We start from the raw sequence: 56,253 nt of genomic DNA, 5'->3' as shown, positions 1-56,253 counted from the left end.
CCGATCGCGCTGACATTGACCATCCTGCTCGTGAAGCCCGTCGGCCTGTTCGGCTCCTACAAGGTGACAAAACTATGAGAGACTTTTCCCTCTCAATCGCGATCAAGCTTGGTGTCTTCGCAATCGTCGCGGTATCGATCCCGGTCTTCGCGCCGGCCTATGCGCTCCAGCAAGTGGCCATAGCGATCGCCTATGCCATCGCGATCCTCGGCCTGAACCTTCTGATGGGATATGCCGGGCAGACTTGCCTTGCCCAAGGAACGCTGTTTGGTGTCGGCGCCTATGTTACCGCCATCCTGAACGCGACTTACGGCATTTCTCCTCTGGCCACGCTACCGGTCGCGGCTGCAGTCGCCGCCGCAGTCGGCCTGGTGATCGGCCTTCCGGCGCTCAGGCTTCAGGGTCTGCAGTTGGCCATCGTCACTTTCGGTATCGCGGCGGCATTTCCGCAGTTGCTCCTCAAGATGGGAACCCTGACCGGTGGCGTATCCGGGCTTCTCGTCGACGCTCCCGAAACGCCTGATTTCATGGCGGACGCTCCGGAGCTTTGGCTTTACCTGATCTCGCTCGTCTGTGCCGGCGTCGGTGCATTGCTCGTCTCCCGAATGCTGTTGGGCGACGCCGGTCGCGCTCTGAGGGCACAGCGCGACAACCCTCAGATTGCCCAGGCGCTTGGCGTGAACCTGACGCGTGCTCGACTGTGGGCATTCGCGGTCAGCTCGGCGCTCGCGGGACTGGGCGGTGGGGTGTTTGCCATCGTCAGCGGCTTCATCAGCCCGGAATCTTTCCTCGCGATCCTGTCCATCAACATCGTGATCGGAAGTATCGTCGGCGGCGCCACCAGCATCGTCGGCGCCTTCGTCGGTGGCCTGTTCATGGTTTTCGTTCCGAGCTGGGCATCCGACATCAACCTGAGCTTCGGCAACCTGATTTATGGCCTCGCGCTAATCCTCATCATGATGGTCGCACGCAATGGGGTCACTGGCTTCATCGAGAAATGGCTTTCGATGATTTTTCGGAGGGCGGCCGGCTGAGCTGACCGCCAATATGGGAGGAACTGAAATTGAGGTTGGTTTCTATATCGAAAGGATGCATGACGCAGCTGGCCGCCGTCGCGCTGCTCGTGGCTTCCCACGCCAGTGCTGCGGAACCGTCACCGGGCATCACTGACGACACGATCAAAATTGGTGTGACAGGACCACTCACTGGCCCGGTCGCAGTCGTTGGCGGCGTCGCAGAGGGCATTCGGGCGCGTGCCGAGCAGGCTAACGCCGAAGGTGGTGTCAAGATGGGCGACGGCAAGACGCGTAAGATCGAACTCGTTATCGAGGACGATGGTCTTGACCCTCAGCGCACCCTGGCGAATGTCCGGAAAATGGTGGAGAAGGACGACGTCTTCGCGCTGGTCGGCACCGCCGCTACTCCGAACAACCTCGCGATCGGACGCTACATTACCCAGAAGAAGGTCCCGAACGTCTTCATGTATTCCGGGGTTATCTCCCTGAATGCACCAAAGTGGGAAGTCGGCTTCGTACCGTCATTCTCAACCGAAGCTGACGCCTTCGCTGCATATCTCAACGCGACCAAGCCTGAGGCCAAGGTGGCCTTTCTCTATCTGAACACGGAAACCGGCCAAACGTTCATGAAAGCGTTCGACCGCGCCATCGAGGCCTCCTCGATCAAAGTGATCGAACGCCAGCCCGTGACATCCCAGGACCCCACGGTCGAGACGCAGCTGAACACGCTGAAGGCATCCGGTGCCGACACCCTGGTCATCATTGCCGCTCCGCGGCAGGGTGGCGAGGCGATCCGCTTCCAGTCTGAGAGCGGCTGGAAACCGTTGACCCTCGTGACAAACTTGTCGTCGGCTTACCCTGTCCTTCAGTCTGTCGGCCTGGAGAATGCCAAGGGCATCATCACCTCGGACTTTCTAAAGCCGATCATCAGCGACGAAAAGTCGGGTGACCAAGGCGTCGACCGCTATCTCGATGCCATCAAGGCAGCCAAGGTGAACTTCGTCTTTGCAAACACCATTGGCCAGACCGGATACGCAATCGGCGACGCCCTGGTCCAATCTCTTGAAAAGCTCAAGGAGCCGACCCGCGAGGAACTGATGAAGGTCGTCGATAACATGGACGGCTGGAAGAACCCCCTGCTCCCCGACGACATCAAGATAACGACCAAGGGGGACACCGACATCTACCCCGTCGAAGCGCTCCAACTCTATCAGTTCGATGGGCAGAAATACATTCCAATTGGTGGCGTTTTGGATTTCGAAGGTACGACTCACGAGTAGCGATGATCTTCCCCAAGGGTGCCGTTTAACCTCGGCGCCCTCTACTGGCGAATCCATAAATTGCCTCACCTTGAAGGGATATGAACTAACGACCGCACTATTTCGCATCCTCGCTGGAAATAGAATTGTTTTACAATTCAGATAATTAGCCCGACTAAGGGCTGCCACTTTGGCGAGCAACAGGTTCTGAACGCAAATATCAGGATAGATGCCGCTAACCGCTCCTTATGTTTGTACTCGGTCTCTAACCCATCGCAGACTTTCAGAGACCCGTTTTCGCGATGAAGCTGAGGACGTCAGCTTGGTTACTTTCACAAACGATGAGCTGGTTATTGTGAGGCGACGGGCCACAATCGACCCTCTGATCCATCGAAATATTGCGCTACGCTGACTTCCCCACCAGAGCTCTTCGTGCGAAATGTTTAAATTAAACGTTTGGTTGAAGAGAGCGGATAGTCAATCATGAGCGCGATAGCTCACACAACGGCTATTGTTTCCCTGTTGGAGAGGCGAACCGCAAGGAAAGACGGGATCGTTGGCTGATACTTTGCTTGCCCAGGACATTCTCGACGGCAAGATGCTGGTCGTTGACCCACCGCTTCAGATGAAACGTCTCGAACCGCTCTGCCAGCTGCGGATCCGTCAACAGCGCCTGCCGAGCAAGGTCCGTACCTGCACAGATCAGCGGCACCTTCAGATCATTCGCCAGAAACCGGATGACATTGAGGAAAATCCGCTGCTGCCGGTAGGTGCCGGTCAGCATCGCGTGGATCTCGTCGATGATCAGCATACGAATGCTCATGCTGCGCATCAGGTTGCGGCAGGTCGCCTTTAGCCGAAAGGTCGCGTCGCCCATCGGTCCAGGTGCGTTCATTGCATTGAGAAGCTCGCCATAGACGTCACGCTCTATCGGTTCGGCTGGCATTTGCATCGCCACGACCGGCATGGTCGTCGTGCCAGTGCCGCGATCGAAAGTTGGCACGCGATCGCGAAGGAATTTTCGGATGATCTTGGTCTTGCCCATGCCGGTGTCGCCGTAGATCAACAGGCATGGCATTCGGTCTCGCGGCGGGTACGTGAGCAGGTCGTTGAGCCTCGCAAGCGCCAGATGTGCATTTGGTGTTTCCAGCCACCGATCGGCGCGGATCCAGGCGATCCGTTCATCAGCTGTGAGATCCGCATATTGCCTGTATGCCGGTTGCAGGTGGGAGTATCGCGTCACGACCACTCCTCGACGTTGAGCGGAGGCAGCTCCACAAAGTGTTGGTCATCCCCAGAGTCCCGCGCAGGAACGGTAGAATGCCTCTCCCACGCCAGCGCCCGGGAGCGCTTTTCAGCGTTCCGTCGCACGCTGCGGGTCTGCTGGCTCGACATTTCGACGATCCGTCTCTGCCCGTCGATGGTCTTGAAGATCAGGTCGGCGTCGACGGAGCGCACGCCACGCTGCCTCAATAAAGCCAGTGCCTGCCTATGCTCTCCGAGCGTGATGCGTGGCCAGCCGAGATTTGCGAAGCGAATTGGCCAGATAGATCCGTCGGGCGCCTCGCCGTAAACCGTGGAGAGGTCGCGAGGATCATATCGAACGCGCATCTTGCATGGCCCGCCTGCCAGCGGACTGAGGACGTCATCCCAGTATTTGAGGCCGAATAAGTGCACACCGTCCCTTCGGACGTTTCGTTCCTCGAATGGCAGAAAGTCGAGGAGAAAACGGTGTTCGTCATAGGGTAGCCGTCGGGGAAGCGGGCGTGCAGCGACAGCATCTTCCCAGGCCGTATTTGGAGGCAGTCGCAAGGCGCGGTGGATGTTGGCATGATATCGACCGACGATCTGCAAGGCCAACCATTGCTCAAGCTCGTCGAGGGTCATGACGGCGTGTCTCTGTGCGTCGTAATCCGCGCGGCTGCTGATATCGCTGGATGTGGATCCCGGCAGGAGATGCACAGCGCCCATCATCGTTCCGATCAGTCGTTCGATATGGCCACCGAAGTGGGGACGGGCGACGGGACGATACTGAAGCTCTACGCCGTGTTCCGCAGCACCTCGCACCAGCGCCTTGCCATGAAACTCGCGGCCATTGTCGAGGTGGATGACGTCAGGCAACCCGAAGACCGGCCATTCCGCCTCGATTCCGCGCGACGCGAGCCAACTGTCCTTTGGTAAAACAACGTGTTGGACAGCCAGGGCGACGGATGCCGACGACGGGTTTTCCAGACTGAGATAAAACCCTGCGACCATCCGGCTCGCGACATCTATTGCCAGCGTCAGCCACGGCCGCTGAAGCGGTTGCCGGCTGACTGTATCGACGATGAACAGATCGACAAGGGTGTGGTCGATCTGAACGACCTGGAGCGCATATTGCGCCGAATATTCACCCACCACTGGCGCGAACTGCTGTCGGGCCGCCTTCGCACCCTCCCGCAACTTCATCAGCCGCCGTTGGTCGCTCTGATCCACTCGCGCTTTGACCGCCTTCCAGGACGGAGGGTACAGATCCCGCTGGTGGCAGGCTCTGAGAACGTGGTCATGAACTGCGCTGATGGTCGGACGTTCGCGAGCGCAATAGACGGCCTCGATGGCAAGCCTGACCACGTCTTCCTGATCGGCCGATAGCAGTCGCCTCCCCTTCTCCGGGCCGGGCATTTCGTCGAGAAGCGAACTGGTGACGGGTCGCTTGCGAAACTTAGCGACGAGCTCATAGAGCCGCGTGCGCTTCAGACCGAGTTGTCGGCAGGCCGAAGCGATATCTCCTCGAGATATCCGGGTTGCTAAGATCAAAGGCCTTATGACGGCCTCCCGTGCAACGGCCTTCTGCCAAGCCGGGTCACTCACGGTCAGCTTATCTGGTCTGTCCGCCATCGAAGATCTCTTCGTTCCTGGCTAAGGTGAGAAGCCGATTCCAGTTTTGGGGATTAAGGTGACCGCAGACCGTTACAGATCAAAGACAGCGACTTCTTCGAGTTAACAAAAATCCGCTTACCAGGTCGAATCCGCCGATCGTCCCCGAGTGCACACCGTTAAAAAACAGTTAATTATGGTCCGTCCCTCTAGGAGTCGTGGACTCTTGGGATTCCCAAAGGTGAGCAAATCAGATTCAAGACTGTCTTTTGGAGGCAGTCATGGGTGTTTTAGATCGTCTCATTCTTCGAGATGACCAGTGGGAGCGGATGTCTCGTCATATCATTGGCGACGATCGCACGCGCGGTTCGTCTGGACGTGACAATCGCATGTTTGTGGAAGCGGTCTTGTGGATCGTGCGGACGGGTTCACCCTGGCGCGACCTGCCGGAGGTGTTCGGTGATTGGAACAGCGTGTTTCGCCGCTTCAGCCGCTGGAGCCAAAAGGGTGTCTGGTGGCGTGTCTTTGAGGCGATGTCGGAGGATGCCGACTTCGAATATCTGATCGTCGACAGCACTATTATTCGCGCCCACCAGCACGCCTCCGGCGCAAAAAAGGGGCTGAAGATCAGGCCCTTGGCCGTTCCCGCGGCGGCTTGAGCACCAAAATCCATATGGCCGTGCGTGGCCTTGGATGTCCCGTTCGTTTCATTCTGACCGCCGGTCAGAAAGGCGATGCACCGCAAGCCGATCTCCTGATCGAAGACCTACCAGCCGAGGTCGTCATGGCCGATACGGCCTACGACAGCGACCGGCTACGCAAACTCATTGCCGACAAGGGCGCGCAAGCGGTCATCCCGAACAACCCCTCGCGTGCCAAGAAGTATCCGCTCGACAAGCAACTTTATGCTCAGCGCTATCTCGTCGAATGCTGCTTCTCGAAGCTCAAGCAGTTTCGACGCATCGCCACACGATATGAGAAAACCGTTCGAAACTACAAAGCCATGATCGCTCTGGCCGCAACAATCCTATGGCTCAGATAAGTGTCCACAGCTCCTAGGCCTGACAGGCACGACTAGTCCGTTGAACGACTACGCCGCGCCGTCGTGATCGTTGAGCAACTAAAGGAAAACATCTGAAGGGCCTGCGTAGAGTGGCTGAACGACATAGCCGTCCGATTGGCAAATATCCTCTCGGGGACGCGCATATTGCCGGAACTGCTCGTCCTCGTTTGCGTGCTTTGAGGTCCAGGCAAAAGGCTCGCTCTTGGAAGCGCTCAATGCCGCAAGAATAGCTGCCTTCATCCAGCCGTTTTGATGTCGCGTTGATCGCGAAGTCAGTTGCTCTAAGGGCCGCCTCAACCATTTCTGGTGTAACTTTTTTCATCGCCTACACTTCATTGACAGAACCAAAGAATTCCACGCATCCACCGAAAGCCTAGGGGAGGATTTGCAGGAAGCAACCACGATCCCAGCCCATATTTGAAGAACATCAGTGGGCAACTCGCCTTTAGCAATCAAATCAGGTTAAATTCCATCCAATGTCAGCGAGTCTTCTCAATTAGGAAGAGCTACTCGTGTGGAAAAACAATAACATGCAGTCCAGCGATCTTGGACAGACGACAGTCGGGACCAGTCATGCTCGGGCCGTTACTGCGGGCGCGGGTACGACTTATGGACCTTCGCGGGCAAATCAGGCTGCGGACTCGTGGCTCACCGACCGAAGGAACCTGAGATCACTCTCAGTCGAATTTTTGAACTCATCACACCGCGAATATCCGTCCCGGTGGGAGTCATCGCTATCTGGAGCCGATCTTCGCTGACGATCGACAATCAGATTTTTTCAAGCAACGACTTGAAACCGATTTTTTGCAAAACCAGATAATTTCCGCTGGACGCCGCAAGGGCCAGTTACAGCTGAGGTGCCGCTTGCTCGGCGCCTTCGTACCCATGTTGCTTCAAGGAGGATATGGCTATGGCAACATCTTACGATTATGCACCGCTTTTCCGTTCAAGCGTCGGGTTCGATCGGGTCTTCGATCTTCTTGAAAGCGCACAGCGCGCCCGCTCGTCGAGCGACTGGCCGCCTTATGACATCGTCAAAACGGGCGACGACACCTACCGCATCTCGGTCGCTGTCGCGGGTTTCTCGCAGGATGATCTTGACCTGACATTCCAATCGAACCTGCTGATCATCACCGGCGACAAGCGGGAAACGCAGAGCGACTGCTATCTGCATCGCGGCATTGCCGGCCGCCCGTTCGAGCACCGTTTCGAATTAGCGGATCATGTGCGGGTTTCGGGCGCCGATCTGACAAACGGTCTGTTGTCGGTTGACCTTGTTCGTGAAGTCCCCGAAGCAATGAAGCCGCGAAAGATCGAGATCCAAACGAACGCGGCCCAAACGAAGCCGCTAAATGCCCTCCCGATCGAGGGCCAGAAAGCGGCCTGACGTCCTAAAAATAGGGGCTCCGCTATCGGCGCCCCTTCCCTTTCAACAATCGGGCTTTTTGAAAGGAGCGCAAAATGAAACCCGATGCGTTCGAACCGCCGGTCACCATTTTGACCGGCCTGGGTATTCCGACGCCAGTTCACTCTGTAATGCATGCCTATCGACTTTTGCTGGACTGGCCCATTGGAAAGCATGACGCAGCACATGCGGTCGCGTTGAATGCCTGCAAGACGGCCATCAATGGCGAGATCGAACCGGATACAGCGAGAAGCGTATTTGTGGCCTTCGCAGAGAAACACGACCTTCTGGCGCCGGACCACGGTGTCCTTGTGGGAGCCCGCAACAGACACGGTAGTGATCCGCATATGCGATGAATGCCAGGGTGTAACGGGGAATTTCGGCACGGATTGAACGCCATGCTTCCTTGTCCGGCGCACCTCTTTCGAACTTGTGGGATGGAGTGAAGACCGACTAACCAAAAGCCGCAGCTGTAAGCTCTTCCGCATTCCGCCTGACGCTAAGGCTTTAGGCCTGTGCGCAGGATGTCTGTCTAAATTTAAGTTCTCGGATCACTTCCATTTCCGCAGAGAAACGGGAGCAGTCAGCAACCCACAAGGGCACCGCCTGCGGCGCCCTTGTGTATAGCTGCAGAGCTGCGAGCACTGCGCGTCTTGCGGGCGACAACGCGAGCCCTGGTAACAGCGGCCTTCTCATCGCTTGTGGGGTGGCGCGGGGAACAGCGGGGCGTTTTCGGAGTTTCCTCGAGGACCATGAGGACAAAACGATGCGCTGGCGTTCCTGGCTAACCGACCTAGGCACGTGGACTGCCAGTCCATATGCCTTCGCAATCGTGATTATCTACGGGCTTTCCTGGTTGGTATTCAGTCGTCAGACTCTTGAATGGCACGGCTTGGCCACCCTTGCCACGTGGCTCATGACCTTATTCATCCAGCGCGCCGAACACCGGGATACGCAGGCAATCCATGCCAAGCTGGATGAACTTCTTCATGCTCATGGCGACGCCAGGAACCAAATCACGCATCTTGACGAGAAGGAGCCGGAACAGATCGAGAGTTTCCGGGAGGCCCACACGGCTGCCGACTAACTGCCGACATCTTTCCGCCCGGCCTGACCATTCTGTCGCGTCGATTCTTGCGCCGATCTCTGAACTGCCGGCCGGGCCTTCTCACCTGCGCGACAGCGACGACGACAACCCGACCCCGGGTCTCCGCGCCTTCGAAACGGGTGATCCGCCTGCTAGCAAGACGCGGCCTATAACGCCCTCGGATCCTGCATTCTCGCTCTTTCGCTCGCAGGTTCGTCATACCCGGTTACTCCGGTTTCGTTGAAAAATTCCGCCGACGCCCGGACGTAGAAATGAAGTCAAAAAGAGCCTCGCGCGCCTTTCGCAATTGAAGTTCACCGGGCCCCGTTTGCCACATCAATAGCAGCCGTGCTTCCCCGCCGACACGGAACAGCCGTCACCGGATTGGCTGGTGACGACTGTAGGAGACGCATCAGTGGAGCGAGTCGGAAGAAGGCGCATTGATGCGAGTGGCGGCCAACCCCACATAGGTTCCGATCAACGTCGTCGACATTTCCTCCACCGAGCGACAGCCTTGATCATAAAGCTCGATAGCTGCGTCGCATAGAAACGACGACGCTTGATCGTCCCATTCGACCCCGTAATATCGGTACCATTCCCGGACAGCCTGCGACATAATGCGATGGTCGGCTCTATTGTTCGCCATGGGACACCTTAGAAGAGAACGCGCCCACGGAAGTGCAACTCGAAGGATCGCCAAGACTTTTCAGCGCTGATGGCGAGGGCTCAGTGACGGCTGATTTCGCCTTCAACTTTCTTCCGGGAGTTGCCAGCGCTCTTGACCGCTTACTTTACCGTATCCGTGGAAACACCTTCCTTTTTTGCTTCGTATTTCACTTCGTGATCTTGCCCGCCAGCAACGCGCGCGCGATCCTGTGTGCGGCCTCGGGATGTCTGGTTCTTTGCCATTGGATTTTTCCTCGGTGAATCTTCGCAAGGAGAGAAACTCGCGACGATTCCAGTAGTTCCCGTGCTCATCATGCTGCGCTTGAAGTGACGACCGGACGCCCTACGCAGGGTCGACGAAGAGAAGCTGACGATGCAGTATCAATGGACATGGGAGCGCGATGGGAGGGGAACCAAGCGGCCGCCTCCATACCGCCGACGCCTGAGCGACGTCCTTCGCGGCAAGTTTGCCGGACCATGCCACGGATTGGGTTTCGACGCTTAAGATGCAGACTATGTCGGCATAGCCGTTCATTGCTCACACCTCGGGTGGACGCTCCGCATAAAGCCGACGGCTTCGCTTCTTCTCAACCCCCGAGACAAGATTCGATCCGGAATCAATCTCTGAACGCATTTCGATAACCTGTTGAAAAATGATTCGTTTCGAGTCGGAACGAATCACCTTGAGACGTCTTTGAGTCGCGACGAAGTGATTCGGAGAAGCGTCATGGCAACAGGGCACCGCGCGCAGTGGAAAGGCTTCATAAAGTTCGGTGAGGTCAGCTGCGGAGTAGCGCTTTATACCGCGGCAAGCACGGCAGAGCGCATTACCTTCAATACGATCAATAGGGCATCCGGCAACCGGGTAAACCGCATCTTCATCGACAGCGAGACAGAAGATCCAGTTCCGAAGGAGCAGCAGACAAAGGGCTTCGAGATTGAGGACGGCCAGTACATCATCATCGATCCCGAAGAGGTCGCTGCCACGATCCCCGAGAGCAACAAAACCCTCGAAATCGAAGCCTTCATACCCTGCTCGGATGTGAACGACGTCTACTTCGACAAGCCCTATTACCTGACCCCTGACAGGATGGGCAGCGACGCATACGCGGCGCTCCGGGACGGCATGAGGAAATCCAATGTCGTCGCCATAGCGCGCACGGTTCTGTTCCGGCGAATGCGAACCGTGCTCATTCGGGCACATGGCAAAGGCCTTATCGCGACCACCATGAACTACGACTACGAGGTCCGCTCGGCGAAAACGGCCTTTGAGGACATACCCAAAATGAAGATAGAGGGAGAGATGCTCGATCTTGCCAAACACATCATTGGTACGAAGAGAGGTACATTCGACCCTGCGACTTTCGACGATCGCTACGAAGCCGCCCTCGCCGACCTGGTCAAGGCCAAAATGGAAGGCAAGGCGCTTCCCAAGCCGAAGAAGATCGAAGTGTCGAAGCCGAACGATCTTCTCGCCGCGCTGCGCGAAAGCGCGGGCGTGTTGAATGCCGCAAACAAGCCCAAGCGCACCGCCGCCAATGCCAATCAGGGCACGGGTCGCCAACGCGCCGTACGCGGAGCAGCTTCAAAAGCCCCTGCTTCCGGAGCGGCCGCGCGTCGCAAGGCAAGCTGAGGAGACCGCGTCATGGCACCGCGCTACTACTGGAAAGGCTACTTGAAACTGTCGTTGGTCACATGCCCTGTTGCGATGTCTCCAGCGACCAGCGAAAGCGAGAAGGTTCGCTTCCACACCCTCAACCGCGACACCGGAAACCGTGTCTTTTCACAGTACGTCGATTCCGTCACGGGCAAGCCCGTGAAAGAAGACAACGAGGTAAAGGGCTACGCACGCGGCGAAAACGACTACGTGCTCCTGAGCGACGACGATCTGGATCGGGTGGCGCTCGACACGGTGAAGACAATTGACATCGAGAAGTTCGTCCCGGCCGATAGTATCGACTGGATCTACTTGGAAAAGCCTCACTACCTCATGCCTGACGACGCTGTCGGGAACGAGGCTTTCGCCGTCATCAGGGACGCGATGAAGGCGGACAAGGTCGTCGGCGTTTCAAAACTCGTCATGGGCCGCCGCGAGCGCGCCGTCATCCTCGAACCTCGCGATGAGGGCATTGTTCTATGGTCGCTGCGGTTCGGCGACGAGATCCGTCCGGAGGAGAATTATTTCGACGACATCGAGGCCGAAGCCGATCCCGATCTCGTTCCTCTCGTCCAGAAACTGATCAAGCAGAAGTCAGCCCGCTGGTCGACGAATATGGTCAGCGATCCGATCCAGACCAGTTTGCTGAAGCTGATCGAGGAGAAGAAGAAGCTTCTGAAGCCGAAGAAGACGGCAAAGGGGAAAGCAGCGCCGGCGCCCGCATCGAATGTCGTCAACATCATGGACGCGCTGAAAAAGAGCATCCAAGCCGACCTCAAAGGTCGGAAAGCTGGATGAGATCCCGGCGTCAAAAGGACACCAGGTACGCACGCAGGCGCCAACCGGCGGCAATTTCGTTGGTGATGAGACTATGCGGCCACCATCACAAACAGGCGTAACTGGACGAAAAGACTGTGATAGAGCGGGGCGGAGCGAATTCCAGTTACCTCGCCAACGGAATTGTTGCGGGTCATCGATCATCAGATCGGGGCCGCTGGTCGCATCCTTCCCCGTCCGAACCCACGCGCTAGCCAAAGAGGTCGGCTACTGAAGCAGCTATAAGGTAGGCGTTTTTACGGCGCAGCCTCTCCTAGCAGTACGTCGATTTCAATGCAGGGTGACTGCTCGCGCTGGAATAGCGATCTCCTCGGCGACGAGGCGATTGAGCGCAACCGCCACCTCATCGAGAGACCAACCAACACTCAGAGCATGATCAATTATCTGGTGAAATTCGTTTTCGAGAAAGTCCTCGCAGTCGTGAAGACGATCAGACGAGACAATGATCTGGCGCGAATTTAGGATTCTGGGCATGGCCTTATCCTTTTCTGCGAACCTAACCGGTATGACACGCCATTGTTCCCGCCGCGATCTTGGGCGGGCGATCCCAGGTTTTGGGGTGCACGATCGACGCCAAGGCTCGCCTCCCATGCGGATACCTCACTTCTCGACCTTTTACGGCGATGGGTTCACCTTTACGTCCGTCCGCGCTGCGCCTACGAGCGGCCTCAAATGATGAAGCTCACGGTCGCCCGGCTGGTATAGCTTGATGATGATGGCGGCCAGCTGGCGGGGGTCCAGTTAGGCCAGCAGTCGCTTCGACCCATAGCTCTCACTTTGTCGCAGTTGCGCCACTGCCAAGCAACTCTTCCCTGCGAGCGTCTTCGTGTTCAGGCTGCACGCGAACTGCGGAAGATGGGTGGATAAGCAGCGTCACCTGTTTTCGAACACGGCAGTCGGGAACATTTTTAAGCGGCGGCGGTTCATTGGGCCGTCATCAACGGAGGAGATCCCATGGCGGACGCCCAGCACACATCCTTGATCATCACCGGCCTGAAGAACGCCCATGCAATGGAAAACCAGGCGCTCTCGATCATGAAGCCGCAAGTCTCCCGTATCGAAAACTATCCAGAAGTCGCGCGTCGACTTGAACAGCACATCGCCGAGACGGAAAGCCAGATCGCGCGTCTTGAAGACCTTCTCGATAGCTTCGATACAGACCATTCGACATTGAAGGACATGGCACTGTCGGTCGCCGGAAGTGTGGCGGCGATGGGACACACGATTGCTGCAGACGAGATCCTCAAGAACTCCTTTGCAAACTTTGCCTTCGAACACTTCGAAATCGCCGCATACAAGTCGATGCTCGTCCTTTCGGAGCTCGGTGGATACCGCGAAGTAACCGCGGTTCTGCAGACAAACCTGAAAGAGGAGCAGGCAATGGCACAGTGGCTGGACGAGAACCTGCGGGATGTAACATTGCGGTTTGCGTCCTTGAAGGAAAGCGGACAAACGGCAAAGGTCTGATTGAGCAAAGCGGACCACTTTGTTTACGGCGCCTGACCTCCCACACATCATTCCATCCTGAATGCCCGTCAACCTTTGTGGGAGGTCGGGCACGGTCCACCCCTTGTATCCATGACGAGTGAGTGGGGCCTGAAGTCGCCCTTCTATTTCTTTTGTACGGTGGCGGACACGGCCGCGACGGGACACGGACGCTAGAGTCTGTCAGGGTTATTCTGAACCATACCCTGCATGTCTGAGGTAGTTGGAGCACTCCTGGGGACTGAACGCCTTCAAGAGTTCTCCAATGCGTCTCCATGTAGTTTCAACGGTTCGTTCGTCTGCCTTTCTGACGAGTGTCTTGAGCTTTGCGAACATCATCTCGATGGGATTGAGGTCGGGGCTGTAGGGCGGCAGGAAAAAGAGATGTGCACCGACGTCTCGGATCGCATCGCGGGCCGGCTTTCCCTTGTGGCTTCCCAGATTGTCGAGGATGACGATGTCACCGGCTTTGAGTGTCGGGACCAGACATTGGCGAACCCATGCGGTAAAAGCGATGCCATTGATGGGACCATCGGGGACGAAGGGGGCAACGATGCTATCGCGGCGTAAGCCGGCCAGGAAGGTCAGTGTCTTCCAATGACCATGAGGGACTTTTGCAATGAGGGGCTCTCCCCGCTGACACCAGCCGCAGGTGCGCGTCATGTTGGTCTTGACCCAAGTCTCGTCGATGAAGACGAGACGGTCCGGATCAAGCCGGTGCTGATGGGTCTTCCATCGCATCCGGAACCGGACCACCTTCGGGCGGTCTTGCTCGCTTGCCACCATCGTTTTTTTTGAAGGTCTTGCCTTCGCTGCGCAGAAAGCGCCAGACGGTGTCGTGAGACACGTTGATCCCCGCAGCCTTCAGGTCCGCCGACAGTGCGCGCACCGTCCAGTCGGACTTGACTTGTAGCCGCTGACGCACGGCATCGGCGGCCGCACCCCTCAGTGTCGGTTTGACATAGCCGCCGATCTTCGCCGGCATCAGGCCTTTACCTGAACGATCGAGCTGTCCGATCCGTACCGCTGTCGCAGCCGATATGCCGAACCGCTCCGCTGCGGCGCGAACCGTCATGCCATCACTCAACGCTGTCGCAATGCGCGTTCGCAAATCCAGAGAAAGAGGTCGCACCATCATTGCCGGCCTCCACACCAGCAATGACCTTGAATCACAAAATCAAAGGCAAGGGAATCTCCGCACGATTCCGATTAGCGCTGACAGACTCTAGGAACTCTGGTTGATGCCTGAGGTTTGGGCTCCTGCAAAGATGATCCAACCCATAAAGGTGAAACTCATGATCTTGAAGATCCTTGCGACCTCCGCACTTGCTCTTGCTCTTGCCACATCTGCCATGGCCCAATCCTCGGGAAGCTCAGGCAGCTCCAGCGGCAGCACATCATCGAGCAGCGGTGCCTCCGGTACCAACAGCGGCGCCTCAGGCACCAACGCGACGGGCGGTGGCAACATGGATGGCAGCGCCGTTGGCAGCAGTTCTACCGGGGCTGGAGCTGACGCCGGCAACCCCTCCGATAGCAGCAGCAATTCCGGCGCCTCCGGCGGCGACCCGAACGACTGCCAGCGCGCGGCGGGAAGTGGCAGCGGCAATCCGACCCCCAATAGTTCCACACAATCAGGGGCGGCCAAGGCTTGCTGAAGCCATCCGGCTTGGCCGGCAGTTGCAGGCCGCGTCGCGGACAGGCACAGGCCCGTCAATTGACGGGCCTGTGCTCGACTAGCGACAGCTTTCGAGCGACCTTTGTTGAGGCCTCGGGTATGAAATTTCCAAGCGAAGACGGTGCCAAATATCGAAGGCTCGATGTGCTGGACACGACGGGCGTCCCTTTCATCGTTTACTCGGGCGCCGACGTCGAAGATGCCGCTGCCTTTTTTATCAAACTGACCACCCGCGCTATCTCCACGGGCTTGTCGAGACGTTCAACGGTCTTGAATCGAGAGGGGATTCCGCCGGTGCCGTATCCGGTGACGAATGCGAAGGGTAAGTTCCCAGCAGCCAGCTTGTCTGCGATCGGAATAGCGGACACTCCATCGAGGTTCAGGTCGAGTATGGCGAAATCCAGATGATCTGTATCGTCGAGAAGAGCAAGCGCGTCATTCAGGGAGCCAACCGGCCCGACGACCTGCGCACCGGCACGGGCAAGAGAGCGCGCCAGTTCGTCGGCGATGAAATAATCGTCCTCAACAACAAGAATGGCTAGGCCAGCAAGGGTTTCGACCGTCATCTGTCTTATTCCTTCCACGCACCGAGAGCGATCGGAGCCAGGATAGTGCAGCGGATGCCGCCGGCGCCCATTTCATAGGTGGTCTTGGCTTTGAGTTGATAGGGGAGTGCGCGCTCGATGAGCTCCCGCCCATAGCCAGAACCCTTGGCCGGCGCGTCTGCGGCCGGCATGTTGTCAACGCCAGTTTCCACCCACTCCAGGAGCAAGGCCGGCGATCCGCCGTCAGATTCATTTTCTAGACGCCATCGGATCGTAAGACCGCCTTGTGGAGATGCCAGCGCTCCGTATTTGACAGCGTTGGTCGCCAGTTCGTGGAGAGCCAGAGCGAATGTCTGGATCGCTCGCGATCGCAAACGGATCCCCGAAGGCCCGTCCAGCATTATCTTTTCCCTGTCGGTAACATGCGCGGCCAACTCGGCGTCAAGCAGATCATCGAACGTAATCCGTTCATGTTCGCCCAGCTGGGAGAGAAGGCTCTGGACTCTAGCAACTGCGGCCAGCCTGTGCCCAAAAGCCTCTGCGAAGTCTTCCAAGGTCAAGCTTGCTTCGATGGTCTTTAGCGACAGCGACCGTATGACCGCGACGATGTTGCGGGTGCGATGCTGGAGCTCCGCCAGCATCACCTCCTGGCTGCTCTGCAGTTCCTTCAGCTGCTGTACATCAGTGCAGGTCCCGAGCCATTCGAGCCCTAAGCCGCTTCCTGGAAGCGAGCGGCTGTGGTGCCAGATATATTCCCGGTCTGAAGCGCGACGGATACGATATTCGCATTCGAGCCCACCCTTGGCTTCCGCCTCCCGCCAGGCCGCAGTCACCATGTCACGGTCTTCCGGATGGATGGCGTTCAGCCAACCCATCCCGACGCTGTCTTCATCACGCTGTCCTGTGAACCGTTCCCACTGCGGGCTTGACCAGATGCGAAGGCCAGCGGATCGGGCCCGCCAGACCAGTTGCGGAACACCCGCTATGAGCGATCGCTGCAAGGCTTCGCTCTCCAAAAGCCGCTGTTCGGTTCGATGTTTTTCGGTAACATCCTGGCCGATCTTGAGGAACCCTCTTACCGAACCGTCGGGGTTTCGAAGGCACACGGTCGAGCCGTCGACGAAAACCTGCGAGCCGTCCTTGCGCACGTGCCATCGCACGTCGGGAGCCGAACCTTCGCGTCTGGCCGTCTCGATCTCCTTGCGATCCTCGCCCTGCGCCCGATCTTCGGCAGTGAAGAGTTCGCTGCAAGACATTCCGGCGGCCTCCTCTGCCGTCCACCCGAAGACTTTCTCAGCACCCTTATGCCAGTCGACGATCCGATCCTGCGAGTCCGCGACGAAAATCGCGTAGTCGCGGGCATTCTCGACGACCAGTGCGAAACGTTCCGCCGTCGATTGAAGGGCCTGCATCTTGTGGAGCCTGTCGATCACCGGACCAAGGATCGTGGCGTAGGTTCTGAGGAATTGTGTGTCTTCCTCACCGAAATCCCTCGGCTCGACGTCGTCGACCTGAAGCAGACCGAAAGTACGGTTGCCCGGTAAGAAGATCGGGACGTTGGCGAGCGCGGCGACACCGGCCGCTCGCATGAAATCGGGCGTTTTGAACCGCTCTTCCTTTGTGATGTCCTGAGTGATTACGGGCTCGCCGGTCCGGATTGAATAGGTCTCGGAGGAATGGTCCTCCATGTCCAGCTCGAGACCGACAATGTCAGGCTGCCATCCAACTGCGGCTCGCACGCGCAGCCTTTGACCACCCTCCTGAATTTCCAACACCTTGGAGCGGCGCGTTTCGACAGCGTCGCTGACCAGACGACAGGCCTCGCTCAGGACCGCATCCAGATCGTCGGAGCGAAGCGCAAACTCCCCGAAGTCGGCGAGGACTTTCTGACGCTTGATTAACTGCCCATGATCCAGCACTTGCTTCCTCGGGCCTGTCATTTGAATTCCCCCGAACATCCAGGAAGACGATCAGTTCCCAACAATGCGTGACGAGCAGCAGCTAGCGTCATCCGCACGCGAAATATTATTTAGCGTTGAGACGGAATTTAGCGAGTGATGGGCGGACAGCTGCCTCTCCCACAGCAAGCAGCTGAAAGGCATCATCATTAGAAAAGCAGCTGCTTCCGTGATTGCCGAACTGGTGATCTGCGCCACGCTAACGCCATCGGCCACCGTGGGATTGGTTATGACAGGGAAATCCAAAAGGAGCCCTAGGGTGGGAAAGATACATTTCACAGTTTGATGGTCGTAGCCGAATTTACTTCGGACGAGTTGTTGCCCTGGATCGCGTAGAGGGAACCTCCTGTCTCGACGCGGACACGCTCGCCCCCTGTCCGCCGCTGGGAACCCAGACGCCGCGGCCTTGTTAGGCAAAAGGACCGTACGACAATCAGTCTCCTGTATGCTGCGACCCCTATCGCAGTCGTCGTGCGGTCCGCCTCAGCTGCTGATCTTGGATTCCTGCGAACTTACGGGAACCGCCGTCGCGGACGGTGGTTAGGCGCTTGGATTGCTGGAAAGCGCATGCGCTGCACTCTTCGCGATCCACCCCTTCGCAGGGGTTCGGGCCGCGCAGAGGCAAGTTTTGGTCCCCTCCCTCTCCAACCGCCTCTGTGCGGCCTGCCTATTCAAATTGTCTTTAGCCAATGCTTCACAATTCGCCGCCGCTCCGCCACGGCGAGAAGAAGGATACCTTTTTCCGAAACCTGTGACGAGTGCGCTTGCCGGTAGGGATGGAGTTAGCTGGGGCTCCGATGGCAATGCGGCAGTGTCCGGTATAGGATCGAAAAAGCCACTCGCTCGTGACCTGGAGAATGAGGCGCGAAACACGATCATGAACCGCTTTTCCAATCCCAGTCGCGCTCGTGAGCGCTTCCTTGAAGCCCTCCTCCAGAGCGCCATTGAATATGCGATTATTGCTGTGGATCTCGATGGTCTCGTGACCACCTGGAATGAAGGTGCACGCCGGATCCTCGGGTGGGACGAGACTGAAATTATCGGCCGCCCCGTGGCCGCGATTTTCACGGAGGAAGACCGGGAGGCGGGCGTTCCTCGACAGGAAATGACCGCCGCCCTGGCGCAGGGACACGGAGATGACGAGCGCTGGCACGTTCGAAAGGACGGCTCGTTATTTTGGGCGTCTGGCCAGATGATGGCATTGCGGTCGGATGATGGCGAGCTCGAAGGCTTCCTGAAGATCCTCAGAGATCGCACCGAGCAGCGGGAAAACGAGGAGCGTCAGCGCGTCATGATGCACGAACTCTCTCATCGCATCAAGAATACTTTGGCCGTCGTCCAGGCGATCACCAATCAATCCTTTCGAAGCGCGAGCAGCATCGAGGAGGCGGAGCAGTCGATCTCGGCACGCATCAATGCCTATGCAAACGCGCATGATATTTTGCTGCAGAAAAACTGGCGGTCGGCGGCCATGGAGACGATCGTCGAGGCGACGGCGATCAATCTTGCAGTTAAGCCAAACCGCGTCAGAGCAAGCGGCCCTTCCGTTAATCTCACCCCGCAGGCGGCCCTTGCCTTCTCCCTCGTGCTGCACGAGCTCGTGACGAATGCGACGAAATACGGGGCTCTATCGGTGGATACGGGGTTTGTCGAGATCGAGTGGTCGGTGCGCCGAAACGCAGGCGACGATCGCTTTACCCTGCTTTGGGAAGAGCGCGGCGGGCCTGTCGTGGAGACACCAATAAAGAAGGGCTTTGGCTCCCGGCTTGTGAAATCGAGCCTCGCCGCGTTCGGAGATGTCTTTCTCGATTACGCTGCAACGGGCTTTACCATCAGGCTCGATGCGGCGCTTGAGAAGCTCCAGGCTCAAAGCTATTCCGGCTCCAATCGTGACCAGGGGTGAGCGGGTGGTTCCAATCGCGGCGATATCGTCTGCCGATGCTTTGTAAATCTTTCGCAAGTGGCAGCGCGGCGCCCGATATTCATCTGACGGCGGCCGGCGCGCAAAATCTCAAATGCACCGACCGTCAGCCGCGTCCTCCCCACAGGCCCGCGCAGAATGGTGCGTTGAGTGGACATTGACGGCGAGGTCTCTGGACGAAAGCCCTGCTCGTCAGGGCCAGGAATGTGTGCTGATGCCTGAAGCAGACCCGCGTTCCTTCCAGGATCGCGACCCCACGGGTTTTTGTGGAGGCTGACGGTCCGTCTGCGGGAACAAAGGTAAAAGATCGCGGTTGGGCGCCCACAAGGATCAACGCCATGGAGCCGTCGATGACAGACGAATTTTCCGTTCCGGCAGGAGAACGCAGTCCGTCTGCGACCTCACCGGCAACCGGCCTGAAAAACAAACTCACCGAAGATGTCAACTCGACGAAGGAGATGATCAAGGAGGGATCCGGCGCCGTCATCGAGAAGGTCGACGAGGTGGTTTCCGAGCAGGCGCACTTTGCCGCCCATCAGGTGAGCGGCATAGCAAAGGCTCTGGAGAAGGTGGGGGCAGAACTGGAGGGCTCTGATCAGCGTCAGGTCGGCCGCTACGCTCGCGAAATCGGCCAAAGCATCGCAAATGTTGCCAAAAGGATAGAGGGCAAGGACCTCGGCGAGATCGCCAATCTGGCCGAGAGTTTTGGGCGCAGGCAGCCAATGGCTTTTCTCGGAATCGCAGCGCTTGCCGGTTTGACCGCAAGTCGCTTTTTGGTCGCATCTTCGAAACGGAGTGATCAAGCCCGACCAACCGGGTCATCGGAAGCGGCGAGGTCGGTTTCTGGAAGGGAGGGCATTTCAAATGGCTAAGCCCGCGGAAAACACGCCTCTGTCCGAATTGATCGGCGGACTCTTGCGTGACGTCACCGGTCTTCTGCGCAAGGAAATCGATCTGGCCAAAACCGAAGCCTCGGAAAAGCTGTCGAATGCTTTGAGCGGTATCGAAATTCTCCTTATCGGACTGGTCATGGCAATTGGGGCGGTCGGTGTTCTCTTAAGCGCGATTGTCAGCGGTGTGGCGGCGGTGCTCGTCGCCCAAGGCTTTGCCGAACCGACGGCCAATGCGCTCGCGTCCATCATCGTCGGCGCGGTGATCGGCGTCATTGCCTGGATCATGATCGCGCGCGGTCTCGCCGTCTTCCGACGCAACAACCTGACGCTCGAACGAACCACGACTTCGCTTGGCCGTGACGTGCAAACCGTGAAGGATAAACTCTGATGGAAACGTCAACAGATAAAACATCGGCCGAACTCCAGCGAGAAATTGAGCAAGATCGGCAGCGGCTTGGAAATCGAATAGACGCGATCCAGGAGCGAATGTCGCCCGGCCAACTGGTGGACGAGGTTCTTGCCTACGCAAGGAATAGTGAGGGCAGCGCGTTCGTCGGGAACCTTGGACGCGCTCTTAAAGAAAATCCACTTCCTGTGGCACTGATGGGCGTCAGTCTGGCCTGGCTTATGGCCAAAGGCGCCCCTTCGTCGACGACCGCTTCTGCTTCGACGGAGCCCGAATATGCCCTCTATCCCGTGCAAGGGCCGGTGCGCCGCCTTGGACCGCCGGCTTCGATCGGCGGTGTGCGGTACAGTCATTTCGGCGATGGATCCGGCCAGAAGCTGAAAGCGCTGACGGACGAGACGGGTCGCCGCGCCGGCCATTTTGTGGACGAGACAGGCAAGACCTATCGCGGTTTTGTCGATGCCAGCGGCAAACAGGTCAATCAAATCCTCGATGAGACGGGGGCGATGTTCGACGCAGCATCCGGCTGGGCTGCAGAAAAATGGGAGCAGGCGAAGACGACCGCGCAAGGCCTTGCCGATAGCGCAGCCGGTGCCGCCAGCTCGTTGACCGGCCGAACCGCCTCTGCCGCGACAGATCTCCAAGATCAGACCGCCAAGCTCAACACCATGATCCTCACACAGTTTCGCGATCAGCCATTGGTCGGGGGAGCGCTCGCCTTTGCTGTGGGCGCTGCTATCGGCGCGGCACTACCGAGCACGGACACGGAAGATGAGTTCGCCGGGGAAGCCTCAGATGCTGCCAAGGAAGCGCTGGGCGCTGAGACCGCCGAGCTTGTCGATCGCGGAAAAGCCGTTGCGTCGGACGTCTATGAACGCGCCGTCGAGGTGGCGTCGGAAGCCCATGATGAGATTAAGGACCGCGTTTCGAGCGAAGTAGATGCCCTGAGAGGTGGGCGAGCAAGCAGCGAGAACACGACACCGGGCTGACGAGGCCTAAGCCGCGGGCAAGCAGACCCTCTTTGCCCGAGACAAGAACGGCTCGGTTAAGCCTCGGTGCGGCGTCTCATGCCAGGTGCCGCCTGATAAGATCCAGCGAAGGAGCATGTCGTGAATGTCCTGATGTTCCCCAGAGTGAGACACGATCGCAACGCTCCCGATCCGGCTTTCGTAACCACGGACGGCGACAATCGCAAGCTCTACCGGTTTGCCCTGCAGTACGAGATGGGCGCAAAGAGCTGGGCGAGCGAAATATGGGCCTATTCGGTTCAAGATGCCGAAGAGCGCGTGGCAGCAATGCGCCTTTCACTGACGATGTGCGGTCAACTGTACGGCGAGGTAGAAGTGTAAAGCACGAGTGGCGGGGAGACACGGCTTGCCTGAAATACGACAATCTTGCAGCTCCATATTGTGACGAAACCTTGCCGTCGCGCGACGTCGTTCGCTTTCATTGGTGTGTTCGGGCACGCGTCCCTTGCGGTTCACATTCCAGCTCATCCCTTTCCGACCCATAGAGCCATCCTAAAGGGACGCCGTCGACAGCCGCCCCGCCGAGCAATCACGCTTCGGTCCGGTCAACGAGGATTGCTGGCCCCAGCTATTCGACCGGTTATGGCGCCGCCCATTTCATACAATACCGTCATCGTCGGGCGGATCAGACTTTGGTCCGCTATCGTACAGCAACGAAGAGCTCCAACGCAGCTTTCCCTCTCATCAAAGGAGGGACAAATGAAGTCCTCATTTCCGACAAGCTCTGCGTCAAGCTGCAAAACACCGTCCGCCATCCAGTCGGAGATCGTCCAGTTCACGCCGGCATTGCGCGCCTTTGCCCGGCGGTTCCTGCGCGGCGAAGACGACATCGATGACCTTGTGCAGGAAACCCTGCTGAAGGCATTGAACTCGCTCCATCTCTATCAGCCCGGCACGTCGTTGAAATCCTGGCTGTTCACCATCATGCGAAATACGTTTTGCACCAATTACCGTCGCCAGAAGCGCGAGCCGACCGCTATGGACGCGGCGATGGAACAGATTGCAATTGCACCGAGCCAGGAATGGGCACTGCGCGAGCGCGAGCTGGAACAAGCCCTGACGCAACTTCCAGACGACAGGCGACGGGCGCTGCTACTGGTGGCGACCGGAACGAGCTACGAGGATGCCGCAAAACTGTGCGGCTGCCGGCTCGGCACCTTGAAAAGCCGCGTTAATCGGGCCCGCGGGTCATTGCTGTCGATGCTCGGAAACAGCTTCGACTGAACGTCCTCTCCTATGGCCAATCGAAGGTGACCGCCGGCTGGCGCGCGGCGTTTCCCGACATCTTCAACGAAGCAAATCCAACGCCGGCACACATCGTCTCCCAACCCGAAATGGCCCGGCGCACAACGCTCGATCGCCGCAGGGAACCGTTGGTCTGCGGCGGAGTTCGACGTGACGGAATGTCGGTCAAAATTCCTGCGCAGAAATTGTCGAGAGGCGAATATGTCAGCGAGATCGAAGAAACACCCCAAGATCGGCAAAGGCAGTCATACAGCGGGCGGATGGGGAGCGGCCAGATCCACCGGCGAGATCCTTCTGCGCGAGCACGTGCCGCGATCCGGACCGTCGCTGCTTGCCCATCAAAACAAGGCCGACGGCTATATGTGCGTCAGCTGCGCCTGGGCCAAGCCTGCCAAGCCTCATCCCATGGAGTTTTGCGAGAACGGCGCGAAGGCAACCGCCTGGGAGGTCACCAGCCGGCGTGCCGACCGCGCCTTTTTCGCCGCCCATACCTTGCATGAGCTGGAAGGATGGAGCGATCACGATCTTGAGGAGCAGGGCCGCCTGACCCACCCGATGCGCTGGAACAGCGCAACCGACAAATACGAACCCGTCGGCTGGGCCGAGGCCTTCGAAGAAATCGGCCGAGAGCTGCGGTCCATCGCTCCGCAGCAGGTCGATTTTTACACCTCCGGACGGGCCTCGCTCGAAACTGCCTACATGTACCAGCTGCTTGCCCGCATCTTCGGCAGCAACAACCTGCCCGACTCCTCCAACATGTGTCACGAAAGCTCCTCGGTCGCGCTTCCCGAAAGTATCGGCTCCTCCGTCGGCACGGCAATCCTTTCCGATTTCGAAAACTGCGACTGCATTTTCTACATGGCCCAGAACGTCAACACCTCCTCGCCGAGGATGCTCCACGACCTGCAGGATGCCGTCGACCGAGGCGTGAAAATCGTCACGTTCAATCCGCTGCGCGAACCCGGCCTCGAACATTTCATCAACCCGCAAATGCCGGGGCAGATGCTGACCGGCCGCTCGACCCCGATCTCCTCGGAATATTACCAGGTGAGGAACGGAGGCGACATTGCAGCGCTCTTCGGCGTGTGCAAGGCGCTGATCGAAGCCGACGACGCGCTGAAGGCATCGGGAACGAGCAAGGTCGCGGGCGCCGACGCCGTGCCAAAAGATCCCTCGAATGCTGCAGCGGTCGCCTTTGCCGCATCCATGGCGGCAGCCGACCGGAGACATGTGCTCGACCATGATTTCATCCAGATCCACACGTCGGGCTTCGAAGAATTTGCCAATGCAGCACGCGGACATGACTGGGCGGAGCTGGAGCGGGTGTCTGGTCTGACCCGCGAACAGATGACCCAGGCGGCAAACACTTATGCCAAGGCCGAAGCCGTGCTGATGGTTTACGGCATGGGGCTCACCCAGCATGTAATGGGTGTTCAAAACGTTCAGATGGTTGTCAATCTGGCTCTTTTGCGCGGCAATATCGGCAAACCCGGCGCCAATATCTGTGCTGTGCGCGGGCATTCGAATGTTCAGGGGCAGCGCACGGTCGGAATAACCGAAAAGCCGGGTCTGGCGCCGCTCGGCAAGCTTTCGGAACTCTACCAGTTCGAGCCGCCGACCTGGGAAGGCCGCTCGACCGTCGATACCTGCAAGGCGATCATGCAGGGCGAAGCGAAGGCCTTCGTCAGCCTGGGCGGTAATTTTCTGCGCGCCGTTCCCGAAACGGAAGCTATGGAAGACGGCTGGCGAAAGCTGCGCCTGAGCGTCCAGATCGCCACCAAGCTCAACCGCAGTCATGTCATTCATGGCGAGATCGCCTATCTCCTGCCCTGTCTCGGCCGGCTGGAGATCGATGAACAAGCAAGCGGTGCGCAAGCCGTCTCCATCGAAAGCTCGGTGGCGCATTTCCACGGATCGCGCGGAAGGGCTAAGCCCGCCAGCAAGGAACTCCTTTCGGAGCCTGCGATCATCGCCGGCATCGCCAAGGCGACGCTTTCGAAGGGCCAGGTCCCCTGGGACGAATGGGTGGGGGATTATTCGAAGATCCGCGACGCGATCGAGGCGACCTATCCCGAAACCTTCAGAGACTTCAACAAACGGATGTTCCAGCCGGGCGGCTTTCCGCGGCCGGTCCCGGCCCGGCAGCGCAAATTCGCAACGGCAAACAAGAAAGCCAATTTCATAACGCCGTCACGGCTCTTTCCGGAGCTCGACATCAACCCCGCGGCCGGCAGCGTCCTCAATCTCGCGACGTTGCGCTCGAACGACCAGTTCAACACGACGATCTACGGCTATGGCGATCGTTACCGCGGTGTCGATGGCACCAGGAAGGTCGTCTTCATGAACGAAGACGACATCCAGCGGCTGGGTTTTAAGGACGGTGACGTCGTCGACCTGACCACGGCTATCGATTACGCCACGGTGCGCCGTGTCACCGGCTTCAGGGTCGCCCGGCACGATGTGCCAGCGGGATGCTGCGCGGCCTATTACCCGGAGGCCAATCCGCTTTTTCCGCTGGCCCACCACGATGCGAAAGCCAAGACCCCATCCTACAAGCTGTTGCCGGTGAGCCTCAGCCTCTCCGACGCCCCTTCGCCATCTTGATCCAAGAGCTGCGGCGATGAGCGAGAGCAGACGTTTCCATTGGATTGCGGCAGGAACTCTCCTCTGCATGCTGCTTATCGGCGCGGCGATCGGTTGGGCGAGACACCCCCGCCAGTACCGGGCCGATCCGCCGGTCACCACCGCTCTCGATCAGTTCAAGCTGATGCCCGACCGCATCGGCGGCACGCCGCCCGATGTCTATTTCGCGCTCGGCAAACCCTATGAGGCGACGGCCTTTGATTTGAGCCAGGGCAAGCGTCTTTATTCCTGGTTCGGCTGCTCTAGTTGCCATGGAGATGGACGCGGTGGAACCGGCCCCTCCTTTCTCGACGGGTGGTGGTTCTACGGTTCCGAAATGGTGTCGGTCGTGGCCTCCATTCGCGACGGCCGGCCCCAGGGCATGCCATCCTACGGGAATAAAATGACGAGCGACCAGATCTGGCAGCTTGCCGGCTACGTCAGGACGATCGGTGCCTATTCCGCACCCTATACCGCGCCGAGCCGGAACGACGACAAGCATACGAGACCGTCCGAGAACCGCGCTCCGGCCGCGGGTCTTTTCGAGGAAGGACCGGCTGGTGTCCGCGCTGATCGAGGTGTCCAGCCTTGAAAATTGCTCCGGCATGCGTGCTCTTTCTCTCCGGCTGTGCGGGCACCCAATCGGCGCTGGATGCCGATGGGCCGTCCGCCTTGGCGCTCGAGAACCTCATAATTCTGTTTGTCGCCGTCTGCGGCATCGTCTTCGTGCTCGTCATGGGCGTCATGGCCTGGGCTTTGGTCCGAAGCCCTGGCGCCCCAGACAGGCCGCGTCCGCAGACCGAGCGTTCCATGGGCAGGGTCGTCGCCGGCGCAGTCGTTGCAACTTTCGTCGTCATCACCTTCCTGACCGCTGCCAGCTTCTACGCAACGCCCGGTCTCGATCGTGGGAAGGCCGATCCCCCGACGATCCTCGTCCGGGGCCAGCAATGGTGGTGGCAGTTCACTTACCTCGATCCCGATCCGGCAAGGACATTTCAGACCGCCAACGAGCTGCATATACCGGTCGGGACAGACGTTCGCCTGCGCCTGGAGGCAAGCGACGTCATCCATTCCTTTTGGGTGCCGAACCTCACGGGAAAGCAGGATCTGGTTCCCGGACGCGAAAATGCCCTGACGCTCCATGCAAGCAAAGCCGGGGTCTACCGCGGTCAGTGCGCAGAATTCTGCGGCCTTCAGCACAGCCATATGGCGTTGCTTGTTATTGCCGAGGAGCCCGATGACCATGCCCGGTGGCTGGAAGCGCAAAGGGGAGCGGCAGTTCTTCCCGCAGATAGTGAAGCCGCAGCGGGAAAGCTCGTCTTCATGAGCAAGCCTTGCGCCGCCTGCCACACGATCCGCGGCACCGAGGCTTCGGGCACCACAGGCCCCGACCTCACTCATGTCGGCAGCCGGAGCATGATCGCCGCCGGACTGCTGGACAATACGCGGGGATCAGTTGCCGCGTGGATTGCCGATCCGCAAACGCTGAAGCCGGGAAACAACATGCCGCTGGTCCCGGTCTCCAGCGAAGAGCTGCGCCAATTGAGCGCCTATATGAAGGCCCTGCGATGAGGTGGTTCGGCAAAATTCCCTCCCCTGCCGATCTGGCAGCCGGCGACGAAAAGGCCGAAGCCGCCCTCCGGCGCACCTGGTCGACGCCGACAGGCGTGCTGGGCGCTCTCTCCACCGTCGACCACAAGATCATCGGGCGGCGCTATATCGCCACCGCCTTCGTCTTTTTGATGCTCGGCGGCGTTCTGGCGCTGGCAATGCGCCTGCAGCTCGCCTTCCCCGAGGCCCGCTTCATCAGCGCAGACCGTTACAACCAGATCTTCACCGTGCACGGAAGCAACATGATGTTCCTGTTTGCCGTGCCGGTGATGGAGGCGATGGCCGTCTATCTGGTTCCTCTGATGGTCGGCACCCGCAACATCGCCTTTCCCAGGCTGAATGCCTTCTCGTACTGGATCTTTCTCGCCGGCGGGCTGCTTTTGTGGATTTCGCTCGCCCTCGACACCGCCCCCGATGTCGGATGGTTCGCTTACGTGCCCCTGGCCGGGCCGCAATATGGCCCTGGCAAGCGGGCAGACATCTGGGCCCAGATGATCACCTTTACGGAGGTCTCAGCCCTTGCCGTTGCCGTCGAAATCGTCGTGACCGTCTTCAAACTGCGCGCGCCTGGCATGTCGCTCGACCGGATCCCGATCTTCGTCTGGTCGATGCTGGTCACAGCATTTCTGGTCATCATGGCCATGCCGGCAATCATGCTCGCCAGTTCGTCGCTCATTCTCGACCGGCTGGTCGGCACACAATTTTTCAATCCGGCCGAAGGCGGCGACGCTCTCCTCTGGCAGCATCTGTTCTGGTTTTTCGGCCACCCCGAGGTCTATATCATCTTTCTGCCCGCCGTCGGCATGGTCTCGGCGATGATCTCCACCTTCACGCAGCGCCCGACCTTCGGCTATTTGCCGCTGGTGCTGGCGATGATCGCGACAGGCGTTCTCGCCTTCGGTCTCTGGGTACACCACATGTTCGTTGCCGGCCTGCCACGCGTCGGCAGCAGTTTCTTCACCGCATCGAGCATGGCAATCGCCATTCCGGCAGGCACCCAGATTTTCTGTTGGCTCGCAACACTGTGGGACGGCCGCCCCATCTTCAAGACACCGATGCTCTTCATCATCGGTTTTCTCATCACCTTCGTCATCGGCGGGTTGACCGGGGTGATGGTGGCATCGGTGCCCTTCGATACGCAGGTCCATGACACGTATTTCGTCGTGGCGCATTTTCACTATGTGCTGATCGGCGGTTCCGTCTTCCCGCTCATCGGTGCGATATACTATTGGTTCCCCAAGATGACCGGCCGGATGATGAGCGAGACGCTCGGCCGGTGGGCCTTCGGGCTGATCTTCACCGGCTTCCACCTCACCTTCTTCCCGATGCACATTCTCGGCCTGCAAGGCATGCCGCGGCGCGTCTACACCTATCCGCCAGAATTGCCCTGGGCGGGATTGAACCTCTTCGTCAGCCTCAGTGCCGTCATCCTCGCCGCCGGCTTTCTGATCTTCTTCATCGACGTCCTGCGCAGTGTCCGCCATGGCCCGGAGGCCGGCTCCAATCCCTGGAACGCCTCGACATTGGAATGGGCGATGCCTTCGCCCCCGCCCCCTTATAATTTCCGGCATATTCCGGTGGTCGAATCCCGCGAGCCGCTCTGGACTTCGGGCGAGACGCTGCCGGTCGCAACCGGATTGCGGCTCGACCGGCGCGAACTGATCGTCAGCAGCGTCGCAGCGGCGGATCCTGAAGCCCGGGAGGCCTCGCCCGCCGACTCCATCTGGCCTTTTCTGGCAGCCATTGCCACGAGCATCATGCTGATTGCCTCGATCTTCAGCCCATGGGCAGTCATCTGGGGTGCTATCCCCGTGGCGATTACGCTGACCGGATGGTTCTGGCCGAAGCAAACGCCGGAGGACGAGTCATGAAAGAACGCATGGCGCTCGATCTGTCGCATCTTCCCCTCCATGGCATGGGCAGTGCGAGCCTGACCTTCTGGGGCACCAGCGCCTTCATGCTGATCGAAGGCACGGGATTTGCGCTTTCGATTGCCATCTATTTCTATCTGATGAGCCTGGCGCCACGGTGGCCGATCGAAGCCCCACCTCCGGATCTTACCGCCGGGACGATCCTGACCCTGCTGCTTGTCGCCAGTGTTGTGCCGAACATTCTGGTGTCGCGGTGGGCGAAGCGGAAAGACCTTCGCAAGGTGCGGGCAGGACTGATCGTCATGGCCATTCTCGGCCTTCTTCCCCTTATCCCTCGCGCCTTCGAATTTCCTGCCCTTCATGTCAGCTGGGACGACGATGCTTATGGATCGATCGTCTGGACCATGCTTGGCCTGCACACGACCCACATCGTCACCGACCTCGTCGATACCGTCGTTCTCGCCTGCCTGATGTTCTCAAAACACGCTGACAATACGCGGCGCTACGGCGACGTGGAGGACAACGCGCTCTATTGGAACTTTGTCGTCCTGACCTGGCTTCCCATTTACGGATGCATCTATTGGGTGCCGCGGCTATGAGAACAGCAAGCGCATTCATTTTTCTTGCTGCCATTGCGGAAAGCCAGCCGGCACTCGCGCATGAAGGCCATTCCCACGCGAGTACACTTGCATGGACGGCCGATCCCTGGATACTTGCCCCACTTGTTCTTGGCGCTGCCCTTTTTGCCTGCGGCAGCCTTCGCTTCCGGCCCCGATCGTCCGCTGGCCGCCGTGCCTTCGCGCATCGGGCTTTTACCTTCTGGAGCGGCTGGCTCGTGCTTGCCGGTGCACTTGTCTCGCCGCTGCATTGGCTGGGCGAACAGCTGTTTACCGTCCACATGATCGAGCACGAACTGGTCATGGCCGTTTCCGCGCCGCTCGTCGTTCTAGCGCGCCCGGCAGCGATGTTGCTCTGGGGACTTCCAAGGATGATCAGGCGCAGGGCAGCTCAGGTGCTTGCCACAAACGCACTACGGCGGACATGGACCTTCCTCAGCAGCGGCACGGTGGCGACCGTCGTCCATGGGGTGGCGATCTGGGCATGGCACGCGCCTATGCTCTTCGACACCGCCGTCGAGAGCGTCCCTCTTCACCGGCTGCAGCATCTTTGCTTTTTCACGACCGCCGTCCTGTTCTGGTGGTCCGTCATCTGGAAGACCCACAAGGGGCTCGCCGCCTGGCATCTCTTCCTGACCATGCTGCACATGAGCGTCCTTGGCGCGCTCATCGCGCTTTCGCCACAGGTGCTCTATAGCCTGCAGACACACGGGGCATCGGAATGGGGGATTTCGCCGCTTGAAGACCAGCAAATGGCAGGCCTGGTGATGTGGGTTCCGGCGGGGGTCATCTACGCTGGTGTGGCGCTGGCATTAGTCGCCCTTTGGATCAAGGGCTCTGGAAAGCGAGGCGCAGGTGGAACGCACATCATCGCCCAGTAATTCCCTTCGTTCGGTCATCATCGTAGGCGCGTGTGTCTTGAGCCTGACTGCGGCATTGGCGTTGACCAACGACTATCGTGAGCGATCCGAAAGACGAGCCAGCGCTGTCGCCATGACGAAGGGCGATCCGGCCCGCGCGCCGATGATCTTTCGCCGATACGGATGCACCGGATGTCATACGATCCCTGGCATCGAGGGCGCCGACGGCAAGGTCGGCGGCGATCTTAATGGGCTGCGCGAGCGGGTTTATATCGCCGGTGTGCTCAACAATTCGGCCGACAACCTCGTTGACTGGATCGTCGCCCCGCAGACCCATTCTCCGAAGACCGCCATGCCACCCACCGGAATATCCGAACAGGAGGCGCGCGACCTGGCCGCCTATCTCTACGCGCGCTAGCGCACACCAACGTTGCCATTCTGCGTTTGGCAGCCGGCAGCTTTTCCGTCAGCGCCCCGACATTGGGATCAGCGGATTATCGTTTCTTAAGGGCGAGATTGGGCGCATGATGTCGTAGGAAGAAGGAGCTCAAGCATGGAAAGGGCAATGGTAGAAAAACATTTGGAGCAGGCACGAGAGCATGTTGCCCTGGGCGGACAACACATTGCCAGGCAGCGGGAGATCGTGGCCGAAATGACCGATCGCGGCGTCGATGCGACGGAAGCGATACGGCTTCTGGTGAATTTCGAAGAGTCACAGGTCATGCATCTTGCTCACCTGGACAGGCTCAAAGCCGAACTGCTTGCGTTGCGAGGAGAGCGGGAGACGAGCATCAGCCGGACGACTCCGGCCTCATAGGATGCAATGATTGATAGCGCGCCGGCTCAGAGCGCTCGTGCGGTGACGATAGCGGTTTGCAAGGCTTCCAACAGTCGCCCCATATCAATGGGTTTGGAACAGCAATCGACTGACCGGAACCTCGCCGGCAAGATAGACGCGTCATAGCCTGTCGTAAAGACGAACGGAACCTTGCGCTCAAAGAGCGCATCGGCAAGCGGGTATACCGGCTTACCCTGCAGGTTGACGTCCAGCACGGCTGCGTCAAGCGCATCCGGCCTCGCCAGCAGCTCCACCGCACGCTCCAGTGTTTGTGCCGGGCCGATCACCACGGCTCCGGCATCAGCCAGTTCCAGGGACAGATCCTCCGCGAGCATGAACTCGTCCTCGACGACCAGCACATAGCAACCGCGCAGCACCCCATCAGCCATAAGCGTCATCCTCGCTCAGATTGCTGAGAGACACCGGGATTGCGATCATGCAATGGATCCCGTCATCGCCAATTGTGTAGGACGTCTTTGCATCGAGCTGATAGGGTAGCGCGCGTTCGATCAGTTCGCGTCCCTGGCCGCCCCCTTGCGGCCCGGAATTGGCCGGTGGCATCTTCACGCGGCTCTCCCGCCAGTCGACATGCAGCCAGGGCTTGCCGTTTCCGTCTGGCTGTTCGACCCGCCAGTTGATCGCCAAATGCGCCTGGGGCTGGCTGAGCGCTCCGTACTTGGCGGCATTGGTGCCAAGCTCGTGCATCGCCAATGCCATCGTCTGAACGGTGGTCGAGCGAAGCCTGACGCCTTCGGGACCCTGCAAGGTAATGCGGTTCGTCTCCCCTTCCGGCACGCCGTGAGCGGCCAGTTCCGAGCGGATGAGCTGGTCGAAGGTGATACGGTCGCCCTCCTGCAGACGTGACAAGAAGCCCTGCACCCGCGCCAGCACATCAAGGCGGTCGCGAAATCTCTCGTGGAAATCCGCCAGATCGGTGCTCGAACGCATTGTCTTGTCGGCCATCGACCGCACGACAGCCATGAGGTTGCGGGTGCGATGCTGAAGCTCGCCGACGAGGACTTTGGTTCGGTCGGCCGAGGCTTTTTCATCGGTGATGTCGCGGCCGATGCCGCCGATCTGCTTGACATTGCCGTCCTCTCCGAGGAGCGGGAAGTCGGCACTGCGCAACCAGCGGATCTCGTGGTCCGAGGCGCGCCTGATGCGGTACTCGAACTCCACACGTTCACCATCCCGCACCCTGCGGATTTCGGAAAGCGCCTGTTCGCGGTCTTCGGGGATGATGAGTTCGGACCAGCTGCGGAAATTGTTGCCGGTCATGGCCTGCTCGCGATCGACGCCATAGATGGCCTCGAAAGCCGGCGTCAGATAGACCCATTGCAGCGTCTCCGCGTCACGGATCCACAACACGTCGGAAGAGGCTTCGCCAAACAGCCGGAACTGCTCCTCCCCCTGCCGCAACGCTGCCTGGGCCTGTTTTCGTGCCGAGATGTCGATGCAGAACTCGGCGATCGTGCCGTCGCCGAGATCGCGTCCGGCAAACAACATCCAGCGACGCGTTCCGTCAGCCAGGAAGTATTCCTTCTCATATGGCCCGATCTTGCCGGTCTCTTTGACGGCTTCCATCTGTGCTTCGGTCTCGGCAAGGTGCTCATCCGGGGTCAGCCGGCGCCAGTGCAACTCGGAGCGCTCCATTTGTGAGCGGCTGTAGCCGGACATCTTCAAGAACACGTCGTTGGCGTCAAAGATGACGCCGTCCGACTTGAGAAAGATGACGCCAACGGCATCCGTCTCCAGGACGCGCTGCAGGCGTTCCTCGCTGCGTCGAAGCGCCACTTCCGCCTCATAGGTGGCGGTCAGGTCTGTGAAGGTAACGACAGCACCGCTGATATAATTGTCGACGCTGCGATAGGGCAGCGCGCGGGCAGCGTAATGCCGATCGTTGGCAGGGTCGCTGACTTTTCGGTCGACGGGCACCAGCGTTCGGAGGACGAGACGAACATCGTCCAGCAATTCCGGATAGGTGACGCGCGATACGACATGGTCGAGCGGGCGGCCGACGTCGGTGTCGAGCAGATGGAAGATTTCCGTTGCCGCCGGCGTAAAACTCCTGACGCGCAGGTCGTTGTCGAGAAAAACGGTGGCAATCTGCGTTGCCTCGAGGAGGTTTTTCAAGTCCGAATTGGTGCGATCGAGTTCGGTCACACGATGGGCGAGCTCACCATTGACGGTCTGCAATTCCTCGTTGACCGACTGCAGTTCTTCCTTCGAGGTTTCCATCTCCTCGTTGGCCGACTGCAGCTCTTCGTTGATCGACTGATATTCTTCGTTGGAGGATTTGAGTTCCTCGTTGGTCGATTCCAATTCTTCGATCGTCGCCTGAAGCCGGTCACGCGTCACCCGAAGATCAGTCTCCAGCCGCTGCACATGCTCTTCGCTTGTCAGCCGTCCCCCGTCAGGCGCCGTTCCCTCGGCCACCTGCCCCGCGTCTTGAAACAGCACGATCAGCGAGGTGACGTCGCCGCTGCCGAGCGGTTCGACGATAATATTAACGGCGTAGGTGCGATCATCCTGGCGCAGCAGCACTCTGGGAACTTCAACCTTGACGGCCTCGGTGGTAGCACGCTGCAAGGCAGACCGCATGTCGAGCCTGAGATCGCGGTGAGCAAGGCTTAAGAGATTGAGCGTCGCCGTTCCCGATGCCGGCTCGAGGTAGCGACCGGTGCGTCCAGAGAAATGCAGCACGTCATAGTGGGAATCGACGACCACATAGGCGGGCGCGAAGCGCTCGGCGACGACCTCCGCCTGCCGGCTGATGGTTGCCGACAGCCGGCCGGTCTGCAGCATGGGAGCTGGTGTCGAGAGCGGATGGTCGGGGCTGCGCGGGCGCGGGCTGAGCGGGAAGTCCGGAATGATGCGGGTCGCCGTTTCCAACCGTCGAAACAGGCGGTTTTTACGGTCGACGGGCGTAAAAAGCTTGGCGTGGCGGGTGACGTTCTCCGACGAGCCAAGAAACAGGAGACCGTTTGGCCTGAGGGCAAAGTGGAAGATCGGGATAACCCTGTTTTGCAGCTCGCCGTCGAGGTAAATCAGCAGGTTTCTGCACGACAGGATGTCGATGCGGGAAAACGGCGCATCCTTGACGATGTTGTGCGGTGAGAAGATGCACATCTCCCGCAATTCCTTGACGACGCAATAGGTGTCGCCTTCACGCACGAACCAGCGAGCGAGCCGCTCGGGCTGGACCTGTGAGGTGATCGCAGCCGAGTAACGGCCCGCGCGCGCAATACCCAAAGCACGGGCATCGAGATCGGTTGCAAATATCTGCACATCGGGCGGATAGTCCATGGTCGCCATATGCTCGCGCAGCAGCATTGCGATCGAATAGGCTTCCTCGCCGGTCGCGCAACCGAGCACCCAGACGCGCAGCTGGTCGGTCGGCTCCTTGCCCTCGAACAGTCTCGGGATCTCGCGCTCAAGCGCGTCGAATTCGCCTGGATCTCTAAAAAACTGCGTGACGCCGATCAGCAGGTCCTGAAAGAGGTTCTGAACCTCGTCACGGCTGGCGCGCAACCGCTCGATGTAGGTTTCGATGTTGCTGATCTGCAGCACCTGCATGCGTCGCTGGATGCGGCGCGTGAATGTCCCGCGCTTGTATCCATGGAAATCATGGCTGGTGACATTGCGCAGCACTGTGGCGATCTGCGTGATCTGCGCCTCGATCGCGCCGGACGCCTCCTCGTCCAGTCCCGCCTCTTCCTCCTCGATAACATTGCTCGCATAAAGCGCGATCTGCGTTGCAATGCTCTGCGCCTGCAGACGCAGATCCGCAATCGCCGCTGCCCCCCTGCCTTCCTCGAGAGGTCCATTTTCGCTTTCGCCGATCTCCACGATCGAAAGGCCGCCGAACTTCTTGGTTGCAGCGACGCCAGCCGTACCGTCACTGTCCAGCCCCGCAAGGACCACCGCAACGGCGCGCTCATGGGCATGTTCTGCCAGCGAAATCAACATCGTGTCGATCGTGCCACGATGGCCGACGGGTTCGGAGGCCGGCCGAATGCGAATTTGGCCGTCTTCCAACGTCATCATATCGTCGGAGCCGCCGACGTAGATGTGGTTGGCAAGGATGCGCTCTCCATCCACCGCCAACGACACCGCCAGTCGCTCCTGTCGGCCGAGCATTTCCAAGACGGCCGCGGCACTGAGACCCTCCTGCTGATAGACCGCCACAAGGTAGGATGCGCCCAGATCCACACCGATTTCCGAGAATATCTGTTCGAGCGAGCGGAGCGACTGGGTCGAAACTGCAATGCCGACGATCACGAGCGGCTGTTCGTGCTGATCCCGTTCGAGCGCGCCCGCCGATAGTTCCATGTTATCCTGCTCGTCGTACGCCATCATCGATCCATGCCTCTGTTGCACCGACTTTAAACGTTCGGCACGGCATAAAGATACACCTTTATCAGACGTCTTGGAAACGTGACGCGCGACCGTGTCGCAGCGACGTCAAGGCGGCGTCGCGCAGCGTTGCGGAATAGCGCTTATACTCTATGGCTCTCGCCTCATAGAGTTCGGCAACAGCAGTGCGACCGGTCTCACGCGCGTCACGCGCCATGCGCTCCACGAGGGTCACGCGCTCCTCCATCACCCGCATGGCAATCCTGATCGCCTCGTCAAGCTCATCGATATGCGCCGCCAGCGCGTCAGCAGTATAGGCGTGGCCGATCTGGCAGCGAAATCGCAGAGGGCGGGACCCCCGAACCTCCGAAAGCACCCCATGACAATCCGGGCAGGTAATGGCGGTCGGCGATGCAATCGTGCGAAGTTCGGCACTGCCGGTTCGCGACCCTGCGGCGATTTCAACTTCGAGCCGCAACTCGTCGGTCGGCACATCAAGTTCCGGCCCCGCGTCGCTTCCCGCGATCCCGGTCAGAAGCCTGCCGAGTTCGGCGGCCGGGGCGACATGATCGACCTCCACCGCCTCAAGTGCCGCCAGCGGCATCTGATCCGCCTCCGCATCGAGAGGGTGCTGCACGACGGTCGTGCCGCCGTTGGATTTGATCGCATGAAGGCCTGCGGCGCCGTCGTTGAGCATACCGGTCAGAACGAGCCCCACGACCCGTGGACCGAAAGACAGGGCAGCGGAACGGAACATCGGATCGATCGAGGGCCGCACCATGTTTTCCCGAGGGCCGGCGCCGAACATGATGGTTTCGCCCATCAGCAGCAGATGGCGATCGGGGGCCGCGAGATAGACACGGCCTCGCTCGATCGGCTGGCCATCCACCGCCTGCGTCACCGGAAGCTTGCATCTGGCCGCCAGCATCTCTGGCAAAAAGCCGGGGTGGTTTGCAGGAATATGGGTGCTGACGAAGATGCTTGCCGGTAGGTCGGCGGGTAAATCAGCGACCAGCGTCCTGAGGACGGCACCACTTCCCGCCGATCCGCCGATCGCAATGATGTCCTTGGTCGCAGTTGACATGACATTTGACCTTTCATGATCATGCTCAACAAATGGCGGGGCCTGATAGTTCCGCAGTGAGCACGGTCAGCCTCGTTTCTTTATTGACTGCGGCACGAGCGGCCAAACTCTCCAGCGCCGTCGAACCGTCGGCAGATCGGCCAACGGCCTTCCTACCAAGGCCGCTCCGCGGCTAACGATCAGTTCAGCCGTTCGGAGCCGCCGGCTGGATGGAAAAGCGCGACGGCGATCTGCTCGAGTTCGGCTGGCTTTTCGCAAAGCGCAAAACCCTTGTACTTCACCGGGATATGGGCGGGGTCATAGCCGGTGGCAAAGACGAAGTTGATGTCTCGCGCCTCCAGTTCATCTGCGACGGCAAATACCAGCTCGTCACCGAGATAGACGTCGAGGATCGCCGCATCGATATGTTCCCTGTTGATAAGATCGAGGGCCCGGCTGACGTTCGACGTCGGCCCGATGACCACCGCGCCCAAGTCTTCCAGCTTTCGTCGGGTCTCGTCGGCAAGGAAATATTCGTCTTCGACGATCAGGACGCGTTTTCCCGAAAAGAGTTTCGCTAGATTATTTTTTTCCACCGGGCACCTTTGCAACGAGGCGGGAGTTCTGCATCAAGTCACCGGATGCACTCCAGGCCGCTTCTGGCGTGCTGGCAGGCCGGCAAGCACCACCAGTAGTTCTTTTTCATTGCATGGCTTGTTGAGGCAAGGCATCGCCTTGAAATGCTCCGGCAAGGAACCACACTCGTAACCGGTAACAAATACGAATGGTATCCTATATTCTGCAAGCTTCTCGGCGACCGGGTAAGCCATCACTCCGCGTAGATTGATATCAAGTATAGCCCCGTCAAGATCGAAGGCCCGCTTGCCGACAAGCTCCAAGGCACCTGCAACATTCGAGACGGGTCCGGCGACTTCGGCGCCCTCGTCCTCAAGCGCCGTCATCATGCTCGACGCCGCGAGATACTCGTCTTCGACGACAAGGTAGAAGCGCCCTGCGAGGGAAAGCGAGTTCTGCATGATCTGGGCTCCTTTGGCTGTCGAACTATTGCTGAAGGCAAAAGTTGCGCCGTTCGACCGGATTAAATGTCTGCGGGTCTTTACGGAGGTGGGAGCTGCTGACCGTGGGTGGAGACCATGGACTTCATCTTCGCCCTTAGGATGGGCAGACCGCAAAAGTCGCGTTGTGATGGGCCGTATTCGTTGCGACGTTCTCCGGGCTCCTCAATGAAAAGCCCATCAAGCGTTCGTATTCCCCCTCGGGAATCCCATAGGACCCGTGAGCCTTGAGGACGAGACCGTCGCGATCGACGATAATCACCTTTCCTCGTATGGACCTGATAAGCTTTTCACCTTCCAGAATGTGGAGGGCACCTGTCACGCCGGAACGACGGACGCCGAGGATGAAAGACATATATTGATGCGTAAGATTAAGGACTTGGCTGTCAACGCGATCACTGAGCATCAGCAGCCAGCGTGCCAGTCTCTGCTCGATGGAATATCGGCCATTGGCCAAGGCGGTATAGCCGATCTGGATTCCGAGCGATCTGGCAAATGATGATGAAAGAGAGCGCAATTGCGGCGCCTTGCGCGTGACACGGAGGAAGCTGTCGACGTCGATGCGTTGAGCAGACCCCTCGATCTGCACGATAAGATTATAAGGCGTGAGCCAATCGCCTTCGAGCAATCCCGTACCGGTTATGCCTTCACGCCCGATCAGGCCGGCCTCTACCTGTGAGCCCTCAAGGGAGACGGCGACCAGCGATACAACTCCGCTTTCGATGAAGCGAACCGCTGAAGTCTCGCAAAACTGCTTTTCCAGAATCTCGCCTTGAACAAGCCGAACCGGCGTCAGATGCGGCGTGAGCAATTCAATTTCACGCGGAGAAAGCGCCGACAGGACAAGGTTTTTTTGCTCGCCCGATGACATTTCCCGGTTTCGACAGTCGGAAAGGGCGTCATAAACTTCGCTCATTTCCAGCGGTTTTTCGACGAAGATCCGATCGGCAAAACGGGGAGGAACGACATCCCGGCTGTAGCCGGTTGCAAAAAAGAAGGGGATATTGCGCTTGGATAGCGCATCGGCAACAGGAAACACCATCGTGCCACCGAGATTGATGTCCAGGACTGCAACGTCGATCTGGGCGGAATCCTGGATGTAGTCCAGTGCACGCTGTACGTTTGGTGCCGGCCCAACGATCTTCATTCCGGCGTCTGACAGCTTGGACGCGAGGTCGCTGGCAAGGACGTAATCGTCCTCGACCACGAGCGCGACCCTGGCCGGCTCATTGCAAGCCGAATTCATGCCGCCTACCTCCTGACGTGATGGTTATTCGAGACGAAACGTCTGGGGTCGCGACCTGTTCCATCTCGCCGCAATCCATCATCACGAAATTGCGGTCGGTGGTGACGCCCGTGGGAGAGACCACGATTGGGAAGCGCCTTTCCGACAGCAAATCTGTCGCTAAGGATGGGGCGTGGGGCGCGGCGGCAGCGATTTCAGGTATCGGGTAATGGCGACCCGGTCGGCATCAGAAAGTTCCGATGTATTTCTAACGACGTCTGCCATGGACCAGCCGACATAGCCGTGATCCGGCGTCTTGCCGCTTTCGAGCATATCGACGATATCGTTGTCAGACCATGAGCCGATGCCCTCCGGCGTGATGTTCGGGTTGAAACCGACGCCTTCCGAACTCACTCCGCCGGCAAACCGTGTTTTCGGTTTTATCGCGCCGAAGATGTTGCGCGACGAATGGCATTCGGCGCAATGGCCGAGCACCTCCACGAGATAAGCGCCGCGATCGTGCACGGGATCACCGTTCAGCAGGCCCTCGGATCGGCGCTCGTGGAAGAACAGAAACTTCCAGAAGCCCACGAACCGCCGGATGCGGAACGCCAGGGCTAAGTCATGCGGTTGCGGTCGATCGGCAATCGGCTCGAGCGTATGCAGGAAGGCGTAGAGATCCCGGATGTCGTCGAGCCTCATTGCGGTATAGCTCGGGTAGGGAAAGACCGGATAATAATGCTGCCCTGACGGCGATACGCCGGCCACCAGGGCATTGGCCAGATCCGCGACCGACCACGATCCTATGCCCGCCAGGGGGTCAGGCGATATATTAGGGATCCGGAAGGTCCCGTAGGGCGAGGCCAGCGCCAGATCGCCCCCCAGTTTCAAGCGATCCGGCTGACCGGGAGACGCGTGACACGAGGCGCAGCCGCCTGCTGCAAACACCAGCCGGCCGCGCTCGGCGTTTCCTGGTGTCAGCCTCGGATCGTCAGCAGAAAAAGGTTGGTGCGGCTTGGTCAGCAGCCAAGTCGTGGAGACGACGATGAGGATCGCAGCGATGGCAATCAGAAATAGCCGGGCACCTTTCAGCATCTCGAACCCGCAGATTGTTGGTCCGTCGCCTCACGCCGGCGGCGGCTCGACCATATAGGGCCGCCGGCCTCGGCGGCAAAGATAGACTTCTCGCTCCGGATTGGCCTCCACCGAAAAGCCGGCGCTGCGCAACATCGCCTCGGCGGCCGCCTTGTTGGGAATGAACCAATTTGTCGGATCACCGGCATAACGCTGTTCGATGAAGAACAATTTTGGAAAGTCAGGCTGGTCGAATACCGCCCATTCCGAGAAATCATAATTCTCGTCCGGGAGAGCATTGCGCTCGTCCCCGCGCTGCAGGCACTGGAACAGCATCAAATCGTTAACCACATGTTCGTGGAGCAGATCGAGCGCCAGCAACGGATGGCGCAGATGGTAAAGCACTCCCATGAAGAGCACCAGCTCGAAGGTCTCTGCGAGCTTCGCCACCTCGTAAACCGACATTTGCCTGAATTCAACGTCAAGGTCGAAATGAGCGGCAGCAAAACGAGCCTGCTCAAGGTAGCGTGAATCGGTGTCGATGCCGAGCACCCGCCCGGCATTGCGGCGCTTCATCTCGAGCGCATAAAAGCCGGCATTGCAGCCGATATCGAGCACGCTGCGCCCGTCCAAATCTTCCGGCACGACATGTTTGAAGCGCTCCCATTTGAATGCGGGATAGTCGCCGAGGAAATGATCCGGCGCAGTTTCGACTTCTCCGAACCTCATGTTTTGAAACCAGGGGCCAAGTTCTGTCACGCGGCGCTTCAGAGCCAGGTTCATCATCGTTTGCCTCCGTTCTCCAATCAGCCTTGCGCGGGGGCGGCTTGCGACGAATCCGGCCTCCGAAGACGGCCAGACGTTGTTGCCTGCCGCCGCGGGCGCGTTGCGAGACTGTTGGTAAACCATTCGACCGTATAGCTCAGCCCTTCTGCAAGCGGCACGGTCGGCCGCCAATCGAGAAGCTCCACCGCCCGCCCGATGTCCGGACGGCGGCGCTGGGGATCGTCTGTGGGCAACGGCTCGTAAACGATCTCCGTGCGGGTCGGCACCATAGCGCGGATCATCTGGGCGAGCTCGTTGATAGTGAACTCGCCGGGATTGCCGAGATTGACCGGCACGCCGGGGTTGGGTCTTTTGTCCATCAACGCCATCAGGCCGCCGACCAGGTCGGTGACATAGCAGAAGGATCGCGTCTGCAAGCCGCTTCCGTAGATGGTGAGGGGTTTGCCTGACAGCGCCTGCACGATCAGGTTGGAGACGATACGGCCGTCATTGGCCTGCATTCGAGGGCCATAGGTATTGAAAATGCGGGGAACCCGCGCATCGACGCGGCCGGCCCGCAACATGTCGAAGCAGAGCGCTTCGGCAGCACGCTTTCCTTCGTCATAGCAGGCGCGTGGTCCGGTGCAACTGACATTGCCACGGTAATCCTCACGTTGGGGATGCTCGACCGGATCGCCATAGACCTCGCTCGTGGACGCCTGGAGAAAGGAAGCTGCGTGACGCTCGGCAAGCGCAAGCAGATTTCCTGTCCCTGCGACACAGGTCATCATCGTGTGGACAGGATCGGCCTGATATTGTGGCGGCGATGCTGCGCAGGCGAGATTGTAGATCTGGTCCAGCGGCTCGTCGATTTCCAGGAACTGGCAAATATCCTTCTCGATAAGCCGAAAGCGCGGATGGTTTGTCAGCGGACGAACATTATCCGGCGAGCCGGTAATATAACTGTCGACGCAAATGACGAAAACGCCGCGGCCAAGGAGCGCATCACAGAGGTGCGAACCGACGAAGCCGGCTCCTCCTGCCACCAGAACAGTCTTGCGATTTCCGCGACGATTGACATGCAGCATCGATACTCTCCTTCACGCTGAGATACGCTCGCAAGCTCGGTTTACCGGCAGCTCCGACAGGGCTCGGACGAGTTCGGCGCCGCGGGCGGCGCCAGTATGGCCACCTAAGACCCGCCGTCTGGCGGCAGCAGCAATGGCTTTACGGTCGGCGTCCGCGAGATCCCTCAGCACCGCCACGACATCGGCTGGCCCCTTTGCAATGATCAAAGCCTCGCCATTGGGCAGCAATTCGTCAAGACCGCGCCAGAAGTCGCTGATAAGCGGCGTTTTGCAGGCGGCCGCTTCAAACAGGCGCACGCTCGGCGACCAGCCCGAGGCGATCATGTCGCTGCGGGTCACATTCAAGGTGAACCGTTGGCGACTGTAAAAACTGGAATGATCGGCGGGCGCCAGGTGCTCGATCCTCTCCACATTGCTCGGCCAGTTGATCTCGGCGGGATATTGCGGTCCCGCGACGACGAAGCGCATCGATGGCAATCGACGCGCCGGCTCCAGAAGAAGGCGTTCCAAAGTCGGCTGCCGATCGGGGCTGTAGGTTCCGAGATAGCCGAGATCCCAGCAATATGGCTCGCCAGTATTGGCATAGCGGCCTTCGTCGACCGAGCAGTAAAGTGCGACAGCCTTCCGCGCACCGTACCGCATCTCAAGTCGGGTCAGCACCTCTCCTCCGGAAAAGGAGAAGTAGACGTCAAAGAGTGGGATCTGCCGCAGCGCTAGATATTCCTCGTCGCCGCGGTCGATCTTTGCAAGCGTGACAGGCGTGTCGATGTCGTAAAAGCACAGGCTTTTTGGCGCCAGGCTGCCGAGCCGGTCGATCAGCGCCACACCCTCGGGCACGTAGGACCCGACGATCACCGCATCGGCATGGCGCAGCCTGTGTCGATAGAGTTCGAGCATGGCGTCGATGTCGGCGTAATAAGCGAGTTCGCAGAAATCCGGTGAGGCAAGATCCCGCTGGCTGGCGTACCAGGGAACGTCCCGTTCCAGGAACAGAACCCGGTGACCGTCCTGTCGCAGCCCCTTGACGAGGGCACGATAGGTCGTGGCGTGGCCGTTTCCCCAGGAAGAGGACAGTGAAAGGCCGAGGAAGACGATGTCGAGCGGTCGCATCATTCGGCTGCCTCCATCCGCGCGCCAAGACGAGCGCGCAAAATCTTGTCCAGGGTTTCGGCGCGATTGGCGTAGGTGTGCTCGGCCAACACGCGCTGACGCGCACGCTCGCCGATCTTTCGAGCTGATCGGCGCGACAAACCGGCAACCAAATCCGCCACGTCCTGCCCGTCGCGCGCGACCAGGATTTCCTCGTCGGGGTTCAGGAAGAGTTCGATGCCCTCCCAGGCGTCGGTAATGAGGCAGGCGCCGGCGCCGGCTGCTTCGAAGACGCGGGTCGCCGGCGAGAAGCCGTTCTCCGCCATGCTCGCGCGCGATATATTGAGAACCGCCATCGGGGTCACGTTGAAGGCGTTGTGATCGCGCGTCGACACATGGCCAAGATAGTGGATGTTGGGCGACATCGGCTTGTCCTGCCAGCCGGAACCGCCGAGCAGGAACGCCCGCTCCGGCAGACGTGAGGCGGGCTCCAGGAAGAAGTACTCAACCCGCGCCTCGCGGTCCGGCAGGCGATTGCCGAGGAAAGCCAGATCGGCCGAGAAACGATGGTCCTCCGGCACCGGATGATGCGTTTGCGGATCGAGCGCATTATAGATCGGCACGCAGTCCGCCGCTCCGACGGAGCGGTATATGTTCACCACCGGATCGCCGCCGCCATAGGTAAGCACCAGATCGATCCGATCGAGCGCCCGGCGCAGCCGATGATCGGGATTGGCTCTGAGTTCGGCAAGCGTAGCAGGCGCATCGACGTCCCAGAAGATTTTCAGGGCATGCGGCTGCGCATGGGCAAGCACCTCCTCGAGAAGCAGATCATCTTCGAAACCGACGCCGCTAGCCTTGACGACGATATCGGCCTCAGCCGCAGCACCGCTGACGGCCTTCAGGGCGCCGATCGTGCCTTCGTAGACCACGACCTTGCACCAGTCCGGCGGATCCATGTCGCGGTTCTTTTGCCGATCATAGACATCGGGTTCGTAGAAGGTGATGTCATATCCTTTGGCCGCCATCGCCCGCAGCAGGCCCCGATAATAGGTGGCTGCACCATTCCAATAGGCGGAGACCAGGCTCGAACCGTAAAAAGCGATTTTCATTCCGCAGCCTCCGGCGATTGGAGATTGGTGGTGACCCGGTTCGTGCCGCAGCACGCCAGGACTTCAAAAAGCTCGTCGACGCGATGCCGGCAGGTGTGGCGCGCCTTGATGGCCACCAGGCCTGATGCAGCAAGACTTGCGGCCCAGCCGGGGTCGGCGAGCACGTCACGCAGATTTTTCCTCATGTCCTCGCCGTCGCGAACGAGAAGAAAATCCGTGCCCGGTTTGAAAAGGTTCTCGGCGTCGTCCCAAGGCGCCGATATCAAAGGAATTCCGCATGAGAGCGCTTCGAAAACGCGGATCGTCGGAATGCCCGGCAGATGCTCGATGTAAGGCCGGCGCGGAATGTGCACCGTGACCTTGTGGCGGGCGAAGGCGACGGGAACGTCGGCATTGGCAATCCATCCGCCGTAGGCGATACCGGCACTCTGAAGGGCGTCGAGCGCATGATCGGGATAGCGCACGCCCCGTACCGTCGCGTTCAGGGCGAGCGACTTGGCAGGGTGGACCAGAAACTCGGCGATTTCGGCCGACCGCTCACCATCGCCCCAGTTGCCGATCCAGATGAGGTCTCCGGTTCTTAGAACCTCCGGCATAGGTCGAAACAGAGCATCGTCGGCGGCTTCATGCCAGGTGAACACGGACCTGCCCCAGCCAGCGCGCAGATAGCGCTCCCGCAACGTCTCGCCGAAAGCCAGCACACCGTCGTAATCGCTCAGCGTCAGTCCGGCGATATCGCCTTCGGCCGAGACTGCCCGATGATGCGTGTCGTGAAAGAGCAGCGTGAAAGTGCCGCCATGGCGCCGGATGCGACCGAGACGCTCGACCAGATCGGGTTGCGTCCACTCGTGGACGATGACGACATAAGCATCGCCAAGCGCGGCTTCATGATCGAAATCCTTGCCATAGATCTGCGCGCGGTGCTGCGGAAAAGTCTCGTGAAATTTTGCGATGACCGCAGACCCCTGATCGCTGACAAGGTTGGCACGGCTCCAGGAATCCTCCGGTTCCAATGCCAGCGTTTCATGGCCGCGCCGTTGCAGATCGCGCATCACTCCCCGAAGAAAATGCGCGTTGCCGTGGTTCCAGTCGGAAATCAGCGAATGAGTATAGAAAACGAACTTCATGATCACTCCGCTGCTGTCGAAAAGGCGTGGCCAAGCCTGCCGGAATAAATCGCGTACATCGCTTGCGCCTGTCCCTCGAGGCTGAACCTCGCCGATCGCTCCTGCGCCTTCAGGCCAAGCGCAACCCGTTGCTGCGGGTCATCGGCGAGGCGGTTGAAGGCATGGGCGAACGCTTTGGGCTGATGCGGATCGACAAACAGCGCGGCGTCGTTCCAGATCTCGCGATAGGTCGGAATATCGGAGAGCACCAAGGCCGCGCCCGCCCTTGCCGCTTCCAAAGCCGCCAGCCCGAAAGGCTCGTAAACCGACGGCGAAACCACAATGGCCGCCTGCCGCGCCAGAACCATCATCCGTTCGCGCGAGAGCTCGCCCAGATGGTCGGCATTGCGAAACGGCAGGTATTGCCCGTCAGGGCCACGATTTGCGCCGGCCACCTTCAGCGGCCAGCGCGTCAGGCCCGCCGCCGCATCGAGCACGGCGCCGTTCTTTCCCTCGTCCCACCAGCGGCCGGCTGCCAGGACAAAATTCTGTTTGGTCTCGCTGGAAGGCTTGAGCGCAGCCGAATTGTAGACGACGCTGAGGTTGGCGATCGGTCCATAGGCCGCCGCCATCGCCGCAGAATGGCTGCCGCTTGGTGCGATCACCGCGTCTGCACGTGCAAAACCGGCCTGGTTCAGCCGATATTGCCATTGCCAGTCGCGCGGCACCTTGGCGGCACGCACGGCCGCAAACCAGGTCACGACACAGGAATGACAGACCACGATCACCGGCAGGTCCGTTTCGATGCCCGCCGCCTGCGACGGCAAATTGAGATGAAGAAAATCTACCTTTTTTCGGCGAGCGAGATCAGCGATCAGACGGGGCACCTCGGCAACCGCCGCTTCATACCCGGCCATCCAGTCGAGCGGCGCCTCCAGCCAGACAAGCGTACCAAGCCTGTTTGCCTCGGCAATCTTTTCCGCCGTGGGTCGGGGCCCAAGTCCTGCGAAGACAACCTCGACATGGCGGGGCTTCAATCCTGCGGCCAAGTCCATGGCATAGGACCAGACCCCGCCGACGGCGTCGACCGTCATCAGCACGCGGCGGTGCCCCGGGCGTCGATTTTGTGTGGTCATGCCATTACCTTGCGCTTTTCCCTGCGGATCTGCTGACCGCCGAAACGATTGGCAATCAGCCATTCGGCCAGATGCCGCAGCCCATCGCGCCATCCGACGCCGGCGGCCCATCCGGTCTCCCTTTCGAGCTTTTCGGTATCGGCAACGAAGTAGAACTGGTCGCCGGCCCGCCAGGGGCCGAAACTGGTCTCGACCGGGCGCCCGGTCACCTCCTCGATTTCGCGCAGCACCGAAAGTACGCTGACGGCGTTTTTCGGCCCGCCGCCGAGGTTGAAAGCGTTCCCGCAGACACGGTCGATATTGGCCAGCAGCGTCCGGTAGGCAGCCACGGCATCCTCCACGTGAAGAACGTCGCGCACCTGCTTGCCGCTGCCGTAGACGGAAATGGCTTCACCTGCGAGCGCCCGGATCAGGAAATGAGCGACCCAGCCCTGATCCTCGGTCCCGAACTGGCGCGGCCCATAGATGCAGCTCATCCTGAGCACTGCAGCCGGAATGCCGTAGGACTTGGCGTAGTCGAGGACATACTGATCGGCGACACCTTTCGAGCAGCCATAGGGCGTGCAGAAATCGAGCGGCCGATCCTCGGCAATCCCCCTTGTCCTTATGGTCTCGTTTTCGGGAACATATCGGTCGTCGCCCTCGACCATCCCGAGATCGTCGAGCGCGCCATAGACCTTGTTGGTGCTCGCGAAGATGACGGGCGCCTGTCTACCTGCCTTGCGCACCGCTTCCAATACGTTGAGGGTGCCGCGCGCATTTGTTTCGAAATCCGCAAGCGGATCACCAATGCTGGTGGTCACAGCTGTTTGGGCGGCATAGTGGAAGACAGCTTTCGCGTCCTTGAAGGCGGCTTCGATCCCCATCAGGTCCCGGACGTCGGCAAGGACCGGATGCACCCGCGCGCCGTGTCTGTCGATCAGCCAGGAGAGGTTTTGATCGACGCCCGCGCGCCCGAGATTATCGAGAATGATGACGTCCTCACCATCGCCAAGCAGGCTGTCGGCGAGATTGGAGCCGACGAAGCCGCTGCCGCCGGTCACGACCACAGGTGTAGCGTCGGAGGCGATGTGCGGCGCTGCAAGGGCGGCAACCTCCGCCAGCTTGCTGACGCCGCCTTCCATCAGAAGACGAGCCAAAAGCTTCGGCTTGTTGTCATGGGTAACCGCTCCAAGATGATAGTGCCGCGGGTCGAACCATAAGCCTTCCTGAACAGGGACGTCCGGCGGCACATCGCACCAGGAATACCAATACATCCGGTCGGCCGGCACGTTGAGCGCCTTGATGAAGCGCCGCGCCTGTTCGATCTCGTCGTTGCGCCAGGTGGAGTAGCCCGCTTCGGTAATCCATATCTCGGCATCGCCATTGTATCGGTCGATTATCCCGCGCATCTCGCCCAGATGCATGTCCCAGCCGCCCCAGGTGGCTTCTTCACTGTCCCAGGTTCCGGGAAAGCCGTGGAAACCGACGGCATCGACGACCCCAAGCACACCGCGCACGCCCATGAGATTGAGCCAATAGGGATCAAAGGGGCACGGGCCGCCAAGGACCGGCTTATAGCCTCTCTGCTTGGCCCAGTAGGCTGCGCCTCCGACCATCTCGCAAAAAAGCAGGAAATCGCTGTCTTGACGCCAATCCCAATCGAGCAGGTTGTTCGGCTCGTTCCAGAGCTCGATGTGACGGAAATAGCGGCCGTAGCGCGTCAGGATATGGTCGACGAAATCGGCATAGGATTTGAGGTCGACCGGGGCGCCTGACGACCTGCCCGTTCGCGAGAGCGAAGGCGGTGTGTAATGGATGCAAGGTAGAAGATCGATTTGCGCTCCAACGCGCGGGATCAGCCAATCGAACCATTGCTGGCCGCCGGGTGCCAAGTATTCGGCCCAGGAGAGGTGTGTTCGCAGATGACTGGCGCCGCTTGCCAGAATATCCGGCAGCACGGCTTCTGTCCGCTCGCGCTCCCCCGGTCGGAACCACTCGACGAAGCCGAACTGCCTCGTCTCCTGCTTGGTAGGCCGTCCAGAGCCGATTTTCTTCATGAAACCAGCCCCCGCTCTTCCAGTTGACGCTTCATCTCGGCGCCGCGGTCGACCGCGCCGGTTTGACGGACCCAGGCGGCGAACGGACCAAGCGCATTCTCAAGTCGGTATCTCGGTTCGAAACCAAGCAGTTCGCGGGCTTTCGAAATATCGGCAAAACAATTTCGGATGTCGCCGGAGCGAGCCTTGTTCATGATGTCGGGGCTGATATCGGGCACGCCCATGGCGTCGGCGAGAAGCGCCGCGACATCGGCGATCGAATAGGCCTGGCCGCTGCCGATGTTGATCACGTGACCGGCTGCCGCCGGCTTTTCCAACGCCAGGCGGAAAGCCGTCGCCACATCCCGCACATGGACGAAGTCGCGCCGTTGCCTGCCATCCTCGAAGATCATCGGCGGCTGCCCGTTGGCAAGTCTGGAGGCGAAATTTGCAAGCACGCCAGTATAGGGGTTGGAGAGCGCCTGCCCGGCGCCGAAGACATTGAAGAGCCGCAACGCGACGGCGTCCTTGGCGTAGGCTTCACCGAAGATCAGGACCTGCTTTTCCTGAGCGTATTTTGTCAGAGCGTATATGGAGGCGAGGTCAACGGGTTTTTCCTCGTCGGTGGCGATCGGCATGAGTTGCTCCTCGTGCGGTCCAACTGGGTCCCACCTGCCTTGCTTCAGACGATGGGCGCGGCGCCTGACAGAGCCGTTCCGCTGACCATCTTCAGTCAAATAGAGCCCTTCGCCATAGACGCTCATCGAGGAGGCGACGACGATTTTCTGAACCGGCTGGCCGATCATTGCCTCCAACAGCACAGCCGTCCCGAGGTCATTGCTGCCGACGTAGCGGGCTATCTCGTACATCGATTGCCCAACACCCACCTCGGCGGCAAGATGAATGACGCCGTCGACGTCGGTAAGCGCCGAGCGGACCGCGTCCTTGTCCATGACATTGCCTCGGACGACCTGCGCACCGTCGGGCACGCTTACCTCCGCATCGGCGTGAACCTGATCAATGAGCGCATCGAAAACACGCACCTTATAGCCGTTTTTGAGAAGTTCTTCAGCGACATGGCGGCCGATAAAGCCGCACCCCCCTGTTATCAAAATCATCATTATTGGGTCCGTCCGGTTGAACAATTTGCTTCAGAGATAGCGGCCGAACCGAGCGTTCATGGAAAAGTTCCTTCATCAATGACATCTTTATTGACTTCATCATCTATGACTTCTTTGACTTCCCCCGGAACTCTTCGAACGGGCCGCAGTTCGAATGATGCCACCTGGAGGAGATCTGATGGACATTGCGGCAAGGCCGACGGCCGATCTCATGCGCGCTGCGATCGTAACGGGCCCGGGGCAACTCGCGGTCGAGACGCGCGCCCTGCCGAAACCCGGTCCCAGCCAAGTCAGGATCAGCTTGGAAGGCTGCGGCGTCTGCGCATCGAACCTCACCCCATGGGCAGGACCCGAATGGATGACCTTCCCGACGGAGGCCGGCGGACTGGGCCATGAAGGCTGGGGCGTCATAGATCATATGGGCAGCGACGTTGCCGGCCTGCAGGTCGGGGACCGCGTCGCGGCTCTTTCCTACCATGCCTACGCCACGCACGACATCGCCGATGCCTCGATGGTTGCGGCACTGCCCCGAGAATTGGACGGCAAACCGTTTCCGGGCGAACCGCTTGGGTGCGCCATGAACATCTTCCGCCGCAGCAATATCGAACGCGGCCAGATCGTCGCCATCATCGGCATCGGCTTTCTCGGCGCCCTTCTCACGCAGCTTGCAGCCGCCGCCGGAGCGCGGGTGATCGCCATCTCACGCCGGGCCTATTCGCTTGAGGTGGCAAGAAGGATGGGAGCAGCCCAAACGATTTTCATGGACGATCATTGGCGCATCATCGAGAACGTCAAAACGCTGACGGACGGCAATCTCTGCAACCGCGTCATCGAGGCCGTGGGCAAACAATGGCCGCTCGACCTGGCAGGCGAGCTCACCAGGGAACGCGGGCGATTGATCGTCGCCGGCTATCATCAGGATGGGCCTCGCCAGGTGAACATGCAATTGTGGAACTGGCGCGGCCTCGACGTCATCAATGCCCATGAGCGCGACCCGGCCGTGTATATGCAGGGCATTCGGGAGGCCATCGAGGCTGTGCGCCAGGGGCGGATCGATCCGCAGCCGCTTTACACGCACGTCTATCCACTGGAAAGCCTGGATGAAGCGCTGAACACCACGCGCGACCGCCCGGACGGTTTTCTCAAGGCGCTGGTGCAATATCGATGAACGAGTTGCTTTTACCAAAGACGGCAGCCTTGGCCGTCAAACCCATAAAACTCGGCTTTCTCGGCGTCGGATGGATCGGCCGGCACCGGATGAAAGCAATCCTCGACAGCGGTATAGCTGAAGCTGTCTCGGTCGCCGATCCTTCGGCCGAGATGACGCGGGAGGCGCAGATATTGGCTCCCGGTGTGCGGATTGCCGCCGGGCTCGACGAACTGCTCGACCAACAGCTCGACGGCATCGTCATCGCGACACCGAGTGCCGCCCATGCCGAACAGTCGATCCGTGCCCTTGAGGCGGGCGTCGCCGTCTTTTGCCAGAAACCGCTGGGGCGGACGGCATCCGAGGTCAAGGCTGTCGTCGATGCCTCCAGCACAGCCGACCGACTGCTGGGTGTCGACCTGTCTTATCGCTATACGCAAGGCATGCAGCAGATCCATGAACTTATTCGCGCCAACGCTCTCGGAAAGGTATTCGCAGCCGATCTGACCTTTCACAATGCCTACGGTCCCGATAAACCTTGGTTCTACGACAAGACCCTATCGGGCGGCGGCTGTGTCATCGATCTCGGGGTCCACCTCATCGATCTGGCCTTATGGTGCCTCGATTTTCCGTCGGTCACTGCCGTCACCAGCGAACTCAGAGCTGGCGGAGAAAGACTTGCAGACGGCAGCCAAGTCGAGGATTTTGCCTGTGCGACGCTGACGCTTGACGGCGGCGCGGTCATTCGCCTCACATGTTCCTGGCGGCTTCAGGCCGGCTGCGATGCAGCGATCAGTGCCAAGTTCTTCGGAACCGAAGGTGGCGCCTCGTTCGAGAATGTCGGTGGATCATTCTATGATTTCACCGTCGCAAGGCTGTTCGGCACATCGCACGAAACGCTCACCCAGCCGCCGGACGACTGGGGTGGACGGGCAGCCGTTGGTTGGGCGAGACGACTGGCTGCAGGTCAGCGCTATGATATCGCATGCGAAGAATTTGTCGCAGTTGCAGAAGCGATCGACCGGATCTACGCGCAAAAATGGGAGAGCCCCTAGGTGCCCTTGAGGAGACCATAGAGGACGATTGTGGCATAAAGGACGAACGCGACGACGCCGACCGTTCCGATCAGAATGAGCGCTATCCTCCCGGCATTGAGCCTGGTGCGCTTTTCAGCGGAGGACGAGGCCGGCCGCTGGATCGGATCTTTGTCCGAGCCCGCGCTCATTGCGCCTGCTCCGTCGCCGGCGTCGGCGATGCCTCGTCCGGTTCACCGGGATGGGTGATCAATGTAAAGGCGAGCGTAGCTACGCAAGCCAGAACGAAAATTGTCACGACGAACAACATCATCCTTCGTGGCGCCTTTGCATTCTCATGCGGTGTGGCCAAGCCCCTGTCCCAGCTATTTCTCGTCTCGTTCATGGCGCACCCCTCTGCGGAAGATCGGTCTGTTCATCGAGTTCTTCCTTCAGCTCGTTGCGCCGACCGCGCAGCCGCGAAGCCTTCACGCGGTCGATTTCCGCCTCCGTCGGCTCAACCAACGGGCCGCTGTCGTCAGGAATACCGAATCCGCTTTGAGCGATTGTCTCGTTCTCCGGCCGTTCGTTCGTGCCGGTCAAGGTCTTTGCGCGTTTGTTCATCACATCCTCCAATCAGGAGTTAAAATGATTTTGCTTCGAACAAGAAGGAATGTCCGGATAAGCCAAACAACAGACGATAGTGTTAGTTCCGGCCGGCCCGACAACTCCTAGGAGGCTGTCGCGCCGGACATCGCGACGGGATCGTTGCGACATCAGCGCCTCGACGAGGTCAACGGATGTCCACCCTATTTTCCCAATTCGACCATGTGGATCGACGCGACGGGCATCCTCGCATCTCCGGGAACTTTTGCGCCAAGCCGGGGTTGGAGCGCCGTCGAGAATTGCTGAGGAGAAACCATCGTGAAAGCTCTGACCTGGCACGGCAAGCATGATATCCGCTGCGAGAGCGTTCCCGATCCTAAGGTTGAGGACGGCCGCGACGCCATCATCAAGGTCACCGCCTGCGCGATCTGCGGATCGGATCTGCATCTTTACGACGGCGTCATGCCGGAAATGCATAGTGGCGACGTCATGGGCCACGAAACCATGGGTGAGGTCGTCGAGGTCGGCAAGGACAATACCAAGCTCAAGGTCGGCGATCGCGTCGTCGTTCCCTTCACCATTTCCTGCGGCGAATGTTTCTTCTGCAAGCGCGGCTTCTACTCCGGCTGCGAGCGCTCCAACCCCGATCGCGCGAAAGTGACGAAACTCTGGGGCAATTCACCGGCGGGGCTGTTCGGCTATTCGCATCTGCTCGGCGGTTATGCCGGCGGACAGGCGGAATATCTGCGCGTGCCCTATGCTGATGTCGGTCCGATCAAGGTGCCGGAGGGGCTTTCCGACGAGCAGGTGCTTTTCCTTTCGGACATTTTCCCTACAGGCTACATGGCAGCCGAGTTCTGCAATATCCAACCCGGCGACACGATCGCGATCTGGGGCTGCGGACCCGTCGGCCAAATGGCGATCCGCTCGGCTTTCCTGCTGGGCGCCGCGAGAGTGATTGCCATTGACGCCGTGCCTGAGCGCTTGGCGTTTGCCAAGGTGGCCGGAGCCATCCCAATCGACTTCATGGATGAGGACATCTACGACAAGATCATGGAATTGACCGATGGTCGTGGTGCCGACGCCTGCATCGATGCCGTCGGAACCGAAGCCGAGGCCGCCGCCAGTTGGGATTCGCGGCTAGACCGCATCAAGGTCGCGATGTTCATGGGAACCGACCGGCCGCACGTGCTGCGCCAGGCTATCCACTGCTGCCGCAATTTCGGCACGGTCTCGATCGTCGGCGTCTATGGCGGTTTCCTCGACAAGATCCCCATGGGCTCGGCGATCAATCGCGGCCTGACCTTCAAGATGGCCCAGACGCCGGTCCAGCATTATCTGCCGAAATTGATGGAGCGGATTCAAAGCGGAGAGATCGACCCCTCCTTCGTCGTCACCCATCGCGGCACGCTGGAAGATGGGCCTGCTCTCTACAAGACGTTCCGCGACAAGCAGGACGGATGCATCAAGGTCGTTCTGAAACCGTAAGGAGACCCATCATGGCTCGCAGTCAATCAGGCAAAGGCCTCGCCGTCGTCACTGGCGCATCCACCGGCATCGGCTACGAACTGGCAAAATGCGCAGCACAGGACGGCTATGATCTCATCATTGCCGCCGATGAGGAGCGCATCAACCTGGCAGCAGCAAATCTCAAGGAGTTCGGCACGGCAGTCGAGGCCGTCGAAGCCGACCTATCGACGCTCGAAGGCGTGAATCGGCTCGTCGAGCGCATCACCGCCAGCGGTCGGTCGGTCGATCTCCTGATGGCCAATGCCGGGCGCGGCCTCGGCAAGGGCTTCCTTGACCAGGATTTCGGCGAGGCGCGCAAGGTCGTCGATACCAACATCACCGGCACGATCTATCTGATCCATGCGATCGGCAACCAGATGCGCAGCCACGGCCAAGGCCGCATTCTGCTGACAGGCTCGATCGCCGGTTTCATGCCCGGCTCCTATCAGGCCGTCTATAACGGCACCAAGGCGTTCATCAACAGCTTCTCTTTTGCCTTGCGCGAGGAATTGAAGGAATCAGGCGTAACCGTCAGTTGCCTGATGCCGGGGGCGACGGAGACCGAGTTCTTCAAGCGGGCCGATCTCATGGATACGGCGATCGGCCAGGCAGAGAAGGATGATGCCGGCGAGGTCGCACGGATCGGCTATGACGCGATGATCGACGGCGAAGGTGACGTCGTCAGCGGTTGGAAGAACAAGTTGCAGGCGGCTGTTGCCAATGTCACACCGGCAAGCATGCTCGCCCACCAGCATTCGAAAATGGCAGAGCCGGGTTCCGGCAACAAATAAGGCGGAGTAGGGCGACGCGACGATCTCGTCCCCGTCGCCATCCGGCCGCTCAATCGCGCTCTACGAATTTGTTGAATCGGCTGGTCTTCCCGTCCCTGGTCTTGTCCTGATAGAGAAAAGCCAATTTGTTTTCGTCGAAGATCTTGAAGAACTCGCCCCAACCGATTTCGTCGAATTCCTCTTCCTTGTCCCCGAAATCGATGCGCAGCACACCGCCTTTTTCGCCAGTGCGGATAACGGCCGGCTTGCCATCTCTTTTTTCCGCCCATTTCTGGATCGTCTTGTGGTCCGTCGTCGTCTCAGAACTGCTCATTGATGCCTCCGTCTGTTCGAAGTTATGTGATCTAGCCGTCAACGAAGCGGTCACAACAATGGTTGTCTTTGCTTCCAATTGCGGTACGGGGCGAGCAGTTCGCCGGGATAGCGACGCTCGATCTCGGTTTCGGTCAAGGCGATCCGGGCGAGGGTCTCTTCTGCATCGTCGGCCGCTTCGCTTGCCTTTTCGAGCTTGCTCATGGTCGCGAACAACTCGTCGTCGACCATAGCCTCCAAGCGAGAGGCAAAATCCTCAAGGGGTTCGCTCATGAGTGGATTGGGGGACATTTAACGCCTCTTCGCTGATGCCTCTCCAACTTCACTCCTCGCACGAAGTTCCCTCGACCACGGAGCAAGACTGCTTATGTCGCCGCCTGCTCTTCCCGGTATAACCGCCAGGGAACCGTCGCCACGGTCAGGCGGGGACCGCCGAGCCTGACCAGTTTTGCCCGTAGCCGGCCGGCCCTGTTCATGTGCAGCAGGTTCTGCCACCACCTGTCTTTCACCGTTTCCGGGATGAGAACCGCCACCCGCCTCTCCGGGCTGTCGGCATCCAGCTTTTCGATCAGCCGCAAGAGAGGGTCATGCAATTGCCGGTATGGAGCGGGAATGAGCATGAGCCTCGGCGGCGTCAGTCCGCGTGCGGCAAGCGGCTCCTCCACTTCAACCTGCCATTCCTCACGGATGGTCTTTTCGCTTTCGTCGCGATCGGGTCCGCCGAGACGAACGAAATGGACGGCGACCACGTCAGGCGAGATTGTCAGGGCAAACTTAATGGCGCGTTCGCTCAATCTGTTCCACCGTTCGGTGACGACGAGAACCGTCGGCGGCTCGATATCGTCAACGCTGATCGGACCCGGTTTTCGCAGTTCGCGTTGAAGCGACCTGTAGTAGCCCTTGATCGACTTCAAAATGACGATGGTGACCGGCACGGCAATCAGTGTGATCCACGCGCCTTCCACAAATTTTGCAACCAGAATGATGATGAGCGCTGCCCCTGTCGAAATCGCGCCGACGGCGTTCATCGTCAGCTTCGCTGGATATTTTTTTGACTGGCGTCGCCAATGCATCGTCATCCCCGCCTGGGAGACGGTAAATGTCAGGAACGCGCCAATCGCAAAAAGTGGAATGAGGTTGTCGGTGATCCCTCTAAAGACGATCAGCAGCAGCCCGGCAAACACAGAGAGAAAAACGATGCCTACGGTGAACATCAGCCGACGCC

At 59.6% G+C, this 56,253-nt stretch carries 57 protein-coding genes and 1 pseudogene (2 of these 58 cut by a window edge); 28 read left to right on the top strand and 30 right to left on the bottom strand.

Translation table 11 applies throughout. The features are described from left to right. The 3 genes from AMK05_RS24300 to AMK05_RS24290 form a co-directional block, all read left to right on the top strand. On the top strand, positions 1-78 hold the 3' portion of the coding sequence (locus tag AMK05_RS24300; protein WP_064841873.1) for a branched-chain amino acid ABC transporter permease. Its footprint begins 804 nt before the window's first position; only the last 78 of its 882 coding nucleotides appear in the window; the start codon falls outside the window, past its left edge; the stop codon is at positions 76-78. 95 nt (positions 79-173) lie between these two features. Continuing rightward, the gene (locus AMK05_RS24295) at positions 174-1,034 is read left to right on the top strand and encodes a branched-chain amino acid ABC transporter permease (protein WP_237352236.1); all 861 of its coding nucleotides are present in this window, start codon (positions 174-176) and stop codon (positions 1,032-1,034) included. A 59-nt stretch (positions 1,035-1,093) separates the two neighbouring features. Further along, positions 1,094-2,296: an ABC transporter substrate-binding protein gene (locus AMK05_RS24290; protein WP_064841871.1), complete on the top strand. Its 1,203-nt coding sequence runs from the start codon at positions 1,094-1,096 to the stop codon at positions 2,294-2,296. Positions 2,297-2,783: 487 nt separating this feature from the next. Here the strand turns inward: AMK05_RS24290 and AMK05_RS24285 are convergent, their stop codons facing one another. Both AMK05_RS24285 and AMK05_RS24280 read right to left on the bottom strand, forming a co-directional pair. Next, the gene (locus AMK05_RS24285; protein ID WP_237352235.1) at positions 2,784-3,518 is read right to left on the bottom strand and encodes a TniB family NTP-binding protein; all 735 of its coding nucleotides are present in this window, start codon (positions 3,516-3,518) and stop codon (positions 2,784-2,786) included. After that, positions 3,515-5,152 (bottom strand): Mu transposase C-terminal domain-containing protein, encoded by a 1,638-nt coding sequence (locus AMK05_RS24280; protein ID WP_064841870.1) that lies wholly within the window; start codon positions 5,150-5,152, stop codon positions 3,515-3,517. The genes AMK05_RS24285 and AMK05_RS24280 overlap by 4 nt, the downstream gene beginning before the upstream one ends. A gap of 260 nt (positions 5,153-5,412) precedes the next feature. On the opposite strand from AMK05_RS24280, the gene AMK05_RS33585 reads away from it, so the two are divergent. The 4 genes from AMK05_RS33585 (at position 5,413) to AMK05_RS24255 (ending at position 8,686) form a co-directional block, all read left to right on the top strand. Then, positions 5,413-6,173 (top strand): IS5 family transposase gene (locus AMK05_RS33585; RefSeq protein ID WP_094447631.1). Its coding sequence is split into 2 segments (ribosomal slippage): positions 5,413-5,740 and positions 5,740-6,173, totalling 762 coding nucleotides; the frame shifts between segments, so codons are not numbered across the junction. Positions 6,174-7,104: 931 nt separating this feature from the next. Beyond that, positions 7,105-7,581, top strand: a complete 477-nt coding sequence (locus tag AMK05_RS24265; protein ID WP_064841868.1) for an Hsp20 family protein — start codon at positions 7,105-7,107, stop codon at positions 7,579-7,581. 74 nt (positions 7,582-7,655) lie between these two features. Then, entirely contained in the window at positions 7,656-7,955 is a 300-nt protein-coding gene (locus AMK05_RS24260) for a DUF982 domain-containing protein (RefSeq protein WP_064841867.1), read from the top strand. Positions 7,956-8,365: 410 nt separating this feature from the next. Beyond that, a complete protein-coding gene (locus tag AMK05_RS24255) occupies positions 8,366-8,686 on the top strand; it encodes a low affinity iron permease family protein (protein WP_064841866.1) in 321 nt (106 codons plus the stop codon). 412 nt (positions 8,687-9,098) lie between these two features. On the opposite strand, the gene AMK05_RS35640 is transcribed toward AMK05_RS24255, so the two are convergent. Continuing rightward, the gene (locus AMK05_RS35640; RefSeq protein ID WP_064841865.1) at positions 9,099-9,332 is read right to left on the bottom strand and encodes a hypothetical protein; all 234 of its coding nucleotides are present in this window, start codon (positions 9,330-9,332) and stop codon (positions 9,099-9,101) included. A 143-nt stretch (positions 9,333-9,475) separates the two neighbouring features. Beyond that, positions 9,476-9,595: pseudogene (locus tag AMK05_RS33580) on the bottom strand (DUF3606 domain-containing protein); the annotation flags it as partial. Positions 9,596-10,079: 484 nt separating this feature from the next. Here AMK05_RS33580 and ku (AMK05_RS24245) point away from each other — a divergent pair. Together ku (AMK05_RS24245) and ku (AMK05_RS24240) are read left to right on the top strand one after the other, a co-directional pair. Further along, positions 10,080-10,985 (top strand): non-homologous end joining protein Ku, encoded by a 906-nt coding sequence (gene ku, locus AMK05_RS24245; RefSeq protein ID WP_064841864.1) that lies wholly within the window; start codon positions 10,080-10,082, stop codon positions 10,983-10,985. Between the two features lie 12 nt (positions 10,986-10,997). Next, positions 10,998-11,807 (top strand): non-homologous end joining protein Ku, encoded by an 810-nt coding sequence (ku, locus tag AMK05_RS24240; RefSeq protein ID WP_064841863.1) that lies wholly within the window; start codon positions 10,998-11,000, stop codon positions 11,805-11,807. 309 nt (positions 11,808-12,116) lie between these two features. On the opposite strand, the gene AMK05_RS34740 is transcribed toward ku (AMK05_RS24240), so the two are convergent. Next, positions 12,117-12,320 (bottom strand): hypothetical protein, encoded by a 204-nt coding sequence (locus tag AMK05_RS34740; RefSeq protein WP_145924774.1) that lies wholly within the window; start codon positions 12,318-12,320, stop codon positions 12,117-12,119. Between the two features lie 480 nt (positions 12,321-12,800). Here AMK05_RS34740 and AMK05_RS24230 point away from each other — a divergent pair, with 480 nt between their 5' ends. Further along, positions 12,801-13,313, top strand: a complete 513-nt coding sequence (locus tag AMK05_RS24230) for a ferritin-like domain-containing protein (RefSeq protein WP_064841861.1) — start codon at positions 12,801-12,803, stop codon at positions 13,311-13,313. Between the two features lie 207 nt (positions 13,314-13,520). Here the strand turns inward: AMK05_RS24230 and AMK05_RS33575 are convergent. The 4 genes from AMK05_RS33575 to AMK05_RS24205 all read right to left on the bottom strand — a co-directional run bounded on the left by AMK05_RS33575 (position 13,521) and on the right by AMK05_RS24205 (position 17,491). Next, positions 13,521-14,466, bottom strand: a protein-coding gene (locus tag AMK05_RS33575) for an IS630 family transposase (protein WP_171899858.1) whose coding sequence is annotated in 2 segments (ribosomal slippage) — positions 13,521-14,126 and positions 14,128-14,466 — 945 coding nt in all. Because the reading frame shifts where the segments join, the coding sequence is not laid out codon by codon here. A gap of 90 nt (positions 14,467-14,556) precedes the next feature. Then, entirely contained in the window at positions 14,557-14,937 is a 381-nt protein-coding gene (locus AMK05_RS35350; protein WP_171899851.1) for a hypothetical protein, read from the bottom strand. Between the two features lie 245 nt (positions 14,938-15,182). After that, positions 15,183-15,572, bottom strand: coding sequence for a response regulator (locus tag AMK05_RS24210; RefSeq protein ID WP_064841857.1), 390 nt, complete (start codon positions 15,570-15,572; stop codon positions 15,183-15,185). A 5-nt stretch (positions 15,573-15,577) separates the two neighbouring features. Next, positions 15,578-17,491, bottom strand: coding sequence for a PAS domain S-box protein (locus AMK05_RS24205; protein ID WP_237352234.1), 1,914 nt, complete (start codon positions 17,489-17,491; stop codon positions 15,578-15,580). Positions 17,492-18,386: 895 nt separating this feature from the next. Here AMK05_RS24205 and AMK05_RS24200 point away from each other — a divergent pair. The 14 genes from AMK05_RS24200 to AMK05_RS24135 all read left to right on the top strand — a co-directional run bounded on the left by AMK05_RS24200 (position 18,387) and on the right by AMK05_RS24135 (position 31,400). Beyond that, positions 18,387-19,412 carry a sensor histidine kinase gene (locus tag AMK05_RS24200; protein ID WP_064841856.1) on the top strand — a complete coding sequence of 342 codons (1,026 nt, stop codon included), beginning with the start codon at positions 18,387-18,389 and terminating at the stop codon, positions 19,410-19,412. 368 nt (positions 19,413-19,780) lie between these two features. Then, on the top strand, positions 19,781-20,302 hold the full coding sequence (locus tag AMK05_RS24195) for a hypothetical protein (protein WP_064842281.1): 522 nt from the start codon (positions 19,781-19,783) through the stop codon (positions 20,300-20,302). Further along, positions 20,295-20,711, top strand: a complete 417-nt coding sequence (locus AMK05_RS24190; RefSeq protein ID WP_064841855.1) for a phage holin family protein — start codon at positions 20,295-20,297, stop codon at positions 20,709-20,711. The genes AMK05_RS24195 and AMK05_RS24190 overlap by 8 nt, the downstream gene beginning before the upstream one ends. Beyond that, the gene (locus tag AMK05_RS24185; RefSeq protein WP_064841854.1) at positions 20,711-21,718 is read left to right on the top strand and encodes a DUF3618 domain-containing protein; all 1,008 of its coding nucleotides are present in this window, start codon (positions 20,711-20,713) and stop codon (positions 21,716-21,718) included. The genes AMK05_RS24190 and AMK05_RS24185 overlap by 1 nt, the downstream gene beginning before the upstream one ends. Positions 21,719-21,838: 120 nt before the next feature. Continuing rightward, positions 21,839-22,078, top strand: coding sequence for a hypothetical protein (locus AMK05_RS24180; RefSeq protein WP_171899850.1), 240 nt, complete (start codon positions 21,839-21,841; stop codon positions 22,076-22,078). Between the two features lie 378 nt (positions 22,079-22,456). Beyond that, complete coding sequence (locus AMK05_RS24175; RefSeq protein WP_064841853.1) at positions 22,457-22,981, top strand: sigma-70 family RNA polymerase sigma factor; 525 nt, start codon at positions 22,457-22,459, stop codon at positions 22,979-22,981. A 222-nt stretch (positions 22,982-23,203) separates the two neighbouring features. Next, positions 23,204-25,606 carry an FdhF/YdeP family oxidoreductase gene (locus AMK05_RS24170; RefSeq protein WP_064841852.1) on the top strand — a complete coding sequence of 801 codons (2,403 nt, stop codon included), beginning with the start codon at positions 23,204-23,206 and terminating at the stop codon, positions 25,604-25,606. A 16-nt stretch (positions 25,607-25,622) separates the two neighbouring features. Further along, positions 25,623-26,216, top strand: coding sequence for a c-type cytochrome (locus AMK05_RS24165; RefSeq protein ID WP_064841851.1), 594 nt, complete (start codon positions 25,623-25,625; stop codon positions 26,214-26,216). Next, positions 26,213-27,196: a cytochrome c oxidase subunit II gene (gene coxB / locus AMK05_RS24160; RefSeq protein WP_064841850.1), complete on the top strand. Its 984-nt coding sequence runs from the start codon at positions 26,213-26,215 to the stop codon at positions 27,194-27,196. Before AMK05_RS24165 ends, coxB begins: the two co-directional genes overlap by 4 nt. Continuing rightward, positions 27,193-29,106, top strand: a complete 1,914-nt coding sequence (ctaD, locus tag AMK05_RS24155; protein ID WP_064841849.1) for a cytochrome c oxidase subunit I — start codon at positions 27,193-27,195, stop codon at positions 29,104-29,106. Before coxB ends, ctaD begins: the two co-directional genes overlap by 4 nt. Beyond that, positions 29,103-29,705 (top strand): cytochrome c oxidase subunit 3, encoded by a 603-nt coding sequence (locus tag AMK05_RS24150; protein ID WP_064841848.1) that lies wholly within the window; start codon positions 29,103-29,105, stop codon positions 29,703-29,705. The genes ctaD and AMK05_RS24150 overlap by 4 nt, the downstream gene beginning before the upstream one ends. Then, the gene (locus AMK05_RS24145) at positions 29,702-30,604 is read left to right on the top strand and encodes a cytochrome c oxidase assembly protein (protein WP_064842276.1); all 903 of its coding nucleotides are present in this window, start codon (positions 29,702-29,704) and stop codon (positions 30,602-30,604) included. The genes AMK05_RS24150 and AMK05_RS24145 overlap by 4 nt, the downstream gene beginning before the upstream one ends. Then, on the top strand, positions 30,579-31,001 hold the full coding sequence (locus tag AMK05_RS24140) for a c-type cytochrome (RefSeq protein WP_064841847.1): 423 nt from the start codon (positions 30,579-30,581) through the stop codon (positions 30,999-31,001). The genes AMK05_RS24145 and AMK05_RS24140 overlap by 26 nt, the downstream gene beginning before the upstream one ends. Positions 31,002-31,148: 147 nt before the next feature. After that, the gene (locus AMK05_RS24135; protein ID WP_237352233.1) at positions 31,149-31,400 is read left to right on the top strand and encodes a hypothetical protein; all 252 of its coding nucleotides are present in this window, start codon (positions 31,149-31,151) and stop codon (positions 31,398-31,400) included. A gap of 26 nt (positions 31,401-31,426) precedes the next feature. On the opposite strand, the gene AMK05_RS24130 is transcribed toward AMK05_RS24135, so the two are convergent. From AMK05_RS24130 to AMK05_RS24060, 15 genes are all read right to left on the bottom strand, one after another. Continuing rightward, on the bottom strand, positions 31,427-31,810 hold the full coding sequence (locus AMK05_RS24130) for a response regulator (RefSeq protein WP_064841845.1): 384 nt from the start codon (positions 31,808-31,810) through the stop codon (positions 31,427-31,429). Continuing rightward, positions 31,803-35,777, bottom strand: a complete 3,975-nt coding sequence (locus AMK05_RS24125; RefSeq protein ID WP_064842273.1) for a CheR family methyltransferase — start codon at positions 35,775-35,777, stop codon at positions 31,803-31,805. Before AMK05_RS24125 ends, AMK05_RS24130 begins: the two co-directional genes overlap by 8 nt. Positions 35,778-35,841: 64 nt before the next feature. After that, positions 35,842-36,861, bottom strand: coding sequence for a chemotaxis protein CheB (locus AMK05_RS24120; protein ID WP_064841844.1), 1,020 nt, complete (start codon positions 36,859-36,861; stop codon positions 35,842-35,844). A 179-nt stretch (positions 36,862-37,040) separates the two neighbouring features. Then, positions 37,041-37,436, bottom strand: a complete 396-nt coding sequence (locus tag AMK05_RS24115; RefSeq protein WP_064841843.1) for a response regulator — start codon at positions 37,434-37,436, stop codon at positions 37,041-37,043. Between the two features lie 33 nt (positions 37,437-37,469). Continuing rightward, entirely contained in the window at positions 37,470-37,877 is a 408-nt protein-coding gene (locus tag AMK05_RS24110) for a response regulator (RefSeq protein WP_064841842.1), read from the bottom strand. A gap of 136 nt (positions 37,878-38,013) precedes the next feature. Further along, complete coding sequence (locus AMK05_RS24105; protein WP_064841841.1) at positions 38,014-39,162, bottom strand: helix-turn-helix domain-containing protein; 1,149 nt, start codon at positions 39,160-39,162, stop codon at positions 38,014-38,016. A gap of 159 nt (positions 39,163-39,321) precedes the next feature. After that, on the bottom strand, positions 39,322-40,236 hold the full coding sequence (locus AMK05_RS24100; RefSeq protein ID WP_064841840.1) for a c-type cytochrome: 915 nt from the start codon (positions 40,234-40,236) through the stop codon (positions 39,322-39,324). 30 nt (positions 40,237-40,266) lie between these two features. Further along, positions 40,267-41,001, bottom strand: coding sequence for a TIGR04290 family methyltransferase (locus AMK05_RS24095; RefSeq protein WP_064841839.1), 735 nt, complete (start codon positions 40,999-41,001; stop codon positions 40,267-40,269). A 20-nt stretch (positions 41,002-41,021) separates the two neighbouring features. After that, positions 41,022-42,068: a UDP-glucuronic acid decarboxylase family protein gene (locus tag AMK05_RS24090; RefSeq protein WP_064841838.1), complete on the bottom strand. Its 1,047-nt coding sequence runs from the start codon at positions 42,066-42,068 to the stop codon at positions 41,022-41,024. A gap of 12 nt (positions 42,069-42,080) precedes the next feature. Continuing rightward, the gene (locus AMK05_RS24085; RefSeq protein ID WP_064841837.1) at positions 42,081-43,181 is read right to left on the bottom strand and encodes a CgeB family protein; all 1,101 of its coding nucleotides are present in this window, start codon (positions 43,179-43,181) and stop codon (positions 42,081-42,083) included. After that, positions 43,178-44,269 carry a CgeB family protein gene (locus AMK05_RS24080; protein ID WP_064841836.1) on the bottom strand — a complete coding sequence of 364 codons (1,092 nt, stop codon included), beginning with the start codon at positions 44,267-44,269 and terminating at the stop codon, positions 43,178-43,180. The genes AMK05_RS24085 and AMK05_RS24080 overlap by 4 nt, the downstream gene beginning before the upstream one ends. Then, complete coding sequence (locus AMK05_RS24075; protein WP_064841835.1) at positions 44,266-45,396, bottom strand: CgeB family protein; 1,131 nt, start codon at positions 45,394-45,396, stop codon at positions 44,266-44,268. Before AMK05_RS24075 ends, AMK05_RS24080 begins: the two co-directional genes overlap by 4 nt. A gap of 2 nt (positions 45,397-45,398) precedes the next feature. After that, positions 45,399-46,469 (bottom strand): glycosyltransferase family 4 protein, encoded by a 1,071-nt coding sequence (locus AMK05_RS24070; protein ID WP_094447637.1) that lies wholly within the window; start codon positions 46,467-46,469, stop codon positions 45,399-45,401. Between the two features lie 38 nt (positions 46,470-46,507). After that, complete coding sequence (locus tag AMK05_RS24065; protein ID WP_064841833.1) at positions 46,508-48,550, bottom strand: NAD-dependent epimerase/dehydratase family protein; 2,043 nt, start codon at positions 48,548-48,550, stop codon at positions 46,508-46,510. Next, positions 48,547-49,650 (bottom strand): NAD-dependent epimerase/dehydratase family protein, encoded by a 1,104-nt coding sequence (locus tag AMK05_RS24060; RefSeq protein WP_064841832.1) that lies wholly within the window; start codon positions 49,648-49,650, stop codon positions 48,547-48,549. Before AMK05_RS24060 ends, AMK05_RS24065 begins: the two co-directional genes overlap by 4 nt. Positions 49,651-49,828: 178 nt before the next feature. Here AMK05_RS24060 and AMK05_RS24055 point away from each other — a divergent pair, with 178 nt between their 5' ends. After that, positions 49,829-50,818: an MDR/zinc-dependent alcohol dehydrogenase-like family protein gene (locus AMK05_RS24055; protein WP_064841831.1), complete on the top strand. Its 990-nt coding sequence runs from the start codon at positions 49,829-49,831 to the stop codon at positions 50,816-50,818. Beyond that, on the top strand, positions 50,815-51,852 hold the full coding sequence (locus AMK05_RS24050; protein ID WP_064841830.1) for a Gfo/Idh/MocA family protein: 1,038 nt from the start codon (positions 50,815-50,817) through the stop codon (positions 51,850-51,852). The genes AMK05_RS24055 and AMK05_RS24050 overlap by 4 nt, the downstream gene beginning before the upstream one ends. On the opposite strand, the gene AMK05_RS35345 is transcribed toward AMK05_RS24050, so the two are convergent. From AMK05_RS35345 to AMK05_RS24045, 3 genes are read right to left on the bottom strand one after another with little or no spacing between them, the layout of a single operon-like run. Further along, positions 51,849-52,022, bottom strand: coding sequence for a hypothetical protein (locus AMK05_RS35345; RefSeq protein ID WP_171899849.1), 174 nt, complete (start codon positions 52,020-52,022; stop codon positions 51,849-51,851). The two genes, AMK05_RS24050 and AMK05_RS35345, sit on opposite strands and share 4 nt — an antisense overlap. Next, the gene (locus AMK05_RS34735; RefSeq protein ID WP_143535756.1) at positions 52,019-52,216 is read right to left on the bottom strand and encodes a hypothetical protein; all 198 of its coding nucleotides are present in this window, start codon (positions 52,214-52,216) and stop codon (positions 52,019-52,021) included. Before AMK05_RS34735 ends, AMK05_RS35345 begins: the two co-directional genes overlap by 4 nt. Continuing rightward, the gene (locus tag AMK05_RS24045) at positions 52,213-52,434 is read right to left on the bottom strand and encodes a hypothetical protein (protein ID WP_064841829.1); all 222 of its coding nucleotides are present in this window, start codon (positions 52,432-52,434) and stop codon (positions 52,213-52,215) included. Before AMK05_RS24045 ends, AMK05_RS34735 begins: the two co-directional genes overlap by 4 nt. Positions 52,435-52,734: 300 nt before the next feature. Here AMK05_RS24045 and AMK05_RS24040 point away from each other — a divergent pair, with 300 nt between their 5' ends. Both AMK05_RS24040 and AMK05_RS24035 read left to right on the top strand, forming a co-directional pair. Beyond that, entirely contained in the window at positions 52,735-53,904 is a 1,170-nt protein-coding gene (locus tag AMK05_RS24040; RefSeq protein WP_064841828.1) for a zinc-dependent alcohol dehydrogenase, read from the top strand. 11 nt (positions 53,905-53,915) lie between these two features. Further along, positions 53,916-54,716, top strand: coding sequence for an SDR family NAD(P)-dependent oxidoreductase (locus tag AMK05_RS24035; RefSeq protein WP_064841827.1), 801 nt, complete (start codon positions 53,916-53,918; stop codon positions 54,714-54,716). A 49-nt stretch (positions 54,717-54,765) separates the two neighbouring features. On the opposite strand, the gene AMK05_RS24030 is transcribed toward AMK05_RS24035, so the two are convergent. The 3 genes from AMK05_RS24030 to AMK05_RS24020 all read right to left on the bottom strand — a co-directional run. Then, the gene (locus AMK05_RS24030; protein WP_064841826.1) at positions 54,766-55,029 is read right to left on the bottom strand and encodes a hypothetical protein; all 264 of its coding nucleotides are present in this window, start codon (positions 55,027-55,029) and stop codon (positions 54,766-54,768) included. Positions 55,030-55,079: 50 nt separating this feature from the next. Further along, complete coding sequence (locus AMK05_RS24025) at positions 55,080-55,319, bottom strand: hypothetical protein (protein WP_064841825.1); 240 nt, start codon at positions 55,317-55,319, stop codon at positions 55,080-55,082. A 74-nt stretch (positions 55,320-55,393) separates the two neighbouring features. Continuing rightward, positions 55,394-56,253, bottom strand: the 3' end of a protein-coding gene (locus AMK05_RS24020) for an APC family permease (RefSeq protein ID WP_064841824.1). It continues 1,039 nt past the right edge of the window; 860 of the gene's 1,899 nt are visible here — the last part of the coding sequence; its start codon lies off the right edge, out of view; the stop codon is at positions 55,394-55,396.

The sequence above is a fragment of the Rhizobium sp. N324 genome, assembly GCF_001664485.1.
Lineage (GTDB): Bacteria > Pseudomonadota > Alphaproteobacteria > Rhizobiales > Rhizobiaceae > Rhizobium.
The sequence above is the reverse complement of the archived record's forward strand: the minus strand, read 5'-3'. Positions and strand labels throughout refer to the sequence as shown.

What these genes read in the sequence shown, in the direction of transcription:
- AMK05_RS24290 (WP_064841871.1), top strand. Translation starts at nt 1,094, where the DNA reads ATGACGCAGCTGGCCGCCGTCGCGCTGCTCGTGGCTTCCCACGCCAGT.
- AMK05_RS24280 (WP_064841870.1), bottom strand. Translation starts at nt 5,152, where the DNA reads ATGGCGGACAGACCAGATAAGCTGACCGTGAGTGACCCGGCTTGGCAG.
- AMK05_RS24265 (WP_064841868.1), top strand. Translation starts at nt 7,105, where the DNA reads ATGGCAACATCTTACGATTATGCACCGCTTTTCCGTTCAAGCGTCGGG.
- AMK05_RS24260 (WP_064841867.1), top strand. Translation starts at nt 7,656, where the DNA reads ATGAAACCCGATGCGTTCGAACCGCCGGTCACCATTTTGACCGGCCTG.
- AMK05_RS24255 (WP_064841866.1), top strand. Translation starts at nt 8,366, where the DNA reads ATGCGCTGGCGTTCCTGGCTAACCGACCTAGGCACGTGGACTGCCAGT.
- AMK05_RS35640 (WP_064841865.1), bottom strand. Translation starts at nt 9,332, where the DNA reads ATGGCGAACAATAGAGCCGACCATCGCATTATGTCGCAGGCTGTCCGG.
- ku (WP_064841864.1), top strand. Translation starts at nt 10,080, where the DNA reads ATGGCAACAGGGCACCGCGCGCAGTGGAAAGGCTTCATAAAGTTCGGT.
- ku (WP_064841863.1), top strand. Translation starts at nt 10,998, where the DNA reads ATGGCACCGCGCTACTACTGGAAAGGCTACTTGAAACTGTCGTTGGTC.
- AMK05_RS34740 (WP_145924774.1), bottom strand. Translation starts at nt 12,320, where the DNA reads ATGCCCAGAATCCTAAATTCGCGCCAGATCATTGTCTCGTCTGATCGT.
- AMK05_RS24230 (WP_064841861.1), top strand. Translation starts at nt 12,801, where the DNA reads ATGGCGGACGCCCAGCACACATCCTTGATCATCACCGGCCTGAAGAAC.
- AMK05_RS24210 (WP_064841857.1), bottom strand. Translation starts at nt 15,572, where the DNA reads ATGACGGTCGAAACCCTTGCTGGCCTAGCCATTCTTGTTGTTGAGGAC.
- AMK05_RS24205 (WP_237352234.1), bottom strand. Translation starts at nt 17,491, where the DNA reads ATGACAGGCCCGAGGAAGCAAGTGCTGGATCATGGGCAGTTAATCAAG.
- AMK05_RS24200 (WP_064841856.1), top strand. Translation starts at nt 18,387, where the DNA reads ATGAACCGCTTTTCCAATCCCAGTCGCGCTCGTGAGCGCTTCCTTGAA.
- AMK05_RS24195 (WP_064842281.1), top strand. Translation starts at nt 19,781, where the DNA reads ATGACAGACGAATTTTCCGTTCCGGCAGGAGAACGCAGTCCGTCTGCG.
- AMK05_RS24190 (WP_064841855.1), top strand. Translation starts at nt 20,295, where the DNA reads ATGGCTAAGCCCGCGGAAAACACGCCTCTGTCCGAATTGATCGGCGGA.
- AMK05_RS24185 (WP_064841854.1), top strand. Translation starts at nt 20,711, where the DNA reads ATGGAAACGTCAACAGATAAAACATCGGCCGAACTCCAGCGAGAAATT.
- AMK05_RS24175 (WP_064841853.1), top strand. Translation starts at nt 22,457, where the DNA reads ATGAAGTCCTCATTTCCGACAAGCTCTGCGTCAAGCTGCAAAACACCG.
- AMK05_RS24170 (WP_064841852.1), top strand. Translation starts at nt 23,204, where the DNA reads ATGTCAGCGAGATCGAAGAAACACCCCAAGATCGGCAAAGGCAGTCAT.
- AMK05_RS24165 (WP_064841851.1), top strand. Translation starts at nt 25,623, where the DNA reads ATGAGCGAGAGCAGACGTTTCCATTGGATTGCGGCAGGAACTCTCCTC.
- ctaD (WP_064841849.1), top strand. Translation starts at nt 27,193, where the DNA reads ATGAGGTGGTTCGGCAAAATTCCCTCCCCTGCCGATCTGGCAGCCGGC.
- AMK05_RS24150 (WP_064841848.1), top strand. Translation starts at nt 29,103, where the DNA reads ATGAAAGAACGCATGGCGCTCGATCTGTCGCATCTTCCCCTCCATGGC.
- AMK05_RS24145 (WP_064842276.1), top strand. Translation starts at nt 29,702, where the DNA reads ATGAGAACAGCAAGCGCATTCATTTTTCTTGCTGCCATTGCGGAAAGC.
- AMK05_RS24135 (WP_237352233.1), top strand. Translation starts at nt 31,149, where the DNA reads ATGGTAGAAAAACATTTGGAGCAGGCACGAGAGCATGTTGCCCTGGGC.
- AMK05_RS24130 (WP_064841845.1), bottom strand. Translation starts at nt 31,810, where the DNA reads ATGGCTGATGGGGTGCTGCGCGGTTGCTATGTGCTGGTCGTCGAGGAC.
- AMK05_RS24125 (WP_064842273.1), bottom strand. Translation starts at nt 35,777, where the DNA reads ATGGCGTACGACGAGCAGGATAACATGGAACTATCGGCGGGCGCGCTC.
- AMK05_RS24120 (WP_064841844.1), bottom strand. Translation starts at nt 36,861, where the DNA reads ATGTCAACTGCGACCAAGGACATCATTGCGATCGGCGGATCGGCGGGA.
- AMK05_RS24110 (WP_064841842.1), bottom strand. Translation starts at nt 37,877, where the DNA reads ATGCAGAACTCGCTTTCCCTCGCAGGGCGCTTCTACCTTGTCGTCGAA.
- AMK05_RS24105 (WP_064841841.1), bottom strand. Translation starts at nt 39,162, where the DNA reads ATGAATTCGGCTTGCAATGAGCCGGCCAGGGTCGCGCTCGTGGTCGAG.
- AMK05_RS24100 (WP_064841840.1), bottom strand. Translation starts at nt 40,236, where the DNA reads ATGCTGAAAGGTGCCCGGCTATTTCTGATTGCCATCGCTGCGATCCTC.
- AMK05_RS24095 (WP_064841839.1), bottom strand. Translation starts at nt 41,001, where the DNA reads ATGATGAACCTGGCTCTGAAGCGCCGCGTGACAGAACTTGGCCCCTGG.
- AMK05_RS24090 (WP_064841838.1), bottom strand. Translation starts at nt 42,068, where the DNA reads ATGCTGCATGTCAATCGTCGCGGAAATCGCAAGACTGTTCTGGTGGCA.
- AMK05_RS24085 (WP_064841837.1), bottom strand. Translation starts at nt 43,181, where the DNA reads ATGATGCGACCGCTCGACATCGTCTTCCTCGGCCTTTCACTGTCCTCT.
- AMK05_RS24080 (WP_064841836.1), bottom strand. Translation starts at nt 44,269, where the DNA reads ATGAAAATCGCTTTTTACGGTTCGAGCCTGGTCTCCGCCTATTGGAAT.
- AMK05_RS24075 (WP_064841835.1), bottom strand. Translation starts at nt 45,396, where the DNA reads ATGAAGTTCGTTTTCTATACTCATTCGCTGATTTCCGACTGGAACCAC.
- AMK05_RS24070 (WP_094447637.1), bottom strand. Translation starts at nt 46,469, where the DNA reads ATGACGGTCGACGCCGTCGGCGGGGTCTGGTCCTATGCCATGGACTTG.
- AMK05_RS24065 (WP_064841833.1), bottom strand. Translation starts at nt 48,550, where the DNA reads ATGAAGAAAATCGGCTCTGGACGGCCTACCAAGCAGGAGACGAGGCAG.
- AMK05_RS24060 (WP_064841832.1), bottom strand. Translation starts at nt 49,650, where the DNA reads ATGATGATTTTGATAACAGGGGGGTGCGGCTTTATCGGCCGCCATGTC.
- AMK05_RS24055 (WP_064841831.1), top strand. Translation starts at nt 49,829, where the DNA reads ATGGACATTGCGGCAAGGCCGACGGCCGATCTCATGCGCGCTGCGATC.
- AMK05_RS24050 (WP_064841830.1), top strand. Translation starts at nt 50,815, where the DNA reads ATGAACGAGTTGCTTTTACCAAAGACGGCAGCCTTGGCCGTCAAACCC.
- AMK05_RS35345 (WP_171899849.1), bottom strand. Translation starts at nt 52,022, where the DNA reads ATGAGCGCGGGCTCGGACAAAGATCCGATCCAGCGGCCGGCCTCGTCC.
- AMK05_RS34735 (WP_143535756.1), bottom strand. Translation starts at nt 52,216, where the DNA reads ATGAACGAGACGAGAAATAGCTGGGACAGGGGCTTGGCCACACCGCAT.
- AMK05_RS24045 (WP_064841829.1), bottom strand. Translation starts at nt 52,434, where the DNA reads ATGAACAAACGCGCAAAGACCTTGACCGGCACGAACGAACGGCCGGAG.
- AMK05_RS24035 (WP_064841827.1), top strand. Translation starts at nt 53,916, where the DNA reads ATGGCTCGCAGTCAATCAGGCAAAGGCCTCGCCGTCGTCACTGGCGCA.
- AMK05_RS24030 (WP_064841826.1), bottom strand. Translation starts at nt 55,029, where the DNA reads ATGAGCAGTTCTGAGACGACGACGGACCACAAGACGATCCAGAAATGG.
- AMK05_RS24025 (WP_064841825.1), bottom strand. Translation starts at nt 55,319, where the DNA reads ATGTCCCCCAATCCACTCATGAGCGAACCCCTTGAGGATTTTGCCTCT.